45 protein-coding genes and 1 pseudogene are annotated in these 48,656 nt (G+C 67.8%); 16 read left to right on the top strand and 30 right to left on the bottom strand.

Translation table 11 applies throughout. The annotated features are described in order from the left end of the window. Positions 1-180: 180 nt before the first annotated feature. The 6 genes from tsiT to HMPREF2886_RS31700 form a co-directional block, all read right to left on the bottom strand. Positions 181-900: a type VI secretion system immunity protein TsiT gene (gene tsiT, locus HMPREF2886_RS31725; RefSeq protein WP_033972226.1), complete on the bottom strand. Its 720-nt coding sequence runs from the start codon at positions 898-900 to the stop codon at positions 181-183. Next, positions 897-1,682 carry a type VI secretion system effector protein TseT gene (gene tseT, locus HMPREF2886_RS34030; protein ID WP_003104240.1) on the bottom strand — a complete coding sequence of 262 codons (786 nt, stop codon included), beginning with the start codon at positions 1,680-1,682 and terminating at the stop codon, positions 897-899. Before tseT ends, tsiT begins: the two co-directional genes overlap by 4 nt. Next, positions 1,679-2,062 carry a hypothetical protein gene (locus HMPREF2886_RS31715; protein WP_033972224.1) on the bottom strand — a complete coding sequence of 128 codons (384 nt, stop codon included), beginning with the start codon at positions 2,060-2,062 and terminating at the stop codon, positions 1,679-1,681. The genes tseT and HMPREF2886_RS31715 overlap by 4 nt, the downstream gene beginning before the upstream one ends. Then, positions 2,055-2,582, bottom strand: coding sequence for a DUF4123 domain-containing protein (locus HMPREF2886_RS31710; protein ID WP_033972222.1), 528 nt, complete (start codon positions 2,580-2,582; stop codon positions 2,055-2,057). The genes HMPREF2886_RS31715 and HMPREF2886_RS31710 overlap by 8 nt, the downstream gene beginning before the upstream one ends. After that, complete coding sequence (locus HMPREF2886_RS31705; RefSeq protein WP_003093006.1) at positions 2,579-2,974, bottom strand: PAAR domain-containing protein; 396 nt, start codon at positions 2,972-2,974, stop codon at positions 2,579-2,581. The genes HMPREF2886_RS31710 and HMPREF2886_RS31705 overlap by 4 nt, the downstream gene beginning before the upstream one ends. A gap of 373 nt (positions 2,975-3,347) precedes the next feature. Next, a complete protein-coding gene (locus tag HMPREF2886_RS31700) occupies positions 3,348-4,931 on the bottom strand; it encodes a peptide chain release factor 3 (protein WP_033972221.1) in 1,584 nt (527 codons plus the stop codon). Between the two features lie 221 nt (positions 4,932-5,152). On the opposite strand from HMPREF2886_RS31700, the gene HMPREF2886_RS31695 reads away from it, so the two are divergent. Continuing rightward, complete coding sequence (locus HMPREF2886_RS31695; RefSeq protein ID WP_033972220.1) at positions 5,153-5,614, top strand: inhibitor of vertebrate lysozyme family protein; 462 nt, start codon at positions 5,153-5,155, stop codon at positions 5,612-5,614. 114 nt (positions 5,615-5,728) lie between these two features. Here HMPREF2886_RS31695 and fecA read toward each other — a convergent pair whose 3' ends face one another. The 4 genes from fecA to mdrR1 all read right to left on the bottom strand — a co-directional run bounded on the left by fecA (position 5,729) and on the right by mdrR1 (position 10,619). Beyond that, positions 5,729-8,083, bottom strand: a complete 2,355-nt coding sequence (gene fecA, locus HMPREF2886_RS31690; RefSeq protein ID WP_033978699.1) for a TonB-dependent Fe(3+) dicitrate receptor FecA — start codon at positions 8,081-8,083, stop codon at positions 5,729-5,731. Positions 8,084-8,177: 94 nt separating this feature from the next. Beyond that, complete coding sequence (locus HMPREF2886_RS31685) at positions 8,178-9,131, bottom strand: FecR domain-containing protein (protein ID WP_033978698.1); 954 nt, start codon at positions 9,129-9,131, stop codon at positions 8,178-8,180. Next, positions 9,128-9,637: a sigma-70 family RNA polymerase sigma factor gene (locus HMPREF2886_RS31680; RefSeq protein ID WP_033972217.1), complete on the bottom strand. Its 510-nt coding sequence runs from the start codon at positions 9,635-9,637 to the stop codon at positions 9,128-9,130. Before HMPREF2886_RS31680 ends, HMPREF2886_RS31685 begins: the two co-directional genes overlap by 4 nt. Before the next feature lie 100 nt (positions 9,638-9,737). After that, positions 9,738-10,619 (bottom strand): efflux pump transcriptional regulator MdrR1, encoded by an 882-nt coding sequence (mdrR1, locus tag HMPREF2886_RS31675; protein ID WP_003132628.1) that lies wholly within the window; start codon positions 10,617-10,619, stop codon positions 9,738-9,740. Between the two features lie 125 nt (positions 10,620-10,744). On the opposite strand from mdrR1, the gene HMPREF2886_RS31670 reads away from it, so the two are divergent. Continuing rightward, the gene (locus tag HMPREF2886_RS31670; protein WP_058018403.1) at positions 10,745-11,647 is read left to right on the top strand and encodes a DMT family transporter; all 903 of its coding nucleotides are present in this window, start codon (positions 10,745-10,747) and stop codon (positions 11,645-11,647) included. 15 nt (positions 11,648-11,662) lie between these two features. Here the strand turns inward: HMPREF2886_RS31670 and HMPREF2886_RS31665 are convergent, their stop codons facing one another. Next, positions 11,663-12,640: a 2-hydroxyacid dehydrogenase gene (locus HMPREF2886_RS31665; RefSeq protein ID WP_058018404.1), complete on the bottom strand. Its 978-nt coding sequence runs from the start codon at positions 12,638-12,640 to the stop codon at positions 11,663-11,665. A gap of 94 nt (positions 12,641-12,734) precedes the next feature. Then, complete coding sequence (locus HMPREF2886_RS31660) at positions 12,735-13,688, bottom strand: LysR family transcriptional regulator (protein WP_033972213.1); 954 nt, start codon at positions 13,686-13,688, stop codon at positions 12,735-12,737. Between the two features lie 245 nt (positions 13,689-13,933). Between HMPREF2886_RS31660 and HMPREF2886_RS31655 the strand changes: the two genes are divergently transcribed. From HMPREF2886_RS31655 to HMPREF2886_RS31640, 4 genes are read left to right on the top strand one after another with little or no spacing between them, the layout of a single operon-like run. Beyond that, positions 13,934-15,424, top strand: a complete 1,491-nt coding sequence (locus HMPREF2886_RS31655; RefSeq protein ID WP_033972212.1) for an efflux transporter outer membrane subunit — start codon at positions 13,934-13,936, stop codon at positions 15,422-15,424. Beyond that, the gene (locus HMPREF2886_RS31650; RefSeq protein WP_023465113.1) at positions 15,421-17,616 is read left to right on the top strand and encodes an FUSC family protein; all 2,196 of its coding nucleotides are present in this window, start codon (positions 15,421-15,423) and stop codon (positions 17,614-17,616) included. The genes HMPREF2886_RS31655 and HMPREF2886_RS31650 overlap by 4 nt, the downstream gene beginning before the upstream one ends. Further along, entirely contained in the window at positions 17,606-17,806 is a 201-nt protein-coding gene (locus tag HMPREF2886_RS31645) for a DUF1656 domain-containing protein (protein WP_003082823.1), read from the top strand. Before HMPREF2886_RS31650 ends, HMPREF2886_RS31645 begins: the two co-directional genes overlap by 11 nt. A gap of 36 nt (positions 17,807-17,842) precedes the next feature. Next, positions 17,843-18,751 carry an efflux RND transporter periplasmic adaptor subunit gene (locus HMPREF2886_RS31640; RefSeq protein ID WP_003113767.1) on the top strand — a complete coding sequence of 303 codons (909 nt, stop codon included), beginning with the start codon at positions 17,843-17,845 and terminating at the stop codon, positions 18,749-18,751. Between the two features lie 134 nt (positions 18,752-18,885). Here HMPREF2886_RS31640 and HMPREF2886_RS31635 read toward each other — a convergent pair whose 3' ends face one another. Genes HMPREF2886_RS31635 through HMPREF2886_RS31620 form a run of 4 tightly spaced genes read right to left on the bottom strand, consistent with a single transcriptional unit; the run spans position 18,886 to position 22,381 of the window. Continuing rightward, on the bottom strand, positions 18,886-20,049 hold the full coding sequence (locus HMPREF2886_RS31635) for an osmoprotectant ABC transporter ATP-binding protein OsmV (protein WP_003113768.1): 1,164 nt from the start codon (positions 20,047-20,049) through the stop codon (positions 18,886-18,888). A gap of 12 nt (positions 20,050-20,061) precedes the next feature. Next, positions 20,062-20,724: an ABC transporter permease gene (locus tag HMPREF2886_RS31630; RefSeq protein ID WP_003092985.1), complete on the bottom strand. Its 663-nt coding sequence runs from the start codon at positions 20,722-20,724 to the stop codon at positions 20,062-20,064. Further along, a complete protein-coding gene (locus HMPREF2886_RS31625) occupies positions 20,724-21,659 on the bottom strand; it encodes a glycine betaine ABC transporter substrate-binding protein (protein ID WP_039028161.1) in 936 nt (311 codons plus the stop codon). Before HMPREF2886_RS31625 ends, HMPREF2886_RS31630 begins: the two co-directional genes overlap by 1 nt. Further along, the gene (locus HMPREF2886_RS31620; RefSeq protein WP_033972206.1) at positions 21,659-22,381 is read right to left on the bottom strand and encodes an ABC transporter permease; all 723 of its coding nucleotides are present in this window, start codon (positions 22,379-22,381) and stop codon (positions 21,659-21,661) included. Before HMPREF2886_RS31620 ends, HMPREF2886_RS31625 begins: the two co-directional genes overlap by 1 nt. A gap of 441 nt (positions 22,382-22,822) precedes the next feature. Here HMPREF2886_RS31620 and HMPREF2886_RS31615 point away from each other — a divergent pair, with 441 nt between their 5' ends. Beyond that, entirely contained in the window at positions 22,823-24,097 is a 1,275-nt protein-coding gene (locus tag HMPREF2886_RS31615) for a cation:proton antiporter (protein WP_003105667.1), read from the top strand. A 58-nt stretch (positions 24,098-24,155) separates the two neighbouring features. Here the strand turns inward: HMPREF2886_RS31615 and HMPREF2886_RS31610 are convergent, their stop codons facing one another. From HMPREF2886_RS31610 to narX, 10 genes are all read right to left on the bottom strand, one after another. Further along, positions 24,156-24,401, bottom strand: a complete 246-nt coding sequence (locus tag HMPREF2886_RS31610) for a YgjV family protein (protein WP_003092978.1) — start codon at positions 24,399-24,401, stop codon at positions 24,156-24,158. Between the two features lie 29 nt (positions 24,402-24,430). Then, a complete protein-coding gene (locus tag HMPREF2886_RS31605; RefSeq protein WP_058178160.1) occupies positions 24,431-25,330 on the bottom strand; it encodes a TIGR01459 family HAD-type hydrolase in 900 nt (299 codons plus the stop codon). 104 nt (positions 25,331-25,434) lie between these two features. Further along, positions 25,435-26,091 (bottom strand): tyrosine phosphatase TpbA, encoded by a 657-nt coding sequence (gene tpbA, locus HMPREF2886_RS31600; RefSeq protein ID WP_070749109.1) that lies wholly within the window; start codon positions 26,089-26,091, stop codon positions 25,435-25,437. Positions 26,092-26,185: 94 nt separating this feature from the next. Then, complete coding sequence (locus HMPREF2886_RS31595) at positions 26,186-26,572, bottom strand: hypothetical protein (protein WP_024917603.1); 387 nt, start codon at positions 26,570-26,572, stop codon at positions 26,186-26,188. Between the two features lie 20 nt (positions 26,573-26,592). Further along, entirely contained in the window at positions 26,593-27,423 is an 831-nt protein-coding gene (locus HMPREF2886_RS31590; protein ID WP_058173227.1) for an SDR family oxidoreductase, read from the bottom strand. Positions 27,424-27,509: 86 nt separating this feature from the next. Next, a complete protein-coding gene (locus HMPREF2886_RS31585) occupies positions 27,510-28,259 on the bottom strand; it encodes a class I SAM-dependent methyltransferase (RefSeq protein WP_070749107.1) in 750 nt (249 codons plus the stop codon). A 15-nt stretch (positions 28,260-28,274) separates the two neighbouring features. Continuing rightward, positions 28,275-28,739: a hypothetical protein gene (locus tag HMPREF2886_RS31580; protein WP_033972202.1), complete on the bottom strand. Its 465-nt coding sequence runs from the start codon at positions 28,737-28,739 to the stop codon at positions 28,275-28,277. Positions 28,740-28,910: 171 nt separating this feature from the next. After that, positions 28,911-29,306 (bottom strand): anaerobic/virulence modulator AnvM, encoded by a 396-nt coding sequence (anvM, locus tag HMPREF2886_RS31575; protein ID WP_033972201.1) that lies wholly within the window; start codon positions 29,304-29,306, stop codon positions 28,911-28,913. 84 nt (positions 29,307-29,390) lie between these two features. After that, positions 29,391-30,050, bottom strand: a complete 660-nt coding sequence (gene narL, locus HMPREF2886_RS31570; protein WP_003092968.1) for a two-component system response regulator NarL — start codon at positions 30,048-30,050, stop codon at positions 29,391-29,393. Then, positions 30,047-31,915: a two-component system sensor histidine kinase NarX gene (narX, locus tag HMPREF2886_RS31565; protein WP_033972199.1), complete on the bottom strand. Its 1,869-nt coding sequence runs from the start codon at positions 31,913-31,915 to the stop codon at positions 30,047-30,049. The genes narL and narX overlap by 4 nt, the downstream gene beginning before the upstream one ends. 174 nt (positions 31,916-32,089) lie before the next feature. Between narX and HMPREF2886_RS31560 the strand changes: the two genes are divergently transcribed. From HMPREF2886_RS31560 to HMPREF2886_RS31520, 9 genes and pseudogenes are all read left to right on the top strand, one after another. Further along, complete coding sequence (locus HMPREF2886_RS31560) at positions 32,090-33,385, top strand: nitrate/nitrite transporter (protein ID WP_070749105.1); 1,296 nt, start codon at positions 32,090-32,092, stop codon at positions 33,383-33,385. Positions 33,386-33,397: 12 nt separating this feature from the next. Beyond that, positions 33,398-34,804 carry a nitrate/nitrite transporter NarK2 gene (gene narK2, locus HMPREF2886_RS31555; protein WP_042165392.1) on the top strand — a complete coding sequence of 469 codons (1,407 nt, stop codon included), beginning with the start codon at positions 33,398-33,400 and terminating at the stop codon, positions 34,802-34,804. Positions 34,805-34,879: 75 nt separating this feature from the next. Continuing rightward, positions 34,880-38,665 (top strand): annotated as a pseudogene (locus tag HMPREF2886_RS31550) (nitrate reductase subunit alpha). 11 nt (positions 38,666-38,676) lie between these two features. After that, on the top strand, positions 38,677-40,218 hold the full coding sequence (gene narH / locus HMPREF2886_RS31545; protein ID WP_033972196.1) for a nitrate reductase subunit beta: 1,542 nt from the start codon (positions 38,677-38,679) through the stop codon (positions 40,216-40,218). 5 nt (positions 40,219-40,223) lie between these two features. Beyond that, complete coding sequence (gene narJ / locus HMPREF2886_RS31540; protein ID WP_039028155.1) at positions 40,224-40,964, top strand: nitrate reductase molybdenum cofactor assembly chaperone; 741 nt, start codon at positions 40,224-40,226, stop codon at positions 40,962-40,964. 2 nt (positions 40,965-40,966) lie between these two features. Next, entirely contained in the window at positions 40,967-41,650 is a 684-nt protein-coding gene (gene narI / locus HMPREF2886_RS31535; protein WP_003092953.1) for a respiratory nitrate reductase subunit gamma, read from the top strand. A 54-nt stretch (positions 41,651-41,704) separates the two neighbouring features. Continuing rightward, the gene (locus tag HMPREF2886_RS31530; RefSeq protein ID WP_033972194.1) at positions 41,705-42,523 is read left to right on the top strand and encodes a peptidylprolyl isomerase; all 819 of its coding nucleotides are present in this window, start codon (positions 41,705-41,707) and stop codon (positions 42,521-42,523) included. A gap of 56 nt (positions 42,524-42,579) precedes the next feature. Next, entirely contained in the window at positions 42,580-43,569 is a 990-nt protein-coding gene (gene moaA, locus HMPREF2886_RS31525; protein WP_039028153.1) for a GTP 3',8-cyclase MoaA, read from the top strand. 623 nt (positions 43,570-44,192) lie between these two features. Then, on the top strand, positions 44,193-44,984 hold the full coding sequence (locus tag HMPREF2886_RS31520; RefSeq protein WP_003118292.1) for an ABC transporter substrate-binding protein: 792 nt from the start codon (positions 44,193-44,195) through the stop codon (positions 44,982-44,984). Positions 44,985-45,007: 23 nt separating this feature from the next. On the opposite strand, the gene dauR is transcribed toward HMPREF2886_RS31520, so the two are convergent. From dauR to HMPREF2886_RS31500, 4 genes are all read right to left on the bottom strand, one after another. Beyond that, a complete protein-coding gene (dauR, locus tag HMPREF2886_RS31515; protein WP_039028152.1) occupies positions 45,008-45,640 on the bottom strand; it encodes a transcriptional regulator DauR in 633 nt (210 codons plus the stop codon). A 62-nt stretch (positions 45,641-45,702) separates the two neighbouring features. Continuing rightward, positions 45,703-46,830, bottom strand: a complete 1,128-nt coding sequence (gene dauA / locus HMPREF2886_RS31510) for an FAD-dependent catabolic D-arginine dehydrogenase DauA (protein WP_070749103.1) — start codon at positions 46,828-46,830, stop codon at positions 45,703-45,705. A gap of 22 nt (positions 46,831-46,852) precedes the next feature. After that, a complete protein-coding gene (gene dauB / locus HMPREF2886_RS31505; RefSeq protein ID WP_042165404.1) occupies positions 46,853-47,800 on the bottom strand; it encodes an NAD(P)H-dependent anabolic L-arginine dehydrogenase DauB in 948 nt (315 codons plus the stop codon). 160 nt (positions 47,801-47,960) lie between these two features. Beyond that, positions 47,961-48,656 (bottom strand): helicase-related protein (locus HMPREF2886_RS31500; protein ID WP_049262490.1); only part of this gene is annotated, 696 nt, incomplete at its 5' end.

Below are 48,656 nucleotides of genomic sequence, written 5' to 3'. Positions count from 1 at the left end.
CGCCGGTGGCGTTATTCGCCCTACGGAACGGAGACCCCTCCAGGGTGACCTTCTGCGTGGAGCGTGGGCCTGGTAGGGCGAACCGCTTGCGGTTATCCGCCGTTGTGGCGGGATCTCGGCGGATGACGCCGGTGGCGTATTCGCCCTACGGAACGCAGGCGGCTTTTGCTTCGTCCGTCGTCAGCCGCGCAGCGGTGGCAGGTAGCCCAGTTCCATCAGCTTGATGTCCGCTTCGCCGACGCGCTCGAAATGTTCGCGACGGGTTTCGTCCATCGGTTCGCGGCCGTTCAGCAGCAGGGTGCCACGGCCGGGAATGTCGATCAGCTCCGTAGCCGCCGGGAAGTCCGTGGCCCTTAGCGGATGCGGGCAGAAGCCGATCCAGCCGATGCTGCGGCGGTCCGGGAAGGTCCGCTGGTGTACGAAATAGGTATGCGGAGCGAGCATGCCCCAGGTCGTTTCGGGCCAGATTTCCAGCGCCGCGAGGAAGATCGCGACGAAGGAGGAAGCCGGTGCGTCGAACACCTGCAGCAGGCTGCCGGCATCTTCCAACTGGAGCCTGGACGAGACGGCCCTGCCGCTGGCCTCGTAGTCCAGCGACAACCCGCCCTTGAGCGGATCCTCCTCGCCATTCCATAGCACCAGTTCCACCGCCCGGGTGCGTCGGTCACGCGACAGGGCCTTGGCGAGATCCTGGCGGTGCTCGGTGACGTTGTGGCTGAGAGCGTCGCGCAGGGAGTCGCCGCACAGGTACCAGTTCTCCAGCACCGGATGGAGGGGCGCGAGGGCATCGAGGAAGCGCTCTATCCGTTGCAGGTGCTGGTCGTCGTCCAGTTCGAGTAGCCGTGCCGGATCGAAGTACAGCTCGAATATGTAGCGCCTGAAAGCCTTGGCGTCCGTCATGCGCAATACCCCGGGTTCTCTTCGCAAAACCTTTTCATCTCTTCCTGTTCCTTCGCGCGGGTTTCCTGGTAGTCGTCGTGCTCGTCCGTTCCCGGCATCGGATTCCAGAATGCCTTCAGGTTGGCCAGTCCCATGCGCAGGTACTCCGCGGCGCAGTATTCGTAGACGATGCGCTGCAGGAAGTGCCATTCGACGAACACCGGCGGGGTCGGTCGGGCCTTGTCGCTGTGGACCTCGGCCTTCTGCAGCAGGTCCGACTTCACCTTGGCCCGCGCCCAGGGCCTGGGCACGCCGAGCAGCGGGACGAACAGGAAGGCGTAGTTGGCCTTCGCCTCCAGCAGGGTGCAGCGCGGCTCGTCGAAGCCGTCCCACCAGGTGCCGCTCCAGAACCATTCGTGGGGAAACGGGAAATTGGTCACCCACTGCTGGTAGCGCGCGGACAGGTCCGACATGCTGTGGCCCTTGCCGTTATTGGCGATGGCCATTTCGCCCCGGGACGGCGGGCACTCCACGCAGTCCTTGTCGCGGCCCTGGCTCTTGCTGCAATCGCGCTCGGCTTCCCGGGTCCGGTCGCGGCTCAGCGTGCCGGTCTCGGTCCTGGGCAGGGTCTGCGGAACCGGCATCGGACGCGGTACCGGCCTGGGCAGCGCGCCGGGGGCCGGTCGCGGCAGCGGGCGCGGCGCCGGCATCGGCAAGTGCGGCCGGGGCGGCGCGGGTAGCTCGAAGGGCAGCCGCGGGCCCATGCGGGGCAGCGGACGGAAAAGCGCGCCTATGCCGCTCATGCCGGTCTCCCTGGGGTTTCGTACGCGCGCCATTTCTGGCTGGCCAGGCGAAACTCGACGATCCGTTCGTAGTCCTGGAAGCGTTGTTCCGGGCTGTCCGCCACCGGCCGGCGCATGTGCGCGAGAAACGCCGGCGTGTCCTGGAAAGCGGGGAAGGCCAGGCCGTGCAGGAGAAAGCGTTCGATCGTCCCGGGCTCTGCGATACCCAGTTCCAGCGCCGTCGCGCGCAGCTCACCGAGTTGCCGGATGGCGGGCAGCAGGCCGCGTCGTTCGAGCCAGGCGGGAGCTTCCCGGCGCACCTCCAGCAAGACCCGCTCGATGACTTCGTCGTCGCGGACCCGCTGCAGGCGATCCAGTTGACCGGCATCCAGTTCAAGCATCGGCGGTCCGCTCCGTTTCCCGGTCATAGACGAGGTAGCCGCCCTGCAGGGGCTGCCAGACCTGCCAACGCTCCAGCGGCGCCATCACTTGCGTCCATTGCCGCGCGGTCATGACCTGCTCCAGCGCCCGGCGCACTTCCGGGCTGTAGTAGCGCAACAGCGCCCGGCGGCCGTCGGGCATGCGGGTGAAGAGCAGCCCGGCGAAGTGTTTCGCGAGGTTTTCGAAGGACGCCCGGCTCCACAGCCAGGAGGCCATGGGCGAGCGGCGGTCCCAGTCGCGCAGCCAGCCGAGGAACTCGCCCGATGACGAAAGCGGGGCGCTGTCGATGAATTCGATCAGGACCGGTCCGGCATGGGCGATTTCATCCAGCTCGCTCCCGGCCAGCAGCCAGCGCGAGCGGATTTCCCCCGCGGCCTTTTCCAGGCGGGTGTCCAGGGTCAGGTAGCGGGCGCCGTCCGCCAGGGCGAACAGGCGGCTGTCCGGCGTAGGCGCCGCGAGCGCCGGCTGGAGCCGGCTCACGGTGCGCCGCCGAGGCTTTCCAGGGGCACCAGGGCCTGGTTGCGGCGTGCCGCCAGCAGCAGGCATTGCAGGCACAGCTTCGGTGGGGCGAGAGCGAGAGCGGGTGCGCCGCCGCCGCTGTTGCCGATCAGCACCGTGCCCGCGCCGCCGACCACCAGGTTGCCGTGGGTGCCGACGCTACCTACCACGGTGGCGGGCTTGCCGTTGATCAGTACGTTGGCGATGACGTTGGCGCTGAGGGTGGCGCCGCAGGCGGTGGCGTCGCCCTGGCGGGCGGCGGACCGATGGTCGAAGAAGACGTCGGGCGAGCCGCCGACGATCGGGTTGCTGCCGTGGCCCGGCAGCGGACACGCGGTCGGATCGCCCAGGCGCGCAGCGGGTTTGCCGCTCATGCTCAAGTCCCTATGAGATAAACCCTGGCACTCTGCCGTGCCACTCGGGGGCGGACAACCTATCTGAACTGCTCAGGAGGCACCTTCGGAAACGGCTTGGGCAACCGCGTCCTTGCCTGGTTGCGCTTGAAGGGATTTCCTACCTGGAAGTCTCGTCGCCCGCCTGCGAAAGGCGCAGGCGTACGGAGCGATGGCGCGATGGGGAGGGGAGCCTGGGAGGAGGGAAGGAGGTGTTTCGCGCAGCGTCGCGTTCGCAGGGGCTGTCCGCCGATACCGCGCTGGAGCGACGGATAGCCGCGATACGTTTATCCGCCCTGCGCCGAGACCACCGCGGGAGGAGACAGGGAGGCAGTCCCTGGCTCCTCCCGTGCGATCAGTGATGCTCGCGCGTCGCCCGGAAGCGGATGTCCGGCCAGCGTTCTTCCATCAGGCTGAGGTTGACGCGGGTCGGCGCCAGGTAGGTGAGGTGCCCGCCGCCGTCCACGGAGAGGTTCTCGAAGGCCTTGTCCCTGAACTCCTTGAGCTTCTTCTCGTCATCGCACTCGATCCAGCGTGCCGACCAGACGTTGATCGCCTCGTAGGCGCACTCGACCTTGTATTCCTCCTTCAGGCGGCTGGCGACCACGTCGAACTGCAGCACGCCCACCGCACCGAGGATGATGTCGTTGTTGCGCTCGGGGAAGAACACCTGGGTCGCACCTTCCTCGGCCAGTTCCTGCAGGCCCTGGCGCAACTGCTTGGACTTCAGCGGGTCTTTCAGGCGCACGCGGCGGAACAGTTCCGGGGCGAAGTGCGGGATGCCGGTGAAACCGAAGTTCTCGCCTTCGCTGAAGGTGTCGCCGATCTGGATGGTGCCGTGGTTGTGCAGGCCGATGATGTCGCCGGCATAGGCCTCTTCCAGTTGCTCGCGCTCGGAGGAGAAGAAGGTCAGCGCGTCGGCGATCTTCACGTCCTTGCCCAGGCGCACGTGGCGCATCTTCATGCCTTTCTCGTACTTGCCCGAGCAGATGCGCATGAAGGCGATGCGGTCGCGGTGCTTGGGATCCATGTTCGCCTGGATCTTGAACACGAAGCCGGAGAATTTCTCCTCGGTCGGCTCCACGCTGCGTTCGTGGGTGGCGCGCGACAGCGGTTGCGGCGCCCAGTCGACGATGCAGTCGAGGACCTGGTCGACGCCGAAGTTGCCCAGCGCGGTGCCGAAGAACACCGGGGTCATCTCGCCCTTGAGGAAGGCGTCCTTGTCGAATTCGTGGCAGGCGCCCTGCACCAGCTCCAGCTCTTCGACGAAATTGTCGTAGAGGTCGCCGAGGTGGGCACGGGCTTCGTCGGAGTCGAGCTTTTCGATGACCTTGGTCTCGATGCGCTCGTGGCCGTGGCCAGGGACGTAGACGATGATCCTGTCGTCGGCCAGGTGGTAGACGCCCTTGAAGTCCTTGTAGCAGCCGATCGGCCAGGTGATCGGCGCGGCCTTGATCTTCAGCACCGCCTCGATCTCGTCGAGCAGCTCGATGGGGTCGCGGATGTCGCGGTCGAGCTTGTTGATGAAGCTGACGATGGGCGTGTCGCGCAGCCGGCAGACTTCCATCAGGGCGATGGTCCGCGGTTCGACGCCCTTGCCGCCGTCGAGCACCATCAGCGCCGAGTCCACCGCGGTCAGGGTGCGGTAGGTGTCTTCGGAGAAGTCTTCGTGGCCGGGGGTGTCGAGCAGGTTGATCATGTGCTCGCGGTAGGGGAACTGCATCACCGAGGTGGTGATGGAGATGCCGCGCTGCTTTTCCATCTCCATCCAGTCGGAGGTGGCGTGGCGGTCGGACTTGCGCGACTTCACGGTGCCGGCGACGGCGATCGCCTTGCCCATCAGCAGGAGCTTCTCGGTGATGGTGGTCTTACCGGCGTCGGGGTGGGAAATGATCGCGAAGGTACGGCGCTTCGCGACTTCGGCGGCCTGAGTGGTCATGGGTGCGTGCCTGCTGGAATCCGATGGCGTGGGCGCGGGGCGGCCCGGAAAAACGCGGGATTATAGCGGTAAAAGGTGGTGCGCCGGGATGCCTGTCATCCGTCAATCCGCGATTTATCGGCGGTCGGCGAACTTGTCGGGGCCGTGCGGCTCCAAGCTGCCATTGGCGGATGCCGCCCGGTAGACCGACCAGCCTTTTCACCTGATCGAAGGAAGTCGCCATGAACGGAATATCCAGACTGCTCTCGCTGGCCCTGCTCGGCGCCTCGCTGCACGCGCTGGCGGCGCAGGCCGAGGAACAGCCGCGGCTGTTCGAACTGCTCGGCCAGCCCGGCTACAAGGCCACCTGGCATGCGATGTTCAAGGGCGAGAGCGAAGTGCCGAAGTGGGTCTCCGAGGCCAGCGGCCCGAGTTCTCCCTCCACCAGCCTGAGCCTGGAGGGGCAACCCTACGTGCTGGCCGACAGCTGCAAGCCCCACGACTGCGGCAACAACCGCCTGCTGGTGGCGTTCCGCGGCGACAAGAGCGCTGCCTACGGCCTCCAGGTCAACCTCCCGGACGAGCCTGCCGAGGTCATGGAAAAGCCCAGCGCCTACGCCAGCTACCGCTGGTACGGCAAGCCGTCCAAGCCGGTTCGCGAGCTGCTGATGAAGCAGCTGGAGAGCGATCCGAACTGGAAGTGACGCTGGCGCCGGGAGTCGCCCTGCGACCAGGCGCGGCGGCGGATGTGGGGGCGCGGGCCGTAGGGCGAACGATCGCTTGCGCTCGTCCGCCCCGGATTGTCGCTCCGGCGTGCCTCAGAATCCCACCGAGGCCTGCACGTACAGGGTGCGCGGCTGGCCGACGTAGAGGCCCTTGTTGTTGTCGTCGAACGAGCGGGTGTAGTAGCGGCGATCGAACAGGTTCTTCACCCCCAGGCCGAGCTTGAGGTCGTTCAGTTGCGGGCCGAAGTCGTAGGTGCCGCGCGCGCTCCAGACCATCCAGCCGGCGATCCGCCCGGTGCTGCCGTCGGCGCTTTCGCTCTCGGTGTTGGCGTTGTCGGCGTACTGGCTGGTCTGGAAGCTGCCGTCGAGGTTGTAGCTCCAGGCGCCGGTGCGGTAGTTGGCGCCAAGGGTGCCCTTGTGCTTCGAGGAGAACGGCACCTGGTTGCCCTTGTTCGGCCCGTCCTCGCGAATGCTCGCGTCGACGTAGGCGTAGCTGGCATAGACGTCGAAGCCGGAGAGCAGCGGGTCGAGATCGGCCAGGTCGTAGGCGATCGCCGCCTCGATGCCCTTGTGCCGGGTCTTGCCGCGGGCAGTCACGCTGTCGGTCTGCTGGTTGCTCTCGTACTGGTTGTCGAAGTTGATCAGGAAGGCGCCCAGTTCGGCGCGCAGGATGCCGTCGTCGTAGCGGCTGCCGAGTTCCCAGGTGCGGGCCTTCTCCGGCTCGATGTCGCCGCTGCGCACCGCCTTGCCCATCTGGCTGTACTGCACGGTGCCGAACGAGCCCTCGGTATTGGCGTAGAGGTTCCAGCTCGGCGTGAGGTGGTAGATCACGTTGAGCGCCGGTAGCGAGGCGTTGTAGCGGCCGCTGTCCTTGCTGTTCTTCAGCAGGTTCTTCTGCTCGGAATCGATCTTCTCGTAGCGGATGCCAGGGGTGATGGTCCAGTTGCCGATGTCGATGCGATCGTCGATGTAGAACGCGTTGGCTTCGGTGCTGCCGCGGGTGTCGCGGTCGTTGCGGCTGCCGGTGCTGGGTAGCTGGCCGCTGTCGGCGCGGGTCCAGTAGCGCAGCTCGTGGCTGGCTTCGTTGACGTAGCGGTGGCCGATGCCCACTTCGTGGCGACTCTCGCCCAGTTCGAAGCCCTGGCTGAAACGGGTTTCCAGGCCGCGTACCCAGTACTCGCGCGGCGACAGGGTGAGGTTGCGGCCCTGGTCGAGGTAGCCGCTGCGCAGGGTCTTGGTGAAGAAGCCGGTGACGTTGAGCTTCTGGCTGGCGTTGGGGGTGTATTCGTAGCTGGCGCTGGCCAGGGTACGGCGGCCCCAGAACTTGTCGTAGGGACGGGTCGACTGGTACGGGTCGTCGCGGTAGGCCGCGGTGCCGAGGCCGCCGGGCATGTCGGCCTCGCCGTCGTAGTACTGGGTCATCGCCGAAAACGCGTGTTCGTCGCTGGGCTGGAAGCGGCCCTTGAGGATCAGGTCGTCGATCCGCGTATCGCTGTGCTCGCGCCAATCGCCGCCGCGGGTGCCGGAGTAGAGCAGGGCGCCGCCGAGGCCGTTGGTGCCGGTGCCGCCGATCAGCACGTTGTGGGTGGTCTTCAGGCCGTCCTGGCTGGAGCTGGGGCTGAGTTCGCTGTGCACGTCGAGGCTGGTGGCGAAGTCCTCGGGGATCGCCCGGGTCACGAAGTTGACGATGCCGCCGACGTTCTGCGGCCCGTAGCGCACCGCGCCGCCGCCGCGGACCACGTCCACCGCGTCCATGTTGCCGATGGACACCGGCGCCAGCGACAACTGTGGCTGGCCGTAGGGTGCGAAGGGCACCGGGATGCCGTCCATCAGCACCGTCGAGCGCGACGCCAGGCGCGGGTTGAGGCCGCGAATGCCGAAGTTCAATGCCAGGTCGTGGCTGCCGGTGCCGTTGTTGAGCGGTGCGCTGACTCCGGGAATGCGCTCCAGCACTTCGCGGGTGCTGGCCGCGCCTTGGGCCTGGAACTGCTCGCGGCGGACCACGTCGCGCGCGCCGGGATGCTCGAAGACGTCGGCGGCGCTGGCGTCGGCCAGCCAGTCGCCGACCACGGTGAGCGCCTGCAGGTTGGCCGGGTCTTCCACCAGCAGCACCTCCAGGGTGTAGGCGCCGTCGCCGCGGGCGCGCGCCTCCAGGCCGGAGCCGGCGAGCAGGGCGGCCAGGGCTTCCTCCAGGGTGTACTCGCCGTCCAGCGCCTGGCTGCGCCGCGCGGCGGTCTGTTCCGGGCTGAAGGCGATCAGCACGCCGGCCTGGCGGCCTAGGTGGTTCAGCGCCTGCTCCAGCGGCTCGGCGGGCAGCCGGTAGTACTGGCGGGCATCGGTGCGGATCTCGGCGGCGCAGGCGCTGCCGGCGGAAACCAGGACGGGACCGCCGAGGCAGGCGAGGAGCAGGGCGCGGCTGAGCGGCGACAGGGCGCGTGACGGGGGCATGAGGGAAACTCCAGTGGATCTTTCGAGGTTGGCTTTCCTCCTCTGTCACGCGAGGTGGGGAAAAAGGCTCAGGTGCGCGGAAATATCTTTCCGCTCATTCGCGCGGGTGCACGCCGACCCAGTAGCGGGTGACGCGTCGTACCTCCACGGGCAGCACCGCCGGCAGGGTAGCGAGGATCCGCTCGCTATCGTCCAGCGGATAGCTGCCGGAAATCCGCAGGCCGCCGATGCGCGGGTCGCAGCCCAGCCGGCCGGGACGGTAGCGCGCGACTTCGGCGAGGAATTCGTCCAGGCGCATGCCGGCGGCCACCAGCATGCCGTCGGTCCAGGCGCCGCTGCCGACCGGCAGCGGCTGCGGAGCGCCGAGTCGCTCGCGGTCGAAGTCCAGTTGCCGGCCGCTGGGCAGCAGCAGGCCCTGGCCGGCGCGGTTCTCCACCTGTACCGCGCCTTCGTGGACGGCGACGCGGGTGCGTCCGGCGAACTGGCGCACGTCGAAACGGGTGCCCACCGGTCGCAGCCGGCCTTCCGCGCTGTACACGTGCAGCGGGCGCGGGTCTTGGCCGGTGCTGAGCTGGATTTCCCCGCGCAGCAGGAGCAGGCGTCGTTCGCCGGCATCGAAGCGGACATCCACCGCCGTGTCGCTGTTCAGCTCGAGGCGACTGCCGTCGGCCAGGGCCAGGCGCCGGCGTTCGCCGATGCCGGTGGCATAGTCGGCGCTCCAGCGCTGCAGGCTGCCGCTCTCGCGCAGGCCCCAGGCGCTGCCGCCGGCGGCCAGTACCAGCAGCAGGGTCTTCAGCGCGCGCCGGCGTTGCGGCGAACGCGGTGCGTTGACGGCGGCCAGGGCCAGTGGCGTGCCTATCCCGGCCAGGCGCTGGTTGACCGCCTCGATGTGGCGCCAGGCTTGCTCGTGTTCCGGGGCCGCCTGGCGCCAGCGCTGCCAGGCCTGGCGCAGGCGTTCGTCGTCGGCGCCGCTCTGCAGCTCGACCAGCCAGCGCACGGCCTGTTCGGCCACCTGTGGCGGTACCTTGGGCGCGGTGGGTAGGCTCATGGCCGCTCGGCGAAGTAGCAGCGTTGCGCAGCCTTGAGCATGTAGCGCTTGACGCTGCTCAGGGAGATGCCCAACTGCGCGGCGATCTCGGCGTAGCCCAGGCCGTCGAGCTGGGCCAGCAGGAAGGTCTCCTTGGCCAGCGGCGGCAGGCCGTCGAGCAGGCGGTCCAGCTCGACCAGGGTCTCCAGGACGATGGCGCGGGTCTCTTCGCTGGGGACTTCCCGCTCGGGCAGGCAGGCCAGGGCTTCCAGGTAGGCGCGCTCGACGTCCTGGCGGCGGTAGTGGTTGCACAGCACGCGGCGGGCGATGGTGGTGAGGAAGGCGCGCGGTTCGTCGATGCGCGCGGCCTGGCGCGAAACCAGGACCTTGACGAAGGTGTCCTGGGCCAGGTCGGCGGCGTTCTGCGGGCAGCCGAGGCGGCGCCGCAGCCAGCCCGTGAGCCAGTGGTGGTGGTCGCTGTAGAGGGTATGCAACGCGGCCGCATGGGCGAGGTCGGCGCTCGACACCTGGACATTCCCGGAGCAGAAGGATTAACGAATGATAATAGTTATCATTTTATGCTGCGGGAATGCCTGCCTACAACCGCAGGCTGTCGGCGCCTGGCTTTCAGGAGGCTTTCAGGGCGGCGCGGTACTGCCCCGGGGTGGCGCCATGGGCTTCGCGGAAGCGCCGGTTGAAATGGCTCGGACTGGCGAAGCCGCAGGCCAGCGAGACCTCCTGGAGCGACTGCGCGGAGTACGCCAGCAGGTCGCGGGCCCGCGCCAGGCGTCGTTCCAGCACGTAGCGGTGCGGCGGCAGGCCGAAGGAGACGCGGAACATGCGCGCGAAGTGGTACTCGGAGAGCGCCGCCAGCTCCGCCAGCGACCCCAGTTCCAGCGGCTGCTCCAGGTGGCTTTCGATGTAGTCGGCCAGGCGCCGCCGCACGTGCGCGGCCAGCCCGCCCTGCCAGCGCACGTCGGTACGCCTGCCGCACCCGGTGAGCAGCAGGTGGTCCACCGCCTGGTGGGCGAGGCTGGTGCATAGCAGGCGCTCGCCGGGTTCGTTCCAGTCCTGTCGTTCCAGGGTCCGGCACAGAGCGGCCAGCGGCTCGTCCTGGATGTAGGTGCGCTCCTCCAGTTGCAGGCTGCGTGGTTCGCAATCGAGGGTGCGTACCGCCGCGCCGGCCAGGCGCTCCGGGCTGATGTACAGGTGCATGAAGCCCAGGCCGCGAGTCACCGCCCAGTCGGAGTGGTGTTCGGCCGGCATCACGCAGAAGCGGTCGGGGCCGCCATAGAGCCCGGGACGATCGCGGCGGAAGGTCTGCCAGCCGCCCTGCAGGTAGAGCGACAGGGTGTGATGGCCGGGATCGCTGTAGCCGAGGATCTCCGCTTCGTCGCGGTACCAATGGGCGAGCGCCAGGCCGTCGCTGAGCGTGCTGCTGCGCAGCAGGCGCGCATTGGAGGTCCGGTCGAGGGTGCGGAATACCTGGAAATCGCTGGGTTGGTGCATGCCGGCCATGCTACCCGCGCCCGGACGCTGCCGCGAGAGGCGGCGGATGAAAAGCGCAAGAATGGACAATGGTCGCGCCCGGCCTCGCCCGCAGACTGACGGCATCCTGTCGTTGCGGAGTCGCCATGAATCTTTCGCTGTACCTGCTCACCGTGCTCATCTGGGGCACCACCTGGATCGCCATCAAGCTGCAGATGGGCCCGGTGGCGATCACCCTGTCGATCGCCTACCGCTTCGCCCTGGCGGCGCTGGTGCTGTTCGCCGTGCTGCTGCTCGGCCGCCGCCTGCAAAGGCTCGACGCACGTGGCCAACGCCTGTGCATGGCCCAGGGCGTATGCCTGTTCTGCCTGAATTTCATCTGCTTCTATACCGCCAGCCAGTGGATTCCCAGCGGCCTGGTGGCTGTGGTGTTTTCCACCGCCACCCTGTGGAATGCGTTGAACGCCCGGATGTGGTTCGGCCAGCGCATCGCGCCGAATGTGATGGCCGGTGGCGGTCTCGGCCTGCTCGGCCTGGGGTTGCTGTTCTGGCCGGAACTGGCGGGACACCAGGCCACCCCGGAAACCTTCTACGGCCTCGGCCTGGCCCTGCTCGGTACGCTGTGCTTCTCCACCGGCAACATGCTCTCCAGCCTGCAACAGAAGGCCGGCATCCGCCCGCTCACCGGCAATGCCTGGAGCATGCTCTACGGCACCCTGATCCTCCTGGCGCTGTGCCTGTTCCAGGGCGTGCCGCTGAATTTCGACTGGAGTGCGCGCTACGTCGGCTCGCTGCTGTACCTGGCGATCCCCGGCTCGGTGATCGGCTTCACCGCCTACCTGACCCTGGTCGGGCGCATGGGCCCGGATCGCGCCGCCTACTGCACCGTGCTGTTCCCGGTGGTGGCGCTGAACATCTCGGCCTTCGCCGAGGGCTACCGCTGGACCGCACCGGCGCTGGCCGGGCTGGTCCTGGTGATGCTCGGCAACGTCTTGGTGTTCCGCAAGCCGAAGGCGCCGGCGCTGGCCGGGCCGGCGCGCTCGACCTAGCGGAGCTGGGCGCGCTCAGCCGCGTCGCCACACCTGTGGATTGACCAGGTCCAGCGGCCGCTCGCCGCGCAGGGCCGCCTCGAAGTTCTGCAGCGCCCGCTCGGCCATGGCCCGGCGGGTCTCGTGGGTGGCCGAGCCGATGTGCGGCAGGGTCACCACGTTGTCCAGGGCGAACAGCGGCGATTCGGCCAGCGGTTCCTTCTCGTAGACATCCAGGCCGGCGCCGAGGATGCGTTTCTCCCGCAGGGCGGCGACCAGCGCGGCCTCGTCGACCACCTGGCCGCGGGCGACGTTGACCAGGATCGCCGAGGGCTTCATCAGGCCCAGTTCGCGCGCGCCGATCAACTGGCGGGTCTGCGCTCCCAGCGGCACCACCACGCAGACGAAATCGGCCTCGCCGAGCAGTTCGTCGAAGCCGAGGAAGCGCGCGCCGAGTTCCTGTTCCAGTTCCGGCTTGCGGTTGTTGCCGTGGTAGAGCACCTGCATGCCGAAGCCGAAACGGCCGCGCCGGGCGATGGCCGCGCCGATCCGGCCGAGGCCGAGGATGCCGAGTTTCTTGCCATGCACATCGGTGCCGAACTGCGGGGTGTCGACGGTGCGCTTCCAGTTTCCGGCCTTGACCCAGGCGTCCAGCTCGGCGACCCGTCGCGCAGCGCTGATCAGCAGGGCGAAGCCGAGGTCGGCGGTGGTCTCGGTGAGAACGTCGGGCGTGTTGGTGAGGGCGATGCCGCGGTGGTTCAGGTAGTCCAGGTCATAGTTGTCGTAGCCGACCGAGACGCTGGAGATGACTTCCAGTTGCTTCGCCTGTTCCAGTTGCCTGGCGCCGAGCGGTCGGCCGACGCCGATCATGCCGTGGGTATCGGGCAGGGCGGCGGCGTACTGGGCGTCGATGTCGCCCTGTTTCGGTTCGAGCACGCGGACGTTGAACTGGCGTTGCAGGCGTTCGAGATGTTCGGGGGCGAGGCGACTGAAGACGAAGACGTTCTTTTTCATGACGGGACTCTGCAAGCGGGAGCGAAAGCGCCGACCATACCACCGCCATCGAAGCGGCGGGCAGGGGCCCGCCACTGGGCGGGCGATTATCGGCTCAGGAGCATCTTCCGAGTTCCAGGCCCAGCTCCACCAGCGCCGCTTCGTCGCGCTGGAGCAGGCCGGGCAGGCTTTCCTTGAGGTATTCCACCCAGGTCTTGATCTTCGCGTCGAGATACTGCCGCGAAGGGTACAGCGCATAGACGTTGAGCTGTTGCAGGCGGTGCTGCGGCAGGACCCGCACCAGGGTGCCCTTGCCCAGATCCTCGATGGCCGAATACACCGGCAGGATGCCGATGCCCAGCCCGGAACGGATCGCCTCGGTCATGGCGTCGCCGACATTGACCTGGAACGGCGAGGCGCCGATGGAGACCATTTCCTGGCCGTTGGGGCCGTCGAACAGCCAGCGATCCAGCGGCACCACGGGGCTGACCAGGCGCAGGCAGTCGTGGCTGGCCAGCTCAGAAGGCTCGCTCGGCGTGCCGTTCAGGCGCAGGTACTCCGGCGAGGCGCAAAGAATGCTGTAGGTCTCGCCGATGCGCTGGGAAATGAAGCCGGAATCGGGCAGCTCGGAGGCCACCACGATGGCCACGTCGAAGCCCTCGTCGAGCAGGTCCGGCACGCGGTTGGCCATGGTCAGGTCGAAGGTCACGTCGCGGTACTGCTGGCGGTAGCCGGCGATGGCGCGGATCACGTAGTGCTGGCCGATGCCGGTCATCGAATGCAGCTTCAGCTTGCCGGCGGGACGGGCATGGGCATCGCTGGCTTCGGCCTCGGCTTCCTCGACGTAGGCGAGGATCTGCTCGCAGCGCAGCAGGTAGCGCTGGCCGGCCTCGGTGAGGGCGATGCGACGAGTGGTACGGTTGAGCAGGCGGGTGCGCAGGTGCGTCTCGAGGTTGGCCACCGCCCGCGAGACATAGGCGGTGGTGGTATTGAGCTGCTGGGACGCCGCGGTGAAGCTGCCGGTTTCCGCCACGCAGACGAAGGCTCGCATGTTTTGCAGGGTGTCCATCGACGGGGCCTCCTAGGCACGCGCAGAAGTGTGTCAGATTGTTGCGGGGACGGATTATTTCACATTACGCAATAAACAATCGCACTTGAGCCAGCTTATCAGCAGCCGCCAGCCTCTTAAAATTCATCGGCCCCCGAGCGCACGAACGCTCGAGCGGGTTGAACGGCGCCCGTACCGTTCAAATTCCGTGCTTCGCCCCTCCAGGATCAGACAACGTGCCGCGTGCTCTCAGGAAGGAACTGACCTTGGTCGGCTCCTTCGTCGGTTTTCTCGTCGTTTTCTCCGCAATATCCGGTTGTGTCAGTACAGGCGATATCGCCCCCCAGGCCGCCACGCTCGACGCCAACGCCCTGGCCACCGACCATGCGATCCAGGCTGCCGCCCGCGAGGCCGGCTGGCCGCAGGCGCAGTGGTGGAAGGTGTATGCCGATCCGCAACTGGACGCCTGGATCGAGAAGGCGCTGGACGGCAATCCGGGCCTGGCGGTAGCCCATGCGCGGGTACGCCAGGCGAAGTCCATGGCCGGGCTGGTGGAGTCCATCGAGTCGCCGCAGATCGAGGGCAAGGGCTCGCTGGTCCGCCACCGCTGGCCGGACGACTATTTCTACGGCCCCGGCGACCTGGCGCGGACCACCTCCTGGAACAACTCCACCGAGATCGGCCTGAACTACAAGCTCGATCTCTGGGGGCGCGACCGCAGCGACAGCGAGCGCGCCGTCGACCTGGCCCACATGGCCGCCGCCGAGGCGCGCCAGGCGCAGCTCGAACTGGAGGGCAACATTGTCCGGGCCTACGTCCAGCTCTCGTTGCAGTACGCCGAGATGGACATCGCCAAGGCCATGCTGCAACAGCAGCGCGATATCCTCGCCCTGGCCCAGCGTCGCCTGCGCGGCGGCATCGGCACGCATTTCGAGGTCAGCCAGGCGGAAGTGCCGCTGCCCGAGACGGAGCGCCGCATCGAGGTGATCGACGAAGAAATCCAGCTCACCCGCAACCTGCTCGCCGCCCTGGCCGGCAAGGGCCCGGGCGAGGGCCGCACGATCCGCCGGCCAAGCCTGAACCTGGCGGCGCAGCCGAGCCTGCCCAGCGCCTTGCCGGCCGAACTGCTCGGCCGCCGCCCGGACGTGGTCGCCCGCCGCTGGCAGGTCGCCGCCCTGGCCAAGGGCGTGGACGTGGCGCGCGCCGACTTCTACCCCAACGTCGACCTGATGGCCTCGGTCGGCTTCAGCGCCGTCGGTGGCGGCATGCTGGAGTTCTTCCGCAGCGCCAAGTACACCTACAGCGCCGGCCCGGCGGTGACCCTGCCGATCTTCGACGGCGGCCGCCTGCGTTCGCAGCTGGGCGAGGCGGCGGCCGGCTACGACGCGGCGGTGGAGCAATACAACCAGACCCTGGTGGATGCGCTGAAGAACATTTCCGACCAGTTGATCCGCTTGCATTCGGTTGACATCCAGAAGGACTTCGCCGCGCAATCGGTGGCTTCCGCGCAGAAGACCTACGATATCGCCACCCTGGCCTACCAGCGCGGCCTCACCGATTACCTCAACGTGCTCAACGCGCAGACCCGGCTGTTCCAGCAGCAACTGGTCCAGGAGCAGGTGCAGGCCGCCCGGCTGGCCGCCCACGCCAGCCTGGTCACCGCCCTCGGCGGCGGCGTCGGGGCCGGCGCCGATACGCCGGCGCAGCGGAAGCTGGCGCCGGAGAACGTCCCGGTCAGAGCGGTGTCTTCGCGATGAGTGGCCGCTCCGCTGGTTTCGCCCTGCCCAGCCGCGACGAGTGGCGGCGCGCGCTGGCCGAGTGGGCGCGCAGCGACGGGGCGACCTGGATCTACGTGTTCAAGGTGCTCTGCGCGGCCTTCCTGACCCTCTGGCTGGCGATGCGCCTGGAATTGCCGCAGCCGAGCACGGCGACCATCACCGTGTTCATCGTCATGCAGCCGCAGAGCGGCCAGGTGTTCGCCAAGAGCTTCTACCGCATCCTCGGCACCCTGGTCGGCCTCAGCGTGATGGTCACCCTGATCGCCCTGTTCGCCCAGGAGCGAGTGCTGTTCCTGCTCAGCTCGGCGATCTGGATCGGCCTCTGCACCGCCGGGGCCGCCCGCTACCGTGACTTCCGCTCCTACGCCTGCGTGCTCGCCGGCTACACCGCGACGCTGATCGGCATCCCCGCCACCAGCCATCCGGAAGGCGCCTTCATGCAGGCGATCTGGCGGGTCCTGGAAATCAGCCTGGCGATTCTCTGCTCGGGGGTGGTCAGCGCGGTGATCATGCCGCAGACCACCAGCGCGGCGATGCGCAATGCGCTGTACGTGCGCTTCGGCCTGTTCGCCGCGTTCGTCCTCGACAGCCTGCGCGGGGTCGGCGGGCGCGAGCGCTTCGAAAGCAGCAACGTGGCCTTCGCCGCCCAGGCGGTGGGCCTGGAGACGATGCGCGCGGCGAGCGCCTTCGAGGATCCGCACATGCGCCTGCGCAATGGCCGGCTGATTCGCCTGAGCAGCGAGTTCATGGCCATGAATACCCGTTTCCACGCCCTCCACCAGTTGCTCGAACGCTTGCGCGCGCAGGGCTCCACCCAGGTGCTGGATGCGTTCGAGCCGTGCCTGGAGGAAATCACCGGGCTGCTCGAGGAAATCCGTGGCCGCGCCGTCACCGACCATGACGCCGAGCGCTTCGCCCAGCGCCTCGCCGACTGCCGCGAACGCCTGATGGCGCGAATCCGCCAGGCGCGCGGCGAGCTGCTGGCGCGGGAGCCGGGTGAAGAGGCGCGGCTGGACTTCAATACCGCCGCCGAGCTGCTCTACCGTTTCGCCGAGGAAATGCACGACTACGCCCTGACCCATGCCTCGCTGGCCGCCCACCGCCACGAGCGCGAGCAGTGGAAGGACGCCTTCACCGCCAAGGCCAACGCGGTGGCGGCGGCAGTGGCGGGGATGCGCACCGGGTTGATGATCCTGCTGTTCGGCTGCTTCTGGATCTACAGCACCTGGCCCAGCGGCGGCACCTTCGCCCTCAACGCGGTGGCGGTCTCGGCGCTGGCCTCGGCGGCGCCGAACCCGAAGAAGGTCGCCATGCAGATGGCCATCGGCACCATGGCGGCGGCGCTGCTCGGCTTCAGCGAGATGTTCTTCGTCTACCCGCATATCGACGGTTTCCCGCTGCTATGCCTGGTGCTGGCGCCGGTGTTCGCCCTCGGCGCGTTCATCTCCTCGCGGCCGCAGTGGGCCGGCTACGGTCTCGGCCTGCTGGTGTTCTTCTGCTTCGGTTCGGTGCCGGCGAACCTGACCGTCTACGACCCGGCCCACGTGATCAACGAGTACATCGCCCTGATCCTCTCGATGCTGCTCTCGGCCGCGGCCGCCGCGGTCATTCTGCCGCCCAACAGCGCCTGGCTGTGGAAGCGCCTCGAGCGCGACCTGCGGATGCGCGTGGTGTTCGCCATCAGCGGCAAGAGCAGGGGGCTTGGCTCGGCTTTCGAAAGCGGCACCCGCGACCTGCTGAACCAGGCCTATGGCGTCGCCGCCGGGCGCCCGGACGTGCAGCGCGGCCTGCTGCGCTGGATGTTCCTGGTGCTCGAGGTCGGTCACGCGATCATCGAGCTGCGTCGCGAGCAGGAGCGCCTGCCGGATGAACCCTGCTACGCCGAGGCCATGCCCTGGCGCCAGGCGATCCGCGCCATGGGGCGCGCCCTGATCCGGCTGTTCGTGCGCCCTGGCGCGGAGAACCTGGAGCGCGCCCTGGCGGCCGTCGACCAGGCCATCCACGCGGCCAGGCACACCGACGAACCCTGCGCGCCGCATTTCGACAGCTCGCCGCTACGGCGGGTGCGCAGCTACCTGCACTTCATCCGTTCTTCCCTGCTGGCGCCGACCTCGCCACTGACCGAACTGGCCGGCCGGACGAGCGGCCAAGGTACCGTCCATGCCTCGTGAAATCGCCATCCATGGGGTCTACATGCCGACCCTGACGCTGTTGTTCGTGATCGCCGCGGCGCTCACCTGGGGGCTCGACCGGATCTTCGCCTCGGTTGGCCTGTATCGCTTCACCTGGCACCCGGCGCTGTTCCGGGTCAGCCTGTTCGCCTGCCTGTACGGCGGCCTGTCCCTGACCATCTACCGCTGAGGCGGTAGCGCACCTCTTCGTTATCGTGAGCCGACCATGACCTTGAAATCCGTAATCAGCCTGCTGGCGACCCTGCTGATCCTACTGGTCGCCGTATTCATCGGGCGGACCCTGTGGGTCAACTACATGGACACCCCCTGGACCCGTGACGGTCGCGTGCGCGCCGACGTGATCAATGTCGCCGCCGACGTTTCCGGGATCGTCGTCGACGTCCCGGTGCGCGACAACCAGTTGGTGAAGAAAGGCGACCTGCTGATGCAGATCGACCCCGACCACTACCGTATTGCGGTGAAGCAGGCCGAGTCGCTGGTCGCCTCGCGCAAGGCGACCCTGGAGATGCGCCAGCTGAACGCCCGGCGGCGTGCGGAAATGGATGAAATGGTGGTCTCCCGCGAAAGCCGCGACGACGCCCACAACACCGCCGCCGCGGCGATGGCCGACTACGAGCAGGCCAAGGCCCAGCTCGACGCCGCGCGCCTGAACCTGGAGCGCACCCGGGTGGTGGCGCAGGTCGACGGCTACGTCACCAACCTCAACGTGCACCGTGGCGACTACGCGCGGGTCGGCGAGGCGAAGATGGCGGTGATCGACAAGAACTCCTACTGGGTCTACGGCTACTTCGAGGAAACCAAGCTGCCGTATATCCGCGAAGGTGACCCGGTGGACATGCAGCTGATGAGCGGCGAACACCTCAAGGGCCACGTGGAAAGCATCGCCCGCGGCATCTACGACCGCGACAACCCGGAAAGCCGCGAGCTGACCGCCGACGTCAACCCCACTTTCAACTGGGTGCGCCTGGCCCAGCGCGTGCCGGTGCGGGTACACATCGACGAAGTGCCGGACGGCGTGCTGCTCTCGGCGGGGATCACCTGCACGGTGATCGTCAAGCCGCAAGGGCGCGACGACCAGGCCTCGGCGGCGCAGGCGCCGGGGCGGGCCGGTTGAGCGAGAGAGGCGTGGAGAAGCCCGGCGGATGCCGGGCTTTTTCGTTTCGGCGGGGCGGAAGAGGGCGCCACTCGCCAGGAATACGCTCCGGTTGGCGGTTGGCGGTTGCCGGCGGTGAATATCCACCCGGCGGCCTACGCCCCGACCTGTTCGGCCGGCGACACGATCAGGCCCTTGCCGCCGCGCGAGCGGCCGGAGCTGAGGTAGTCGGCGATGGATTCCTGGGTGACCTCGCCGAGGAACTGCTGGTCGGGGTCGAGCACCGGCAGCCAGGAGCTGTTGAACTCGTACATCCGCGACAACAGGATGCGCAGGTGCTCGTCGTGGCTGGCGGTGACCCGGAACGGGGTGACGAACGGCGCGCAGGTGCCCTCCTGGCGGCGCAGGTCCTTGCGTCGCACGTAGCCCAGGCCCTTGCCCTGGTCATCCACCACGATCAGGTAGCGCCGGTCGTTCTCGTCCATCAGTTCCAGCGCCTCGGCCACCGGGGTTTGCGGCCGGGCGGTGACCAGGCTGCTGTCGGCGGCGTCTTCGGCGCGCACCAGGAGCAGACGCTTGAGCGTGCTGTCCTGGCCGGTGAAGGCGCTGACGAACTCGTCCGCCGGGTGCGCCAGCAGGGTGTCCGGGTGGTCGTACTGGAGCAGCCGGCCGCTCTTGAACACCGCCACCTTGTCACCCAGCTTGATGGCTTCGTCGATGTCGTGGCTGACCATGATCACGGTCATGCCGAGCTTGCGCTGCATCTCGAAGAACTCGTTCTGGATCGACTCGCGGTTGATCGGATCGACCGCGCCGAACGGCTCGTCCATCAGCAGCAGCGGCGCGTCCGCCGCCAGCGCGCGGATCACCCCGACGCGCTGCTGCTGGCCGCCGGAGAGCTCGCGCGGGTAGCGTTGCAGGTACTGCTTGGGCTCCAGCTTGACCATGCTCATCAGCTCGCGGGCCTTCTCCTTGCAGCGCGCCTTGTCCCAGCCGAGCAGGCGCGGCACGACCATGATGTTTTCCTCGATGGTCATGTTCGGGAACAGGCCGATCTGCTGGATCACGTAGCCGATGTGGCGGCGCAGGGTGACTTCGTCGAGGTCCGCGGTGTCCTGGCCGTCGATCAGCACGCGGCCGGAGGTCGGCGGGATGATCCGGTTGATCATCTTCAGGGTGGTGGTCTTGCCGCAGCCGGAGGGGCCGAGGAAGACGCAGATCTCGCCTTTCTCCACGGTCAGGCTGACGGAATCGACGGCACGGAACTCCTTGCCGTTCTTCTGGGTGAAGGTCTTGCTGAGTTTGTCCAGTTCGATCATGTCCGGCTCCTGTCAGTGCGCGCTGGCGCGCAGTCCCTTGGGGGTGAGGATGCGTTGCAGCCATTGCAGCAGCAGGTCGGCGACGATGGCCAGGAGGCTGACCAGTACCGCGCCGACCACCAGCATCGGCATGTTGCTCTGGCTGATGGAAGTGAGGATCAGCACGCCCAGGCCGCCGGCGCCGATCACCGCGGCGATGGTCATCACGCCGATGTTCATCACCACGGCGGTGCGTACGCCGGCGAGGATCACCGGCACCGCGAGGGGAATGTCGACCATCCGCAGGCGTTGCCAGAAGGTCATGCCGATGCCCTTGCCGGCCTCGCGGATGCCCGCTTCGACGCCGGTCAGGGCGAGGTAGGTGTTGCGCAGGATCGGCAGCAGCGAATAGAGGAACACCGCGGTGATCGCCGGCAGCGGCCCGAGGCCCTGGCCGAATACCGAGTAGACCGGCATCAGCAGGCCGAACAGGGCGATCGAGGGGATGGTCAGCATCACCGTGGCGGCGCCCTGCAGCGGGCCGGCCAGCCACGTGAAGCGGGTCATCAGCACGCCCAGCGGCACGCCGACGAGGATCGCCAGGCCCACGGCGACCAGTACCAGCAGCAAGTGCTGGAGGGTGAGCTGGCCGACCTGGGACCAGTCGAGATGGGAAAGCACGCTGAAGAAGTCCATTACCGGCTACCTCCCTGGCCGGCCTGGCCGTCGTCGAGCAGGCGGTGTTCGCGGAGGAAGTCGGCGGCGACCTTCCGTGGCGTCTGCTGCTCGATATCGACCCGCGCGTTGAGCGCCTGCATGGTGGCGTCGTCGAGCCGCTCGATGATCGGATCGAACAGCGTGGCGAACTCCGGATGGCGCTGCATGACTTCCCTACGCACCACCGGGGCGGCGTTGTAGAAGGGGAAGTACTGCTTGTCGTCCTTCAGCACGCGCAGCTTGAAGTCCTTCAGGCGGCCGTCGGTGGTGTAGACGAGGCCGAGGAACACCTGGCGGTTCTTCAGCGCGGTGTAGACCAGCCCGGCGTCCATCTGGCGGATGTCGTTGCGGGTGAAGTGCAGGCCGTACAGCTCGCTCATGGGGCCGAGGCCGTCGGGGCGGCCGGCGAACTCCGGGTCCATGGCGAACAGGTGGGTGCTCCCGGGCTCGGCCTCCTGCTGTTCGGCAAGCACCCGCGCGAGATCGCTGACGCTTTGGATGCCCAGGCGCTCGGCCTGCTCCTCGGGCATGGCCAGGGCATAGGTGTTGTTGAAGCGGGTCGGCTTCAGCCAGACCAGGCCCTGGGCCTCGTCGAGTTGCTTGACCCGGCGGTAGGAGGCCGCGGCGTCGAGCTTCTCGTCGATGTGGTTGTAGACGATCAGCGACGAGCCGGTGTACTCCCAGACGATATCCAGCTGGCCGCTTTCCTGGGCGGCGCGGGCCAGGGTGCTGCCCAGGCCGGTGGTGACCGTCACGTCGTAGCCGCGCTTCTGCAGGAACTGCGCGGTGATGGCGGTGAGGATACGCTGCTCGGTGAAGGTCTTGCCGCCGATGCGCAGGGTTTCCGCCTGCGCCAGGCCGGCGGCGAACAGGCCGGCGCAGGCCAGGCAGAGTGAGCGGATCAGTCGGTTCATCAGGCCTCCTTGGCGGTCAGGCCGCGTTCCAGGAACGTCCGGCTGAACAGCACCACCAGGGCGTCCAGCAGCAGGGCGAGGAGCGCCGTGCAGGCGGCGCCGAGCAGCAGTTGCTGGTGGTTGTTCAGGTAGATGCCGGGGAAGATCAGGCTGCCCAGGCTGTTGGCGCCGATCAGGAATGCCAGTGGCGCGGAGCCGACGTTCAGCGCCAGGGCCACGCGCACGCCGCCGACGATGATCGGCACCGCGTTCGGCAGTTCCACCCGCAGCAGCACCTGGTTGGGCGTCATGCCGATGCCGGTGGCGGCTTCCTTCAGCGCCGGCGAGACATTGCGCAGGCCCTCGTAGGTGTTGCGCACGATCGGCAGCAGCGAGGCGAGGAACAGGGCGAGGATCGCCGGACCGTTGCCGATGCCGATGATCGCCAGGGCGATGGCCAGCACCGCCAGCGGCGGGATGGTGTTGCCGACGTTGAACACCTGCATCAGGCGTTCGGCCTGGGCCTGCATGCCGGGACGGCTGAGCAGGATGCCGGCCGGCACGCCGACCAGCAGGGCGGCCGCCATCGAACTGAAGACCAGCACCAGGTGGGCCTGCAAGTAGAACAGCAGGTCCTCGCGGTAGTGGAGGATGGTCGCGGGGGTGATCCAGTGGATCAGCAAGGCCAGTACGACGGCTGCGGCGCAGAGGCCGAGCAGGGCCTTGCCACAGGTTTTCACCATGGTCGGGACTCCCTTCGGAATGAGCGTTGGCTACGCTGTCGGGCGCTTCGTCGAAGCGCGGAAACAGGCCGGAAATCAAAGGCTTCGGATGGGCACCGAATTCCCGACCCTGAAAGGGTTGACCGTTCGTCGTTCGCGGAGGTTCAACGAAACGGCCATGCTTGTGCCATGCCCGGGCCTGGGCAAGCGACCGCAGCCGCCGTCTCGCCTGGGCTGGCGGCGGACGAAGAAATTTTCCCGGGGGAGCGGGCGATAACGGCGCTGCCGCGTCGGCGGCGCGCCATGCACCGTATCGGTGCGCTGGACGCCCAGGGCTTTTCTGCGGTTATGATGCGGGTTCCGAAATTTTCTCGGGCTTTTCCAGACATTCGCACCCCACGGTTCACGGATCGGCCTTTTGGGGTAGGTGTTTTACCTTCTGCTAAGGGAGTACCCCGCGTCATGCTCGATCTCGTCGCGGCATTCATTGCCTTGACCACCTTGCTCACCTACGTGAACTACCGCTTCATCCGCCTGCCGCCGACCATCGGCGTGATGGCCACGGCGCTGGTGTTCTCGCTGATCGTCCAGGGGCTGTCGGAACTGGGTTATCCGATCCTCGAGGTGGAGATGCAGGAAATCATCCGCCGCATCGACTTCTCCGAAGTACTGATGACCTGGTTCCTGCCCGCGCTGCTGTTCGCCGGCGCACTGCACGTCGACCTCTCCGACCTGCGCAGCTACAAGTGGCCGATCGGCCTGCTGGCCACCGCCGGGGTGCTGATCGCCACCTTCGTCATCGGTGGCCTGGCCTACTACACCTTCCCGCTGTTCGGCTGGCAGGTGGACTTCATCTACTGCCTGTTGTTCGGCGCGTTGATCTCGCCGACCGACCCCATCGCCGTGCTCGGCATCCTCAAGTCCGCCGGCGCGCCGAAACCGCTGGCGACCACCATCGTCGGCGAGTCGCTGTTCAACGACGGCACCGCGGTGGTGGTGTTCGCCATCATCCTCGGCATCCTCCAGCTCGGCGAGGCGCCCACGGTCAGTGCCACGGCGATCCTCTTCGTCCAGGAAGCCATCGGTGGCGTGGTCTTCGGTGCGGTGCTCGGCTATGGCGTGTTCGTGATGATGCGCGGCATCGACCAGTACCAGGTGGAGGTCATGCTGACCCTCGCCCTGGTCATCGGTGGTGCCGCGCTGGCCGCGCGCCTGCACGTATCGGCGCCGATCGCGATGGTGGTGGCCGGGCTGATCATCGGCAACCACGGACGCCACTATGCGATGTCGGACGAGACCCGGCGCTACGTGGACAAGTTCTGGGAGCTGATCGACGAGATCCTCAACGCCCTGCTGTTCGCCCTGATCGGCCTGGAGCTGCTGCTGTTGCCGTTCTCCTGGCTGCACGTGGCGGCGGCCTTCGCCCTCGGCGGCGCGGTGCTGGTCTCGCGCCTGCTCACGGTGGGCCCGGCGATCCTGGTCCTGCGCCGTTTCCGTGGCGCCAACCGGCAGGTACCGGCGGGCACCATCCGCATCCTGGTCTGGGGTGGGCTGCGCGGCGGCGTCTCGGTGGCGCTGGCGCTGTCCCTGCCGCTGGGGCCGGAGCGCGACCTGATCCTCAGCCTGACCTACATCGTGGTGCTGGTCTCGATCCTGCTCCAGGGGCTTTCCATCGGCCCGCTGGTGCGTCGTATCTACGCCGGCCAGCCGCTGGAGAAGAGCGAGGGTGCGCACTGAGCGCAGCCTTCGCAAGGCGAGCGCCCGCCGTCATGGCGGGCGTTTTCGTTGGCGGCCATCAGGCGCTGTCCTGTGGCGCTTCGTTGCGATGGGTGCCGCGCAGGTTCATCGCCGCCAGGCAGACCTGCAGCAGGATCAGCGCATAGGCCTGGGCGTACAGGCCCCAGGCGATCCACAGCAGGTTGCTGGCGAGGAACACCCAGAAGCCGACCTTGCGTCTTCGCCGGTGCGCCGACGCCACCAGCCAGGCGGCAACCACCGTGACCAGCATGGCGGGCCATTGCAGGTAGTCCAGCCAGTGCATGCGTGCATCCTTTTTCCGACCTTTGAGGGTCAGACCAGCCCTGGCGCGGCAAAGTGCGGTCGGATCGGATAGCCGTGCAGCAGCGACCTGACCCGCTCCTCGTCGAGCGCTCCGTTGAACTCGGCGCCCAGGGCTTCGCGGTGGATGCCGGTGGCGCCCAGCCAGAGCGTATCGATGCGCGCGGCGAGGGCGCCGGGGACGTCGGTCACCAGCGAGTCGCCGACGAACAGGATGTGCCGCGCGCCGCGCGCTTCCAGTTGCCGCTGGGCGATGCGGAAGGCCGCCGGGTCGGGCTTGCCGTACCAGTTGACCTGGCCGCCTTCCTCGCTGAACAGCTCGGCGAGCATGCCCGCGCCGTATACCGTGCGGCCGCCGGAAACCACCACGCGGTCCGGGTTGGCGCAGAGGAACGGCAGGTCGGTGGCGCCGCGCAGGGGCGCGAAGCGCTGTTCCAGTTCTTCCTGGGGAAAGCTGCCGACGCCGACGATCAGCGCCGCCTGGGCGATGTCCTCGACGAAGCGCTCGCGGATTTCCGCCGGCCAGGTTTGCTGGGCCAGGCCGACGCCGGCCAGGTAGATGCCGCCACGCCGGTATTCGGCGGTTTGCAGCAGGGCGTCGATGGTCAACTGGCCGGACGTGGTGATGCCGGCGAACCAGTCGCGCCGGATGCCCAGGCGCTCGAGCCCGGCGCTCATTTCCACCACGCTGCTGGACGAGTTGCTGAGGAACCAGACCGGGCGGCCTTCGGCGTGCCGCCGGGCGAGCCAGGCAAGGGCGCCGGGGAACGCCTCGGCGCCGTCCATCACTACGCCCCAGAGATCGAGAAGGAAGCCGTCATAGTCGGCGCAGAGCGCCTCCAGTTGCGCATGGTCGAGCAGGCGGGTGCTGGTGGCGGCGCTGAAGCGCGGGGAGGTCGGGGCATCGCTCATGGGAGTCTCGTCGCGGCTGTCGAAGTGGGCCGCCGCGTGCGGCGGCGAGTCCCAAGGGTGCCAAACTTGCGTGACGGGACCAAGCCTTTCGGCCCTGCGCGTGTTTACGGCCGGTCGAGCGCCTGGGCCATCCACTCGCGCACATGGCAGACGGCGAAGCGCGACGGGCTGCATTCGCCGGTGGCCATCGCCAGGCGCAGGCCCTCGACGTCGGCGCCGCGCACATAGGCGCTGGCGTCGCGCATGTCGTCCTCGTCGCCGAAACCGCCGCGCTGCATTTCCTCCAGCGCGGCCTGCTTGTCCCAGCCCTGCACGACGATGCGGTACATGGCGGCGAACAGTCCGGTGCGGTTGTTGCCGTGCTTGCAGTGCATCAGCACCGGGCCTTCGCGCTCGGCGGCCTGCAACTGGCGGAGGACGCTGAGCACCTCGGCGTCGTCGACCCGGTCGGCGTGGGTCGGCAGGCTGACCACCCGCACCGGAGCCTGGCCCAGCCAGGCGCGGTCGTCGTCCTTGATGAAGCTGACCACCGTCTTCACCTGCAGGCGTTGCAGCAGCGCGACGCTCTGTGCGTTGGGCAGCGCGCTGCGATAGAGGGTAGGGCTCATGCGGTAGAGGTTGATCGACGGGTCGACCGCTTGCGCCCAGGCTGGCGAACGCGGGGCGGCAGTCTCGGCGGCATGCAGCGGGCCGCCGAGCAGGAAGGCGCCGAGCACGGCGGCGAGGAGCAGGCGGAGCCAGGCGAGCGGTGAACGGTGCATGTCGGCCTCGTGCGGTGGGTGGCCAACACTAGGCGAGGGCGGGTCAAGCCGAGCTGAAGAGAATGTGAAGAATTCGTTGAGGCAGCTTCACCTGTCAGCGCAGGAAGAATCCATAGACCCTGCCGGAGAAGAACACCAGCAACAGCGCCGGATAGCACAGGTAGTGCAGCACCACGATGAGCAGTGCCGCCGGGCTGGGATCGCCTTTCAGCGAGGCGAGGCCGACCAGTAGCAGGTAAAGGACCCCGAGCACACCGCCATACAGCGCGACCAGGCGCAAGCGCTCGCCCCAGGTCGGCCAGCGCCGCTGCGCGCGGGCGAACCACCAGGCCAGGCCGCCGGCGACCAGTGCGGCGATCAGCAGGCTGGCCGGCAGGCCGCCGAAGCGGACCACCCCGCGCAGCAGCACGTTGAGCAGGATCGCCGCGGCGATCCCGGCCAGGGCGTAGTAGCGGATGGGTACGGCAAGGCGGTCGTCCATGGCGGTGTCTCCTGGCGGTTTCAGAGGCGCGTGTCGAGGCCGAAGCGCTTCTTCAGCAGCCGCTCCAGCAGGCTGCGCGGCAGCCAGCGAGCCAGCGCCGGCAGGGCCCGGCTGCCATTGCCGATGCGCACCAGCGGCGGGCGCGGACGGCGCTGCACGGCGGCGAGCAACTGGCGGGCGAAGTCTTCGGCGGACGTAGGATTGTCCTGGGATGCCGCGGCGCGCGCCTGGATCTGCCGACGCAATGGCCACCAGGGCGAGCGTTCGTCGACCACGCTGTCCAGCTCGCGGCTGGCGCTGGCGCCGAAGTTCGAGGCGATGGCGCCCGGCTGCACTTCCAGCACCTCGACGGCGAACGGAGCCAGCTCCAGGCGCAGGGCATCGCTCAGCGCATGCACCGCGGCCTTGGAGGCGCAGTAGGCGCCGGCGAAGGGCGTGACCAGCACGCCGGAGACGCTGCCGACGTTCACCACCAGGCCGGACTTGCGCCTGAGCAGCGGGAACAGCGCGCGGGTCACGCCGACCACGGCGAACACGTTGGTCTCGAATTGCCGGCGCATGGCTTCGACGCCGCCGTCCAGCAGCGGACCCATGGCGCCGTAGCCGGCGTTGTTGACCAGGACGTCGAGGCCGGCGGCTTCGACTTCCAGCTCCTCGGCCAGACGGGCCAGCGCGGCGGCGTCGTTGACGTCCAGTTGCACCGCCTGGAAGCCGGCCTCGGCCAGGGCACGCACGTCGTCCTCCTTGCGCGCGCTGGCCCAGACCCGGTAGCCGGCGCGCTGGAAGGCGTCGGCAAGGGCGCGGCCGATGCCACTGGAGCAGCCGGTGACGAAGGCGACGGGTTGGCTCATGGGCGGCGTTCCTTGGCTGGGAGTTGGAAGGAGGGCGGCCTACCGTACTGGATTCGCCGGCCGCGGAAAACCGCCCGAAGGCTCGGTCAGGCGTCCTTGCGCGCGATCCGCAGCGCCAGCGGCATGCGAACCCAGCGTGTCGAGGTCGGTTCGCCCCAGAGCGCGGCGACCCGTTGCAGGGCCTGGCGCACGAAAGCGTTGCCCTGCGCCTCGCGGCACAGGCGGCTGGCCGACCAGGTGGCCATGTAGTCGAACAACCGGGCCAGGCTCCATTGTTGCTCGATGACGAAGGCCGGCGCGGGGAGTTCGCCCAGCGGCAGCTCGACATCCCGGTAGGCGTTCCACAGCAGGCGGTTCTGTTGCGCCCAGTACGGGCCGATCGGGCGCAGGTATTCCTCGTCGATGGCGGCATCGATCTGCGCGTCGATGCTGAACCAGCCGTAGCCCCAGGCGGCGAACACGCCGCCGGGACGCAGCACGCGCAGTAGCTCGCGGTTGAAGCGCGAATGGTCGAACCAGTGCCAGGCCTGGGCTACGCAGATCAGGTCGAAGGCGGCGTCGGGATAGTCGGTGGCTTCGGCGTCCTGCACGCTGTAGCGGATACCCGGATGGACAACGGCGTGTTCGATCTGCTGCGCGCTGGTGTCGCTGGCGAGGACTTCGCCGAAGTACTGCGCCAGGCCGAGCGCGGCCTGGCCGGTACCGGTGGCGCAGTCCCAGGCGCGCCGGCGCTGGCCGCAGAGCCCGGCGAGATGGCGGTAGAGCGCATCGGGATAACGCGGGCGGGCGCTGGCGTAGGCAGCGGAGCCCTGCTCGAACAGACGGCGGGTTTCCATCGGGTCCTCCCTCGGTCAGTTACCGAAACGCCCGTCCAGGCGTTCGGCGCGGAATTCCAGGGTGCTGGCGCGATAGCCCGGACGCAGCGGCGGCAGCGGCAGGCAGTCGCGCCAGCTGTCGCCGCCGAGCAGGGCGTTCGGCGCCCGGTAGCGCGGGCTGTCGAAGCTGGTGTCGGCCAGGTTGACGCTGTCGCCGGGACGATAGGCGGCGATCCTCCAGCGTAGCTCCAGCAACGGACGGTCGCTGCCGTTCTTCAGCTCGACCGCCAGCGGCCGGTCTACCGGACAGCGTTCCGGCGCATAGCTCAGGCGCAGTTCCTGGCGTTGCAGGTGGCGGCTTTCGTCGTTGTCCTGCCAGATCACCCAGGCCGCCACCAGGCCCAGCCCGGCGAGAGCCGCCAGGGAGACCGGCAGGGCCTTGGCCGGGTATCGGACGAGGAGGATGACCCAGGTGAGGACCAGCAGCGCACCGATCAGCATTGAAATGTCCTTTCTTCGAAGCCGAGGGGACATCCTAGCGCACTGCTGCGTATCGCAGGCGGTACGGGCATGCCTACGCGGCGGAGGAGCCGCGATATGCGCGAGGGAGGCCGAAAGGCGGGGATGCGGGTTTCGGCAGGCTGGGGATAGTCGCCGCCCCCGGCCTCGCCGTCATTCGCAGCGCCGCTTGCCGCCCGGCGTCAGCAGATGCTCCAGCTCGACGAACAGGCGCTCGGCATCCTGCGCCTCGCAGTCCTCGCCGTAGCGCTTCTTCAGGCCGTGTTCGCTGAGGGTCAGGTGCAGGGTCGGGACTACCTCGTGGCGCGCCAGGCAGCCTTTCACGCAATGCAGCGGGCAACCGTCGAGGGCCAGGATCGGTCGCCCGGAGCGGGCCCGGCGGACCAGCAGCGGGACGTCGCCGCCGACTCCGGCGATGCAGGACATCTCCGCCAGCCGGGCACGATCCAGGCGCAGCGCGAGATCGTTGGCCAGTTGCGCCACGTTGGAGCAGCCGGAGCAGGCGTAGACCAGGGGAAGGGGATCGTCGGGGCTGCGTTCGAACATCATGACGGGCGCCTCGTGGAAGGAAGCCGCCAGTATCGACGTAGCGCCGCGGTGGATTTCTTGACCGGAATCAAGCCCGCGCGCGGCTCACACCAGGTCGTTCTCCACCGCCCACACCGCGGCCTCGACCCGCGAACGCATGCCGAGCTTGTGCAGCACCCGCTTGACATGGACCTTCACCGTGCCTTCGGTGATGTCCAGCTTTCGCGCGATCATCTTGTTGCTGTAGCCGTGGGCGATCTGGCGGAGGATCTGCCGTTCGCGCTCGGTCAGCTCGTCGAGGCTCTTCGAACGGTCGTCGCCCCGCAGGGCCTGGGCGAGGATCTGGGTCAGCTGCGGGCTGAGGGTCATCTGTCCGGTGGCGGCCTGGCGGATGTGCTCGAGCAGGCGCTCCGGCTCCATGTCCTTGAGCAGGTAGCCGTCGGCGCCGGCGCGCAGGACGTTGACCACGTCGCCCTTGTCGTCGGACACGGTGAACACCACGATGCGCGCGTCGACTCCGGCCTCGCGCAACGCGCGCAGGGTGTCCAGGCCGTTCATGCCCTTCATGTTCAGGTCCAGCAGGATCATGTCCGGGTCCAGCTCGGCGGCCAGGCGCAGGGCTTCCTCGCCGCTGCCGGCCTCGCCGACCACGCTGAGGTCGTCTTCCAGTTCGAGCAACTGGGCGACGCCCTTGCGCATCATCGGATGGTCGTCCACCAGCAGCAGGCGAACCGGTTCGTCGGCGGTGGCTGGCATGTCCGTCATGGGGTCGGCTCCTTGGCGGCGGAGGGTTGCAGGGCGGTCGGCACGAAGCTGAAGAGCACTCGCGTGCCGCGGGGCGCGCGCGCTTCGAAGCGCAACGGGCTGCCGAGGGTCTGGCCGCGCTCCTGCATGATGGTAAGCCCATAGTGGCCGCTGCGGTTCTGCTGCGGATCAAAGCCGACGCCATCGTCCTCGATGGCGATGCTCACCTGGCCGTCGGCCTGGCTGCTCAGGCGCACCCAGGCCCGTTGCGCCTGCGAATGGCGAACCACGTTGGAGAGCGCCTCGCGGACGATCTGCAGGACGTGGATTTCCTCGTTGGGACTCAGCGGCACGTGTTGCAGGCGGTTGTCCAGTTCGATCGCCACCTCGCCGCGCTCGCCGAACTCGGCCACGGCGTTCCCCAGCGCGGCTTCCAGGCTCGGCTCGTCGAGGCTGAGGCGGAAGGTGGTGAGCAGTTCGCGCAGTTGCCGGTAGGCGCCGTTGAGGCCTTCGCGCAGTTCGTCGAGGGTGTCCTCGATCTTCTCCGCCGGCGCCTCGCGCTTGAGCAAGGTGCCCAGGCGGCTGACCTGGATCTTCAGGTAGGACAGCGACTGTGCCAGCGAATCGTGCAGTTCGCGGGCGATGGTGCCGCGCTCGGCGAACAGGGCCAGGCGGCTTTCCTGTTCCTGTTGCAGGGACAGGGCGAAGGTGCGGGCGATGTTGTCGCAGAAGGTCTCGATCAGTTGCTGCTGCCAGTTCTCCAGGCGGCCGCTGCGGCTTTCGATGAACAGTTCGCCGAAACGGTGGCCGGCGATGGACAGTGGCTGCATCAGCAATGGCTGGGCCAGGGACGAGGGTTGGTCGCAGGCGCTGGCCTGCTCGCGGCAGCTACCGCAGTCGCCCTGCAGGCAGAAGTCCGCCGGCCGCTCGGTGGTGGTCAGCGAGCTGTAGGCGCGCTCGACCCCGTCCTTGTTCAGGCAGAGGGTCACGCGGCCGGCGTCGAGCACTTTCTCCAACTGGTTCAGCAGCGGTTGCAGGGTGCGGCTGTCGTAGGGGTTCTCGCCCAGCCGGCGGGCGCTGGCGTAGAGCAGTTCGAGGCGCTGGTGGCTCTGCGAGAGGGCGCGGGTCTTGTCCTCCACGCGCTCCTCCAGGTCGCCGTAGATGCTCTTCAGCTCGCCGGCCATCTGGTTGAAGCGCTCGCCCAGTTGCGCCAGTTCGTCCTCGCCGCTGTAGGTGACCCGCGCATCCAGCTCGCCGCGGCCCAGGCGGCGGGCGGTGCTGGTGAGTTCGCGCAGCGGGCCGATGACGTGGTAGCTGAGGTCGTAGAGGGTGACGAACACCACCAGCAGGCTGAGGAACAGGCACAGGCCCTGCACCGTGCTGAGCAGTTGCGAGCGGCGCTCGGCCTTGGCCTGGAGGATGCCGACGAAACGGTCGATGTCGCCGACGTAGGCGTCCAGCACGGCGCGTCCGGGCAGCGCGCGCGGGTCCAGGCGCGCCAGGCCCTCGCGCAGTTCCTGGTGCAACTGGCGGATCGGGTCGTCGGCATCCTGGCGTTGCAGCAGGCGGCGGATGTCGCCGCTGTCGAGGCGTTCGCCGAGGGTCCCGAGCAGCGCCTGGCGGCCTTCCAGGCTGGGCTCCAGGGCGACCCGGTAGGTGAGCATGCGCAACGAGCCGGCGTGGTTGATCACCGCGGCGTCCTGGTGCGTGTAGTCGGCGAAGAGCAGGGCACTGAACATCCCGATCAGCGCCAGCGATACCAGCAGGGTGAGGTAGCAGCCGAAGCGGACTACCAGGGAGCGGCGCAGGATCGGTTTTCCGGCCCTGTCACTACCTCCAAAGAATCTGTCCCGCTGGTCAGCGTCCGGCGCGGTCGCCTTGTTCATGAGAAAAGCCTTTTAAAACAGTGGGTTGCGCAATAATTTCAGCCATACCTCTTTCGAGGTAGGGGCGCGCATCTAGGCACGGAACGGCCGGTATTTCATTGATTCCTATCAAATTTGCATAGGAACACCTTCCCTAGGCTCTCGCTGAACGCTGTCCGTGCAGAGAGTTTAGCCATGGCTTCCCTACGTCAGAAACAGTACTCCGTCCTCGGCATGAGTACCTTGTCCTTCGCGGTGAATTTCGCCGTGTGGACGATGTTTTCGATCATCGGCATCCGCATCAAGGACGAACTCGGCCTGAGCGAATCCCAGTTCGGCCTGATGGTCGCCCTGCCGATCCTCACCGGCTCCCTGGTGCGCCTGCCGCTGGGCCTGATCACCGACCGCTTCGGCGGCCGCATCGTGTTCTTCATCCACATGCTGCTGGTGGCCATCCCGATCTACGGCCTGGCCTTCGCCAGCCAGTACTGGCACTACCTGGTGCTCGGCCTGTTCGTCGGCCTGGCCGGCGGCTCCTTCGCGGTCGGCATCGCCTATACCTCGGCCTGGTTCGAGAAGGAGCGCCAGGGCACCGCGATGGGCATCTTCGGTGCCGGCAATGCCGGCGCGGCGATCACCAACCTGGTGGCGCCGATGATCGTGGTCGCCTTCGGCTGGCGCATGGTGCCGCAGGTCTACTCGGTAGCCATGCTGGTCACCGCCGTGCTGTTCTGGCTGTTCACCTGGACCGATCCGGCGCACCTCAAGGGTGCCGCCGAGGCCAGCCAGCGGCCGACCCTGGCCAAGCAACTGGCGCCGCTCGCCGAGCTGCGCGTCTGGCGCTTCGGCCTGTACTACTTCTTCGTCTTCGGCGGCTTCGTCGCCCTGGCCCTGTGGCTGCCGAAGTACTACATCGCCGAGTACGGCCTGGACCTGAAGACCGCGTCCTTCATCACCATGCTGTTCACCCTGCCGTCCGGCCTGATCCGCGCCCTCGGTGGCTGGTTCAGCGACCACTACGGCGCGCGCTCGGTGAACTGGGGCGTGTTCTGGGTCTGCCTGGTGTGCCTGTTCTTCCTCTCCTACCCGCAGACCACCATGACCATCCACGGCATCCACGGCGACCTCAGCCTGGGCATCGGCCTGAACGTCTGGCTGTTCACCTTCCTGGTGTTCGTCGTCGGCATTGCCCAGGGCTTCGGCAAGACCAGCGTGTACCGGATCATCCACGACTACTACCCGAGCAACATGGGCACCGTCGGCGGCATGGTCGGGGTGATCGGCGGCCTCGGCGGCTTCTGCCTGCCGATCCTGTTCGGCTACGCCGCCGACCACATCGGCGTGCGCTCCTCCTGCTTCATGTTGCTGTTCGGCCTGACCGTGGTCTGCATGGTCTGGATGCACTACGCGATCAAGCAGCAACGCCGCATCGACGGCCAGGCCGCCTCGGCCGACGTCGACCTTCCTCCCACCCTTCCCACCCACTCCTGAGGTAATGCCGTCATGGGCATGATCGCCAATACCCAACTGAAAGCCGCACGGGGACCGCTGCTGCTCGACTGGCGCCCCGAGGACCCCGAGTTCTGGGCGCGCAACGGCAAGCGCATCGCCAGCCGCAACCTGTGGATCTCGATCCCCGCGCTGCTGCTCGCCTTCGCCGTGTGGATGATCTGGAGCACGGTGACCGTGCGCCTGAACAGCGCCGGCTTCGCCTTCAGCAACGACCAGCTGTTCCTGCTCGCGGCGCTGCCGTCGATCTCCGGCGCCACCCTGCGGGTGTTCTATTCGTTCATGGTGCCGATCTTCGGCGGCCGTCGCTGGACCGCCCTGAGCACCGCCTCGATGCTGATCCCGTGCATCTGGCTGGGCTTCGCCGTGCAGGACCCGAGCACCCCGTACTGGGTGTTCGCCCTGATCGCGCTGCTCTGCGGCTTCGGCGGCGGCAACTTCGCCTCGAGCATGTCCAACATCAGCTTCTTCTATCCGAAGAGCCAGCAGGGCACCGCCCTCGGCCTGAATGCCGGGCTCGGCAACCTCGGCGTCTCGGTGATGCAGTTCGCCGTGCCGCTGGCGGTGGCCGGCGGCCTGTTCGGCGCCTTCGGCGGCGAGCCGCAGCAGCTCGGCGATGGCGCTCGCCTGTGGCTGCAGAACGCCGGCTGGATCTGGGTGCCGTTCATCGCCGTGGTATCGGTCGCGGCCTGGTTCGGGATGAACGACATCGCCGACGCCAAGGCCTCGTTCCGCGACCAGGCGGTGATCTTCAAGCGCAAGCACAACTGGCTGATGTGCTGGCTGTACGTGGCCACCTTCGGCTCGTTCATCGGCTTCTCGGCCGGCTTCGCGATGCTCAGCAAGACCCAGTTCCCCGACGTCAACCCGCTGCAATACGCCTTCCTCGGTCCGCTGGTGGGCGCCCTCAGCCGGCCCCTGGGCGGCTGGCTGGCGGACAAGTTCGGCGGCGCGCGGATCACCCTGTGGAACTACGCGCTGATGATCGGCGGGGTGTTCGCGGTGATCGCCTTCCTGCCGGGCGACGGCGGCCAGGGCAACTTCTTCGGCTTCCTTGGCGCCTTCATCCTGCTGTTCTTCTTCGCCGGCATCGGCAACGGCTCCACCTTCCGCATGATCCCGGTGATCTTCCGCAACGAGTGGGCCCGGCGGGTGCGCGACGGCCAGGCCGACGAAGCCGGCGCGGCGCGCAACGCGAGCATGGAGTCGGCCGCGGTGATCGGCTTCTCCGCCGCCATCGGCGCCTTCGGCGGGTTCTTCATCCCGAAGGCGTTCGGCACCTCGCTGCACATGACCGGCAGCGCCGAGGGCGCCCTCTACGTGTTCATCGCCTACTACCTGAGCTGCATCGTCGCCACCTGGTGGTGGTACGCGCGCAAGGGTGCGGAGAGTCCCTGTTGAGCCCGTCGGCAGCAGCCCGCGGCAACCCCTGATTAGCGTTGTAACGCCCGGCACAGACCGGGTGAGGAGATCAAGATGAGTCACCTGCTCGACCGCCTGCAGTTCTTCAAGAAGAAGCAGGGCGAATTCGCCGATGGCCACGGCGAGACCAGCAACGAGAGCCGCGCCTGGGAAGGCGCCTACCGGCAGCGCTGGCAGCACGACAAGATCGTGCGCTCCACCCACGGGGTGAACTGCACCGGCTCCTGCTCCTGGAAGATCTACGTGAAGAACGGCCTGATCACCTGGGAAACCCAGCAGACCGACTACCCGCGCACCCGTCCGGACCTGCCCAACCACGAGCCGCGCGGCTGCCCGCGCGGGGCCAGCTACTCCTGGTACATCTACAGCGCCAACCGCCTGAAGTACCCGAAGGTGCGCAAGCCGTTGCTCAAGCTCTGGCGCGAGGCGCGGGCGCAGCACGGCGACCCGGTGGACGCCTGGGCCAGCATCGTCGAGGACGCCGCCAAGGCGAAGAGCTACAAGAGCCAGCGCGGCCTGGGCGGCTTCGTCCGTTCCAGCTGGGACGAGGTCACCGAGATCATCGCCGCGGCCAACGTCTACACCGCCAAGACCTATGGTCCGGACCGGGTGATCGGCTTCTCGCCGATCCCGGCCATGTCGATGGTCAGCTACGCCGCCGGCGCCCGCTACCTGTCGCTGATCGGCGGGGTCTGCCTGAGCTTCTACGACTGGTACTGCGACCTGCCGCCGGCCAGCCCGCAGATCTGGGGCGAGCAGACCGACGTGCCGGAGTCGGCCGACTGGTACAACTCCAGCTACATCATCGCCTGGGGCTCCAACGTGCCGCAGACGCGGACCCCGGACGCGCACTTCTTCACCGAGGTGCGCTACAAGGGCACCAAGACCGTCTCCATCACCCCGGACTATTCCGAGGTGGCCAAGCTCACCGACCTCTGGCTCAACCCCAAGCAGGGCACCGACGCCGCGCTGGGCATGGCCTTCGGTCACGTGATCCTGAAGGAATTCCACCTCGACCGGCCGAGCGCCTACTTCGTCGACTACTGCCGCCAGTACACCGACATGCCGATGCTGGTGTTGCTGGAAGAACACGCCGGCGGCGCGTTCAAGCCGACCCGCTACCTGCGCGCCGCCGACCTGGCGGACAACCTCGGCCAGGACAACAACCCCGAGTGGAAGACCATCGCCTACGACGAGCGCAGCGGCGGGCTGGTCTCGCCCACTGGCGCCATCGGCTACCGCTGGGGCGAGTCGGGCAAGTAGAACATCGCCGAACTGGACGGCAGGAGCGGCGACCGGACGCGCCTGCAACTGTCGCTGCTCGATGGCCCGGAACATGCCTGCGAGGTGGCCTTCCCGTATTTCGCCGGGCAGGAGCACCCGCACTTCAAGGGCGTCGCCAACGACGAGGTACTGCTGCGCCGGGTGCCGTTCCGCGAGATCGTCGCGGCGGATGGCAAGCGCCTGCGGGTGGCCACCGTCTATGACCTGCAGATGGCCAACTACAGCATCGACCGCGGCCTGGGCGGCGACAACGTGGCGACCTCCTACGAGGACGCCGACACGCCCTATACCCCGGCCTGGCAGGAGCGCATCACCGGCGTCCCGGCGGCGCGCGCGACGCAGGTCGCCCGCGAGTTCGCCGACAGCGCCGACAAGACCCGCGGCAAGGCGATGGTGATCATCGGCGCGGCGATGAACCACTGGTACCACATGGACATGAACTACCGCGCGGTCATCAACATGCTGATGATGTGCGGCTGCATCGGCCAGAGCGGCGGCGGCTGGGCGCACTATGTCGGCCAGGAGAAGCTGCGCCCGCAGACCGGCTGGGCGCCGCTGGCCTTCGGCCTGGACTGGAGCCGGCCGCCGCGGCAGATGAACGGCACCAGCTTCTTCTACCTGCACAGCTCGCAATGGCGCCACGAGAAGCTGTCGATGCACGAGGTGCTGTCGCCGCTGGCCGACGCCAGTCGCTTCGCCGAACACGCCCTGGACTACAACATCCAGGCCGAACGCCTCGGCTGGCTGCCGTCGGCGCCGCAACTGAACCGCAACCCGCTGCGCATCGCCGCCGAGGCCGAGGCCGCCGGCCTGCCGGTCGCCGACTATGTGGTGCGCGAACTGAAGAGCGGCGGCCTGCGCTTCGCCAGCGAATCGCCGGACGATCCGCAGAACTTTCCGCGCAACATGTTCATCTGGCGCTCCAACCTGCTGGGCTCCTCCGGCAAGGGCCACGAGTACATGCTCAAGTACCTGCTCGGGGCGAAGAACGGGGTGATGAACGATGACCTCGGCAAGGCCGGCGGTCCGCGTCCCACCGAGGTCGACTGGGTCGACGACGGTGCCGAGGGCAAGCTCGACCTGGTCACCACCCTGGACTTCCGCATGTCCTCCACCTGCATGTATTCGGACATCGTCCTGCCGACCGCTACCTGGTACGAGAAGGACGACCTCAATACCTCCGACATGCACCCCTTCATCCATCCGCTGTCGGCGGCCACCGATCCGGCCTGGGAAGCCAGGAGCGACTGGGAGATCTACAAGGCCATCGCGAAGAAGTTCTCCGCCGTCGCCGAAGGCCACCTCGGCGTGGAGCAGGACCTGGTCACGCTGCCGCTGCTGCACGACACCCCCACCGAGCTGGCGCAGCCGTTCGGCGGCGACGGCCATGACTGGAAGAAGGGCGAGTGCGAGCCGATTCCGGGACGCAACCTGCCGACGCTGCACCTGGTCGAGCGCGACTACCCGAACGTCTATCGCAAGTTCACCTCGCTCGGTCCGCTGCTGGACACGCTGGGCAACGGCGGCAAGGGCATCGGCTGGAACACCGAGAAGGAAGTGAAGCTGGTCGGCGACCTCAACCATCGCGTGGTCGAGAGCGGCGTCAGCCAGGGCCGCCCGCGCATCGACAGCGCCATCGACGCCGCCGAGGTGGTCCTCGCCCTGGCTCCGGAAACCAACGGCCAGGTCGCGGTCAAGGCCTGGGAAGCGCTGTCGAAGATCACCGGCCGCGAGCACGCCCACCTGGCGCTGCCCAAGGAAGACGAGAAGATCCGCTTCCGCGACATCCAGGTGCAGCCGCGCAAGATCATCTCCAGTCCGACCTGGTCCGGCCTCGAGGACGAGCACGTCAGCTACAACGCCGGCTACACCAACGTCCACGAGCTGATCCCGTGGCGCACCATCACCGGGCGCCAGCAGTTCTACCAGGACCACCCGTGGATGCAGGCGTTCGGCGAAGGCTTCGTCAGCTACCGGCCGCCGGTCAACACCCGGACCACCGAGAAGCTGTTGAACAGGAAGCCCAACGGCAACCCGGAGATCACCCTGAACTGGATCACCCCGCACCAGAAATGGGGCATCCACTCCACCTACAGCGACAACCTGCTGATGCTCACCCTGTCGCGTGGCGGTCCGATCATCTGGCTCAGCGAGCATGACGCGGCCAAGGCCGGGATCGTCGATAACGACTGGGTCGAGGTGTTCAACGCCAACGGCGCGGCGACCTGCCGCGCGGTGGTCAGCCAGCGGGTCAAGGACGGCATGGTGATGATGTACCACGCCCAGGAACGCATCGTGAACGTACCCGGCAGCGAGACCACCGGCACCCGTGGCGGCCACCACAACTCGGTGACCCGCGTGGTGCTCAAGCCGACCCACATGATCGGCGGCTACGCCCAGCAGGCCTGGGGCTTCAACTACTACGGCACGGTCGGCTGCAACCGCGACGAGTTCGTCGTGGTGCGCAAGATGAGCAAGGTTGACTGGCTGGACGAACCCCGCCACGGCGGACTCGGCGGCGACGCCCTGCCGCAACCGCTGCCCCAGGACATTTGAGGAGAGACGCCATGAAAATTCGTTCGCAAGTCGGCATGGTGCTGAACCTCGACAAATGCATCGGTTGCCACACCTGCTCGATCACCTGCAAGAACGTCTGGACCAGCCGCGAAGGCATGGAGTACGCCTGGTTCAACAACGTCGAGACCAAGCCCGGGATCGGCTACCCGAAGGAATGGGAAAACCAGGAGAAGTGGAAGGGCGGCTGGGTGCGCGCGGCGGACGGTTCGATCCGCCCGCGCATCGGCGGCAAGTTCCGCGTGCTGGCGAACATCTTCGCCAACCCGGACCTGCCCGAGATCGACGACTACTACGAACCGTTCGACTTCGACTACCAGCACCTGCATACCGCACCCAAGGCCGAGCACCAGCCGGTGGCGCGCCCGCGCTCGCTGGTCTCCGGGCAGCGCATGGAGAAGATCGAGTGGGGCCCGAACTGGGAGGAGATCCTCGGCACCGAGTTCGCCAAGCGGCGCAAGGACAAGAACTTCGACCAGGTCCAGGCGGACATCTACGGTGAGTACGAGAACACCTTCATGATGTACCTGCCGCGCCTCTGCGAGCACTGCCTGAACCCGGCGTGCGTGGCGTCCTGCCCGAGCGGGGCGATCTACAAGCGCGAGGAAGACGGCATCGTCCTGATCGACCAGGACAAGTGCCGCGGCTGGCGGATGTGCATCTCCGGCTGCCCGTACAAGAAGATCTATTTCAACTGGAAGAGCGGCAAGTCCGAGAAGTGCATCTTCTGCTACCCGCGCATCGAGGCCGGCCAGCCCACCGTCTGCTCGGAGACCTGCGTCGGGCGCATCCGCTACCTCGGCGTGCTGCTCTACGACGCCGACCGCATCCACGAAGTGGCCAGTTGCGAGAACGAGCGCGAGCTGTACGAGAAGCAACTGGAGATCTTCCTCGATCCGTTCGACCCGGCGGTGATCGCCCAGGCGCGCAAGGACGGGGTGGCCGACAGCGTCATCGAGGCGGCGCAGAAGTCGCCGGTCTACAAGCTGGCGATGGACTGGAAGCTGGCCCTGCCGCTGCACCCGGAATACCGCACGCTGCCGATGGTCTGGTACGTGCCGCCGCTGTCGCCGATCCAGAACGCCGCCGCCGAGGGGCACATCGGCAGCGACGGGGTGATCCCGGACGTCGAGTCGCTGCGCATCCCCGTGCAGTACCTGGCCAACCTGCTCACCGCCGGCGACACCGCGCCGGTGCTGCTGGCGCTCAAGCGCCTGCTGGCGATGCGCGCCTACAAGCGCGCCGAGCACGTCGAAGGCCGCCAGGACCTGGAGGTGCTGGCCAAGGTCGGGTTGAGCGTGGAGCAGGTGGAGCAGATGTACCGCTACCTGGCCATCGCCAACTACGAGGATCGCTTCGTGATCCCCAGCGCGCACCGCGAGGAAGCGCTTTCCGATGCCTTCGCCGAGCGTTCCGGCTGCGGCTTCAGCTTCGGCAACGGCTGTTCCGGCGGCAGCAACTCCGCCGTCAACCTGTTCGGCGGCAAGCCGACCAACCGCCGCGACGTGATCCAGGTCGTGCAGATCCAGGAGTGAGCGCCATGAACGATCACAGCCAACTGTTCCGCCTGCTCGCCCTGCTGCTCGACTATCCGCGCGCCGAGCTGCGCGAGGAGAGTCTCGGCCTGCATGCGCTGATCCGCACCTGCGAACTGCCCGAAGCGCTGCGCGACGGCCTCGCGGCGCTGCTCAACGAGCTCTGCCAGGGCGACCTGCTGGACGTCCAGGCGCGCTACGACGGTCTCTTCGAGCGCGGCCGCTCGGTCTCGCTGCTGCTCTTCGAGCACGTCCACGGCGAGAGCCGTGACCGTGGCCAGGCGATGGTCGACCTGCTCGACCGCTATACCGGGGCCGGTCTGCAGATCGACGTACCGGAACTGCCGGACTACCTGCCGCTGTACCTCGAATACCTGTCGCTGCTGCCGTTCGCGGCGGCCAGCGAAGGACTCGCCGAAGTGGCGCACATCCTCGGCCTGCTGGCGCTGCGCCTGGAGGAACGCGGCAGCGCCTACGCGGCGATTTTCGAGGCGTTGCTGGAACTCGGCGGCGAGCGCCCGGACCTCGGCGCGTTGCGTCGCGACCAGGCCCAGGAACAGCGCGACGACAGCCTGGAGGCGATCGACCGGGCCTGGGAGGAAACCCCGGTGAGCTTCACCGATCCTGCCGGCGGTTGCCCGTCGAGCATCGGCCGCCGTCCGACGGCGTCCACCGAACAACCATTGCAATGGGTCGCCCAGCCGGTACCGCAGATGCAGTACCGCGCGGCCCGCGAAGGAGTCTGAGCATGTCGACCAATCTTCTGTTCTTCGGGATCTATCCCTATGTCGCGCTGCTGATCTGCCTGGTCGGCAGCTGGGCGCGCTTCGACCTCTCGCAGTACACCTGGAAGGCCGGTTCCAGCCAGATGCTCAGCAAGAAGGGCATGCGGGTATACAGCAACCTGTTCCACGTCGGCGTGCTGTTCATCCTCGCCGGCCACTTCGTCGGCCTGCTGACCCCGGCCTCGGTCTACCACCACCTGATCAGCACCGAGAACAAGCAACTGCTGGCGATGGTCTCCGGCGGCTTCTTCGGCGTGCTCTGCTTCATCGGCCTGAGCGGACTGATCCTGCGCCGCCTGACCGACGCACGGGTGCGCGCCACCGGCAACGCCTCCGACCTGATGATCCTGCTGGTGCTCTACGCCCAGCTGATCCTCGGCCTCTCCACCATCGTCGCCTCGACCCATCACATGGACGGCTCGGTGATGGTGATGCTCGCCGACTGGGCCCAGGCCATCGTCACCCTGCGTCCGCTGGCGGCGGCCGAGGCCATCGCGCCGGTGGGCCTGGTCTACAAGCTGCACGTCGGCCTGGGCCTGACCCTGTTCGTGCTGTTCCCCTTCACCCGCCTGGTGCACATCGTCAGCGCGCCGGTGTGGTACCTGGGCCGGCGCTACCAGATCGTGCGCCAGAAACGTCCTGCCTGAACCCTGGGCGGCTGGCGCATCCGGCGCCGGCCCGCCGAACCGAGGTGATCGATCATGAGTTGCTCCCACTACGAAGAACGCGTCGAGAAGGTCGAACTGCCGCAACTGAAGGTCAACGGCGTGGCCATCGGCGAAGACCTGCTGGCCCGCGAACTGCAATACCACCCGGCGGACAGCTACCCGCTGGCGCTGGAGGCCGCCTGCCGTGCGCTGATCGTTCGCCAGTTGCTCCTGCAACGGGCCGACGCGCTGGGCATCGAGGCCCGTTGCGAAGACGGCGAGACGCCGGAGGAGGCGCGCATCCGCCAATTGCTGGAGGAAGAGGTGCAGGTCCCGGAAGCCGACGAAGAGGCCTGCCGGACCTGGTACGCGGCCAATCCGGGACGCCTGCTCGGCCCCTGGCGCCTGCAATTGCGCCATGTGCTGCTGGCCTGCGCGCCGGACGACCTGCAAGGCCGTGAGACGGCGCGCAAGCAGGCCGCGGAGCTGCTCGACGAATTGCGCGGGCATCCCGAGCGCTTCGTCGACCTGGCCCGACGTTTTTCCGCCTGCCCGTCGAAGGAGGAGGGTGGCGATCTCGGCTGGATCGAGCCGGGGCAGACCGTCCCCGAATTCGAGAAGCGCCTGCTGCGCCGCGCACCCGGGCTGCTCGAGCATCCGCTGGAAAGCCGCTATGGCCTGCATGTGGTGGAGCTGCTGGGGCGCGAAGGCGGCGAGCCGCTCGACTTCGACGCGGCCCGCGCGCAAATCGCCGCGCACCTGCAGGCGCAGGTGTTGCAGCGAGCGGTGGGCCAGTACATCGGCGTGCTGGCGGGAGACGCCTGCATCGAGGGCTTCGCCTTCGAGGGTGCGGATGGGGCGCTGGTGCAATAGGTTTCGCCGCCGTTGATTCCCTCTTCCTCCCGCACATCAATCGGAGTACCCAGGACATGACCGACTGGATCGATGGCCAAGGCCGACAGATCGACTACCTGCGCCTGTCGGTCACCGACCGTTGCGACTTCCGCTGTGTCTACTGCATGGCCGAGGACATGCGCTTCCTGCCGCGCCAGCAGGTGCTGACCCTGGAGGAGATCGAGCGGGTCGCCCGGCTGTTCGTCGCCGGCGGTGTGCGCAAGCTGCGCCTGACCGGCGGCGAGCCGCTGGTGCGGCCCGGCATCGTCGGCCTGTGCGAGCGCCTGGCGGCACTGCCGGGGTTGCGCGAACTGTGCATGACCAGCAACGGCTCGCAACTGGTGCGCTACGCCCGGCCGTTGTACGACGCCGGCCTGGCGCGTCTCAACATCAGCCTCGACACCCTCGATCCGCTGCGCTTCCGGGCGATCACCCGCAACGGCGAGCTGGACAAGGTGCTGGCCGGCATCGACGCCGCCCAGGCCGCCGGTTTCCGCCGGATCAAGCTGAACGCGGTGGTGATGAAGGGGCGCAACGCCGATGAGGTGCCGGCGCTGGTGGACTTCGCCATCGCCCGCGGCCTGGATATCAGCTTCATCGAGGAGATGCCGCTTGGTCAGGTCGGCCGCGAACGTGGCGAGAGCTTCTGCTCCAGCGACGAAGTACGCGCGCTGATCGCCCAGCGCCACGCCTTGCTCGACAGCGCCGAGCAGAGCGGCGGGCCGGCGCGCTACGTGCGCCTGGTCGAGCATCCGCAGACACGCATCGGCTTCATCTCGCCGCATTCGCACAACTTCTGCGCCACCTGCAACCGCCTGCGCCTGACCGTCGAGGGCCGCCTGCTGCTGTGCCTCGGCCACGAGCATTCGCTCGACCTGCGCGCGCTGCTGCGCCGCCACCCGCTGCACGACGGGCCCTTGCTGGAAGCGATCGGCCAGGCGCTCCAGCGCAAGCCGGCGCGCCATGAGTTCAGCGCCGCCGGCGAGGTGCAGGTGCTGCGCTTCATGAACATGAGCGGCGGCTGAGGCGACTCGGGGCGCCCAGCGGGCCTTCGCCAGGGGCCAGGGCGAGGCCACTCTTCCGGTGGGCCAGCAGGGTCTCGCTGCTGTACAGCTCGACTGCGGAAAACATCACGGCATAACCATCGCTGGAACTGCGTGCGATCACTTAGCTGCGCCGCGCGTCCGGTGGTCGGGCATGTCCAGCCCGACCTGGTCCCGCACGTCGCTCAGGCGCCCTTCGGTACTCGCGCTCGGCGCCGACCTGGGCGCCCTGGCTGGCGTAGCGCGGCTTGCGACGGGTAGCGAAGCCTTTCAAGGGCGTTGACGAAACGAAAAAATCCCCGCGGCATGAGCGTGACGCGGGGATCCAGGCGTAAATAGAGCCTTAACCGTGATAGCTGAAATGGAGCAAGGGGGTGATGTCTGCGTGGCGGAACACCTCGCGGGGTGGCTGTGTATGGCTCAAGACTAAGTCCCGCGGGCCGGCGGGCCTATTCCTCGAAGGAGGTAAGGAGGGGTAGCGGAGGAGGGACGGCGATTGACGATGTATACTTTTTGGTCCAGATTGGACGAAAAGTATAAAGGCGGATCACCGTCTGTTTCCCGCCCGGGCCGCGGGCGTACCTTCGTCACCCCTGGAGTCGTCCATGATCAAGTCGCTGAACACCAAGAACCTGCTGGGAGGCCTGCTGCTCGGCGTGCTCGCCAGCGGATCCGCCGTCGCCGCCGATGGCAACCTGCGGATCGGCATCGAGGCCGCCTACCCGCCGTTTTCCTTCAAGACCGCCGAAGGCGAACTGGCCGGCTTCGACTACGACATCGGCAACGCGCTGTGCGCGCAGATGCAGGTGAAGTGCCAGTGGATCGAGCAGGAGTACGACGGCCTGATTCCCTCGCTGAAAGTTCGCAAGATAGACGCCGCGCTGTCCTCCATCACCATCACCGAGGAGCGCCGGCGCTCGGTGGACTTCACCCACAAGTACTACTTCACGCCGGGCCGCCTGGTGATGAAGGAAGGCGCCCAGCTCGACGACAGCTTCAGCCAGTTGGCCGGCAAGCGCATCGGCGTGCAGCGCGGCGCTACCGCCGACCGCTTCGCCAGTGCGGTGCTGGCCAAGGCCGGTGCCGAAGTGGTGCGCTACACCAGCCAGGACGAGATCTACCTGGACCTGGTGGCCGGCCGCCTCGACGCCACCTTCGCCGACTCCATCCCGCTGCAGACCGGCTTCCTCGATACCCCGCGCGGCAAGGGCTACGCCTTCGTCGGGCCGGAGTTCAAGGACCCGAAATACTTCGGCGAGGGCGCCGGGATCGCGGTGCGCAAGGGGGACGCCGAGCTGGTCGGCAAGCTCAACGCGGCGATCGACGCGATTCGTGCCGACGGGACCTACAAGCGCATCGAGGGCAAGTACTTCAAGAGCGACATCTACGGCGACTGACCGCTCGCCGGCGGCGGCTGCTGTCAGTCGCCGCCTTCCTTCAGCTCCTTGAGGTGCTTGTACACCGTCGCCCGGCCCATGTTCAGCACGTTGGCCACATAGTTGGCCGCGCTCTTGCCCTTGAACGCACCCTCGGCGTGCAGGGCCAGGACCAGTTCGCGCTTGTGCTCGCGGGTCAGCAGGTTCAAGCCGAGCTGGCGCTGCCGCAGCCAGCCGTGCAGGAAGGTGTTGATGCGCTCCTGCCAGTCGTCGCGGAACAGCGCCTCCGGTTGCGGGATCAGCTTGCTCGGCGAGAGGAACAGGTCGAGCGCCGCCTTGGCGCTCTCGAACAGACTGATGTTCAGGTTGATGCACAGCACCGCCAGCGGCTGGCCGGCGGCGTCGCGCAGCACGGTGCTGACCGAGCGGATCTTCTGTCCGTCCCAGTTGAGCTTCTCGTAGGGACCGATGTTGCGCTCGTCGCTGCCGCCTTCGAGCATGTCTTCCAGCGCCGAATCGTCGCCGACCTCGCGCTTGGACAGGTTGTTGGCGATGTAGTCGACCCGCTGGCTGCGCAGGTCGTGCAGGACCACTTCGGCGTGGGGGAAAAACAGAGTGGCGATGCCGTCGGCGATCGCCCGGTAGTTCTCCAGGCTGGGGTCTTGGCTCGGGCTCATGCGCAGGGACTCTCGTGGGACGGCGGGCGAGGCGAGTGTGCCGCAAACCCGCCGCCGGGTCATCAGGGGGACAGGCGGCGCGGCGACAGCATCGCCTCGTCCAGGCCGTGCTCGCGCAGGTGCGCCGGCAGCGGCTGGTGGCGGATCAGCGCGGCGCTGGCCTCGCCCATCGCCGCCGAGGTCTGGATACCGTAGCCGCCCTGGGCGGCGACCCAGAAGAAGCCTTCCGCATCGGCGGCGTAGCCGGCCACCAGGTCGCCGTCGGCGACGAACGAGCGCAGCCCTGCCCAGGTGTGTTCCGGGCGGCGAATGGTGAGGGTGGTGGCTTCTTCGATCAGGTACATGCCGGTGGCGATGTCCAGTTGCTCGGGCTGCACGTCGTGGGCCTCGACCGGATCGGCGTTGGCCGGCGAGCCGAGTAGCATGCCGGCGTCCGGCTTCAGGTAGAAGGATTCGTCGAGGCTGACCAGCATCGGCCAGTCGTGGCAGTCGATGCCCGGCGGCGGGGCGAAGATGAAGGCCGAGCGGCGCTTGGGTTGCAGGCCCAGCGGGCGGACGCCGGCCAGCCCGGCGATGGCGTCGCACCAGGCGCCTGCGGCGTTGACCAGCACCGCCGCGCGGTACCTGCCGGCGGCGCAGTGGACTTCCCAGGCGCCGTCGACCCGGCGGATCTCCAGCGCTTCGTGGTTGCACAGGACCTGCCCCTGGTTGCGACGGATGCCGCGTAGGTAGCCCTGGTGCAGGGCGTCGGTATCGATGTCGGCGCCGGTGGGGTCGTAGGTGGCACCGAAGACCTTGTCGCGGCGCAGCACCGGTACGATCGAGCAGGCCTGTTCCGCGTCCAGCAGGCGCATCTGCGGCACCAGCGCCTTGCCGCTTTCGTATTGGCGGCGGAGTTCTTCCGGATCGCCGCTGAAGTCGACCACCATTTCCGGACGCGGGCTGAGCAGCGGATGCTCGCAGAAGCCGGCCGGCGGATTGTCGAAGAAGGCCCGGCTGGCGGCGGTGAGCGCGCGCACCTGGGGCGTGCCGTAGGCCACCGTGTAGTGCGCGGCGGAGCGGCCGGTGGAGTGGTAGCCGGGCTGCGCCTCGCGTTCCAGCACCAAGACCCGGCCGTGGGCCGACAGCCAGTAGCCGGTGGATGCGCCGGCGATACCGGCGCCGATGACGAGGTAATCCGCTTCGATCATGCTGCTCTCCTGCATCGCGGGATCAGCCTGCCTGGCGCAGGCGGTAGAGGGCGTTGGCCAGGGCTACGTCTTCCAGGCCCAGGCCGATCGAGCGGAAGAACGCCGGGCGCCGGTATTCCGGACGTGGCGCCTGGCCGCCGAGCAGTTCGGCGAGGTCGCCGCGGATCGCCTCGGGGCTCCAGCCATGCTGTTCGGCGGCGATCAGCATCTCGCCGGCGGAACCCGGGGTGGTGTGCCGGTAGTCGCAATAGACGTCCATGGCCGCCAGGCTTTCCGCCGGCACCTCGTGGGCGCGGGGAGCGTTGGTGCTGATCGAGGTGACCAGCGCCGGGCGCTTGAGTTGGCGCGGGTCGATCACTGCTCGGGCCGAGGAGGTGCAGAGCAGGATCACATCGGCTTCGTCCAGCGCTTCCTCCAGACTGCCGGCGGCTTCGGCGCGCGGGTCGATGGCGCGCAGGCTTTGCAGGCGGCGCTCGTCCAGGCACCGCGAGTGGACTCGCACGCCCTGCCAGTCACGCAGGCCCTTCACGTATTGCAGGTGGGCATGGGCCACCGGTCCGCTGCCGATCAGCGCCAGGCGGCAGGCCTCGGCCGGAGCCAGGGCATCCACCGCCACGGCGGTGGTGGCGGCGGTGCGCGCGGTGGTCAGCCGGGCGGCATCGCAGAGCAGCAAGGGCTGGCCGGTCTGCATCGACATCAGCAGGGTCCAGGCGGTGACCAACGGGCCCTGTTCGCGGACGATGTAGGGCGAAGTCTTGATCCCGTAGACCTGTTCCTGGGCGAGCACGCCGAGGTAGTTGATGAAGTCGCCGCGACCGGCGGGGAACTCCACCAGTTGCTGGGCCGGCTGGAGCGCCTGGCCGGCGGCCAGGTCGAGGAACAGCTGGCGCATGGCCTGGAGGACGTCGATACGGGCGAGCAGTTGCTCGGCTTCGGCCTGCTGGACGATCAGGGGAGTGGCGGCGCTCATGCGATCTCCGGAATGGATGTAAACAATTTGTCCATTCTGGACTTTAAGGTATTGCCGGGCAAGCGCCGACCTGCCTCGATGACCGACGGCGGCACCTGCGTGTCGCAGAAACGAAAAAGGCGAAGCCGGATGGCTTCGCCTTTTTTCTCCACGCCTGCGTTCAGTGCTTGCGCGGTACCGGCTTGAGCAGTTCGGCCGGCGGCATCTCGCAGGTGATCTTGCGGCCCAGCAGTTCTTCGATCGGCGGCAGGGCGAAGGCATCGTCCTCGCCGGCGAAGCTGATCGAGGTGCCCGAGGCGCCGGCGCGGCCGGTACGACCGATACGGTGCACGTAGTCGTCCGGGTCTTCCGGCAGGGTGAAGTTGATCACATGGCTGATGCCGTCGATGTGGATGCCGCGGCCGGCCACGTCGGTTGCCACCAGGACGCGGATCTTGCCTTCGCGGAAGCCCTCCAGGGTGCGGATGCGCTTGTGCTGCGGCACGTCGCCGGACATCTGGGCGGCGCTGATGCCGTCCTTGGTCAGGCGTTCCTCGATGCGGCGGACTTCGTCCTTGCGGTTGGCGAAGACCATCACCCGTTCCCAGTTGTTCTGCGCCACCAGGTTGTACAGCAGCTTGTACTTGTCGCTGCCGGCCACGGCGTAGACATGCTGCTCGACGGTGTCGCTGGCGACGTTCTCCGGCTCGATCTCGACGATCGCCGGATCGACGGTCCACTGCTTGGCGAGGTTCATCACGTCGTCGGTGAAGGTCGCCGAGAACAGCAGGGTCTGGCGTTCGCCCTTGTGCGGGGTCTGCCGGATGATCTGCCGGACCTGCGGGATGAAGCCCATGTCGAGCATGCGGTCGGCTTC

This window comes from Pseudomonas sp. HMSC066A08, assembly GCF_001813025.1.
In the GTDB taxonomy this organism is placed as follows: domain Bacteria; phylum Pseudomonadota; class Gammaproteobacteria; order Pseudomonadales; family Pseudomonadaceae; genus Pseudomonas; species Pseudomonas aeruginosa.
This window is presented reverse-complemented; position numbering and strand designations above follow the sequence as displayed.

What these genes read in the sequence shown, in the direction of transcription:
- tsiT (WP_033972226.1), bottom strand. Translation starts at nt 900, where the DNA reads ATGACGGACGCCAAGGCTTTCAGGCGCTACATATTCGAGCTGTACTTC.
- tseT (WP_003104240.1), bottom strand. Translation starts at nt 1,682, where the DNA reads ATGAGCGGCATAGGCGCGCTTTTCCGTCCGCTGCCCCGCATGGGCCCG.
- HMPREF2886_RS31715 (WP_033972224.1), bottom strand. Translation starts at nt 2,062, where the DNA reads ATGCTTGAACTGGATGCCGGTCAACTGGATCGCCTGCAGCGGGTCCGC.
- HMPREF2886_RS31705 (WP_003093006.1), bottom strand. Translation starts at nt 2,974, where the DNA reads ATGAGCGGCAAACCCGCTGCGCGCCTGGGCGATCCGACCGCGTGTCCG.
- HMPREF2886_RS31700 (WP_033972221.1), bottom strand. Translation starts at nt 4,931, where the DNA reads ATGACCACTCAGGCCGCCGAAGTCGCGAAGCGCCGTACCTTCGCGATC.
- HMPREF2886_RS31695 (WP_033972220.1), top strand. Translation starts at nt 5,153, where the DNA reads ATGAACGGAATATCCAGACTGCTCTCGCTGGCCCTGCTCGGCGCCTCG.
- fecA (WP_033978699.1), bottom strand. Translation starts at nt 8,083, where the DNA reads ATGCCCCCGTCACGCGCCCTGTCGCCGCTCAGCCGCGCCCTGCTCCTC.
- HMPREF2886_RS31685 (WP_033978698.1), bottom strand. Translation starts at nt 9,131, where the DNA reads ATGAGCCTACCCACCGCGCCCAAGGTACCGCCACAGGTGGCCGAACAG.
- mdrR1 (WP_003132628.1), bottom strand. Translation starts at nt 10,619, where the DNA reads ATGCACCAACCCAGCGATTTCCAGGTATTCCGCACCCTCGACCGGACC.
- HMPREF2886_RS31670 (WP_058018403.1), top strand. Translation starts at nt 10,745, where the DNA reads ATGAATCTTTCGCTGTACCTGCTCACCGTGCTCATCTGGGGCACCACC.
- HMPREF2886_RS31665 (WP_058018404.1), bottom strand. Translation starts at nt 12,640, where the DNA reads ATGAAAAAGAACGTCTTCGTCTTCAGTCGCCTCGCCCCCGAACATCTC.
- HMPREF2886_RS31660 (WP_033972213.1), bottom strand. Translation starts at nt 13,688, where the DNA reads ATGGACACCCTGCAAAACATGCGAGCCTTCGTCTGCGTGGCGGAAACC.
- HMPREF2886_RS31650 (WP_023465113.1), top strand. Translation starts at nt 15,421, where the DNA reads ATGAGTGGCCGCTCCGCTGGTTTCGCCCTGCCCAGCCGCGACGAGTGG.
- HMPREF2886_RS31645 (WP_003082823.1), top strand. Translation starts at nt 17,606, where the DNA reads ATGCCTCGTGAAATCGCCATCCATGGGGTCTACATGCCGACCCTGACG.
- HMPREF2886_RS31640 (WP_003113767.1), top strand. Translation starts at nt 17,843, where the DNA reads ATGACCTTGAAATCCGTAATCAGCCTGCTGGCGACCCTGCTGATCCTA.
- HMPREF2886_RS31635 (WP_003113768.1), bottom strand. Translation starts at nt 20,049, where the DNA reads ATGATCGAACTGGACAAACTCAGCAAGACCTTCACCCAGAAGAACGGC.
- HMPREF2886_RS31630 (WP_003092985.1), bottom strand. Translation starts at nt 20,724, where the DNA reads ATGGACTTCTTCAGCGTGCTTTCCCATCTCGACTGGTCCCAGGTCGGC.
- HMPREF2886_RS31625 (WP_039028161.1), bottom strand. Translation starts at nt 21,659, where the DNA reads ATGAACCGACTGATCCGCTCACTCTGCCTGGCCTGCGCCGGCCTGTTC.
- HMPREF2886_RS31620 (WP_033972206.1), bottom strand. Translation starts at nt 22,381, where the DNA reads ATGGTGAAAACCTGTGGCAAGGCCCTGCTCGGCCTCTGCGCCGCAGCC.
- HMPREF2886_RS31615 (WP_003105667.1), top strand. Translation starts at nt 22,823, where the DNA reads ATGCTCGATCTCGTCGCGGCATTCATTGCCTTGACCACCTTGCTCACC.
- HMPREF2886_RS31610 (WP_003092978.1), bottom strand. Translation starts at nt 24,401, where the DNA reads ATGCACTGGCTGGACTACCTGCAATGGCCCGCCATGCTGGTCACGGTG.
- HMPREF2886_RS31605 (WP_058178160.1), bottom strand. Translation starts at nt 25,330, where the DNA reads ATGAGCGATGCCCCGACCTCCCCGCGCTTCAGCGCCGCCACCAGCACC.
- tpbA (WP_070749109.1), bottom strand. Translation starts at nt 26,091, where the DNA reads ATGCACCGTTCACCGCTCGCCTGGCTCCGCCTGCTCCTCGCCGCCGTG.
- HMPREF2886_RS31595 (WP_024917603.1), bottom strand. Translation starts at nt 26,572, where the DNA reads ATGGACGACCGCCTTGCCGTACCCATCCGCTACTACGCCCTGGCCGGG.
- HMPREF2886_RS31590 (WP_058173227.1), bottom strand. Translation starts at nt 27,423, where the DNA reads ATGAGCCAACCCGTCGCCTTCGTCACCGGCTGCTCCAGTGGCATCGGC.
- HMPREF2886_RS31585 (WP_070749107.1), bottom strand. Translation starts at nt 28,259, where the DNA reads ATGGAAACCCGCCGTCTGTTCGAGCAGGGCTCCGCTGCCTACGCCAGC.
- HMPREF2886_RS31580 (WP_033972202.1), bottom strand. Translation starts at nt 28,739, where the DNA reads ATGCTGATCGGTGCGCTGCTGGTCCTCACCTGGGTCATCCTCCTCGTC.
- anvM (WP_033972201.1), bottom strand. Translation starts at nt 29,306, where the DNA reads ATGATGTTCGAACGCAGCCCCGACGATCCCCTTCCCCTGGTCTACGCC.
- narL (WP_003092968.1), bottom strand. Translation starts at nt 30,050, where the DNA reads ATGACGGACATGCCAGCCACCGCCGACGAACCGGTTCGCCTGCTGCTG.
- narX (WP_033972199.1), bottom strand. Translation starts at nt 31,915, where the DNA reads ATGAACAAGGCGACCGCGCCGGACGCTGACCAGCGGGACAGATTCTTT.
- HMPREF2886_RS31560 (WP_070749105.1), top strand. Translation starts at nt 32,090, where the DNA reads ATGGCTTCCCTACGTCAGAAACAGTACTCCGTCCTCGGCATGAGTACC.
- narK2 (WP_042165392.1), top strand. Translation starts at nt 33,398, where the DNA reads ATGGGCATGATCGCCAATACCCAACTGAAAGCCGCACGGGGACCGCTG.
- narH (WP_033972196.1), top strand. Translation starts at nt 38,677, where the DNA reads ATGAAAATTCGTTCGCAAGTCGGCATGGTGCTGAACCTCGACAAATGC.
- narJ (WP_039028155.1), top strand. Translation starts at nt 40,224, where the DNA reads ATGAACGATCACAGCCAACTGTTCCGCCTGCTCGCCCTGCTGCTCGAC.
- narI (WP_003092953.1), top strand. Translation starts at nt 40,967, where the DNA reads ATGTCGACCAATCTTCTGTTCTTCGGGATCTATCCCTATGTCGCGCTG.
- HMPREF2886_RS31530 (WP_033972194.1), top strand. Translation starts at nt 41,705, where the DNA reads ATGAGTTGCTCCCACTACGAAGAACGCGTCGAGAAGGTCGAACTGCCG.
- moaA (WP_039028153.1), top strand. Translation starts at nt 42,580, where the DNA reads ATGACCGACTGGATCGATGGCCAAGGCCGACAGATCGACTACCTGCGC.
- HMPREF2886_RS31520 (WP_003118292.1), top strand. Translation starts at nt 44,193, where the DNA reads ATGATCAAGTCGCTGAACACCAAGAACCTGCTGGGAGGCCTGCTGCTC.
- dauR (WP_039028152.1), bottom strand. Translation starts at nt 45,640, where the DNA reads ATGAGCCCGAGCCAAGACCCCAGCCTGGAGAACTACCGGGCGATCGCC.
- dauA (WP_070749103.1), bottom strand. Translation starts at nt 46,830, where the DNA reads ATGATCGAAGCGGATTACCTCGTCATCGGCGCCGGTATCGCCGGCGCA.
- dauB (WP_042165404.1), bottom strand. Translation starts at nt 47,800, where the DNA reads ATGAGCGCCGCCACTCCCCTGATCGTCCAGCAGGCCGAAGCCGAGCAA.